Source organism: Novosphingobium beihaiense, from assembly GCF_022832375.1.
In the GTDB taxonomy this organism is placed as follows: domain Bacteria; phylum Pseudomonadota; class Alphaproteobacteria; order Sphingomonadales; family Sphingomonadaceae; genus Novosphingobium; species Novosphingobium beihaiensis.
The window spans coordinates 1-47,368 of sequence record NZ_JALHLG010000032.1; the positions used below are offsets into that span (position 1 = coordinate 1).

The following is a 47,368-nucleotide window of genomic DNA, read 5'->3' on the forward strand; positions in this document are numbered from 1 at the left end:
ATAACCCCTCCGTCACGCACTGCGTGCGCGACACCTCCCCATTGGCTCCGCCAACAGGGAGGAGTTACGCCAAAGCCTCAGAAACGCGCCCTGACACCGGCAGCCAGGTAGTGATCGCCGATATTGCCTTTCAGGTCGATATTCGGGAACACCGGCATGGCCACAGTGCCATAGGCCCGCAGATCGCCGCCGATGAAACGGGCGCCCACGCCCAGCGCCAGCGAAGCGGGCAAGCGATAGGCCGCTTCGACCTTGCCGAAAATCTTGGTGCCCGAATTGTCGCACTTGCCGTCCGAGACCCGGTCGCCGCTATTCTCGTTGAAGCACTGCGAGTCGATATTCTCGTAACCGGAGTGATCGCGGTGGTGGAAGAATACGCCCGCACCGGGCGTGATCGAAAAGCCGCCATCCTCGATCACCGGCACACCGGCGGCGATCTCGGCGCCCCAGTCACCTTCGGAGCGGGCAACGTTGGCCTCGCCAACGATCTGGGCGGCGGCAGGAGAAGCCGCCAGAGCGACGGGCAGAGCGACACCTGCGATGAGACGAAATTTCACGTTGAATCCTTAGCTTAGGTAAGGCGCCTTGCTGTACCGCCGAGCCCTGCCGGGCGGCAAGACAGGCGGACTCGCCTTGCCGCGATGGCGGCTCCATCCACCCCGGGCCGGTGCCGCAAGGCTCGCGCCAGCTTCGCGCGATACATCTTCCGGTCAGAAAACCGGGCCTACATGCCCTCTCCAGACCTCTATTGCCGGAGCCCCCCTATGGCATTTTCCCGTACTCTTGCACTGTGCCTTACCCTGACCGCGCTTATCCCCGCCATCGCGCAGGCCGCCACGGCCGAAGCCGCCAGCAAGGCGATAGAAAGCCTGCGCGCCGCCGATACCGATCATGACGGCGCCGTGACCCGCGCCGAACTGACGGCCTATCGCGATGGCCAATGGCCCCGTTTCGACCGCAATTCCGATGGCTATTTCAGCCAGGACGATCTGCCCGGCCTGCTGCGCGGCCGCTGGAACGGCGACAAGCTGACCAAGCTGCGCGACACCTACGACAGCGACCGGGACGGCCGCATCAGCCGCCGCGAATTCACCACCGGCCCGGCCCCCGCGTTCGACAAGGCCGATGCCGATCACGACGGCCGCGTGACCGAAGCCGAACTCAAGACAGCACTGGCGGCTGCGCGCAACTGAAGACGCGCCGCGCTTCCCCAAAAAGTGAAGGAAAACGCCCGGCGCAGGCTGGAGTGAGGGAGAGAGCTCCCGCGCCGGGCGCAGATCAGCCTTAGAAGAAGCCGAGCTTCTTGGGGCTGTAGCTGACCAGCAGGTTCTTGGTCTGCTGATAGTGATCGAGCATCATCTTGTGCGTCTCGCGCCCGATGCCCGATCCCTTGTAGCCGCCAAAGGCCGCATGGGCGGGATAGGCGTGGTAGCAGTTGGTCCACACACGCCCGGCCTCGATCGCGCGGCCGACGCGGTAACAGGTGTTGGCATCGCGGCTCCACACACCCGCGCCGAGGCCGAACATCGTATCGTTGGCGATCTCCAGCGCGTCCTCGACCGTCTTGAAAGTGGTCGTCGAAACCACCGGGCCGAAGATCTCCTCCTGAAAGATGCGCATCTTGTTGTGGCCCTTGAACACGGTCGGCTGCACATAGAAACCGCCCGCAAGATCGCCTTCCAGCTTCGCCGCGCCGCCGCCGATCAGCACTTCGGCGCCTTCGCTGCGGCCGATATCGAGATAGCTCAGGATCTTCTTCTGCTGTTCCTCGCTGGCCTGCGCGCCGATCATGGTTTCCATGTCGAGCGGGCTGCCCTGCCGGATCGCGGCGACGCGCTTCAGCGCCTTTTCCATGAACTTGTCGTAGACCGATTCCTGGATCAGCGCGCGGCTGGGGCAGGTGCAGACCTCGCCCTGATTGAGCGCGAACATCACGAAGCCCTCGATCGCCTTGTCGAGGAAATCGTCATCCTCATTGCACACGTCGGCGAAGAAGATGTTGGGGCTCTTGCCGCCCAGTTCCAGCGTTACGGGAATCAGGTTCTCGCTGGCATACTGCATGATCAGCTTGCCGGTGCTGGTCTCGCCGGTGAACGCGATCTTGGCGATGCGCTTGGACGAAGCAAGCGGCTTGCCCGCCTCCACGCCGAAGCCATTGACCACATTGAGCACGCCGTCCGGCAGCAGATCGGCGATCAGCTCCATCAGCACCATGATCGAGGCCGGAGTCTGCTCGGCAGGCTTGAGCACCACGCAATTGCCCGCCGCGAGCGCCGGTGCAATCTTCCAGGCCGCCATCAGCAGCGGGAAGTTCCACGGAATGATCTGCCCGACCACGCCGAGCGGCTCATGGAAGTGATAGCCCACGGTATCGTTGTCGATCTGCGAGATCGAGCCTTCCTGCGAGCGGATGCAGCCCGCGAAATAGCGGAAGTGATCGATCGCCAGCGGAATGTCGGCCGCAGTGGTCTCGCGGATCGGCTTGCCGTTGTCCCAGGTCTCGGCGAGCGCCAGCTTGCCAAGGTTCTCCTCCATGCGGTCGGCGATTCGGGTAAGCACCAGCGACCGCTCGGCCGGAGAGGCGCGGCCCCAGGCGCCCTTGGCGGCATGCGCGGCATCCAGCGCCAGTTCGATATCGGCCGCATCCGAGCGCGCAACCTGACAGACCGCCTTCCCGGTAATCGGCGAGACATTATCGAAATAACGGCCCGCACTGGGTGCCACCCAGCGGCCGCCGATGAAATTGTCATAGGACTTGGCGAAGGGCGCCTGCAGAGTGCTGGCGCGTTCGGCTACCATCTGATCCATGGGGTGATCCTCTCACGTTTGGAGCGGGCCTCCTGCCCGCCTTTCCGTGAGACGGACATGCGCGATTCGTTACAATGAAGGGAGAGGGGCTGGCGCCGTGACAGGGCGGATTGTCTCAGGGGTGAGACAGAGCGGCGGGAGCGTTGACCTTTCATCTGCGTCCGGTTCCGCCCGGCAAGCTGGCTGGAGTGCCGTGGACACATCCGGTGCGGCTCTCAACGGCAGCTTGTCACCGATTCAATCCGAAAGCCGACGTTCTGGAACCGTCGGCATAGCGGACATACCTGCAGTGCGAATCAACACCACTCGCTCCCTTATGGCCGCTCATTCTGGCGCAATCGGCCGGCCTTCGAGGCGGGCGACAGCATGGCGCACCACTTTGTCCAGCGCCTCTTCCGAGAAGAAACCGCCCGGAATCAGGCAGCGCTCGATCAACACGCGGCGAAATGCCGCGAAGGTTGCCTCGTCCGGGGCGATGGGATCGCCCCAGAAAGCGTCCAGTCCGTTCTGGCAGGTCAGGTCCGCAACGTCGTAGACCGCATGGCCCAGCACTACGACGGGCACTCTGGCAGCCAGCGCGAAAGTGCCGCTGGTGCTGTTGACCGTAACCATCCCGCGCGCAGCACGCGTTACCGGCACGATATCGCCCCAGGCCAGGTAATCGACGCGGTCCGCGACGCCGAAGCGCGCGGCCAGATCGGCGGTTTCCTGCTCCCAGTTGCGCACGCCGTTATCGAGCGGGTGCTCCTTGACCACCAGGCGCGTACCTGCGGGCGCATGGGCAGCGAACGAAGCGATGACCATTTGGATCGCCGGCAGCATCCCGGCAAAAGGTGAATGCAGGCGGATCTGCGCATCGGAATCGAGCTGGAGCGGAAACAGGTAATAGGGCCCGCCGTCCCGGGCGAGCCGTTTGAGCAGCCCCGCCGAGGAGGCCTCGCGCGCCTTGCGGCGGCGCAGCTTGCGCCACCAGCCCATGCCTTCAACAACCGGGTGCCAGGGGCGGTGATTGCTCCAGCCCGGATAGTGCCAGCGGGTCAACACGTCGGCCGCGTTGTAGATCAGCCCCTCCAGCGCGCGGCGGCGGAACGAGGCGGGCACCTGCGCGTGCGGCGGGACCGGGGGCAGAGCGGCGGCGATCTCACGATACCAAGCCGGATCGCGCGGCAGCGAGGAGTGCCCATTAACTCCGCCCAGTTCCAGCGTCACCCAGTCGGGACGGATATAGCCTTCGTCGAAGACGTGAACCGGCACGCTGGCCTCGCGGCAGATACGGATCGCGGGCATGTGGTGGTCGCGGCAATCGCCGAACAGGACGACATCTGTGATCCCCTTGTCCGCCAGAAGCCGGGTAAAGAAGGCAGGCCATTCGGCCAGCGTGCCGCGGTACTCGATTCCGTTCGGCAGGCGCCAGAACACCCGGTCTCCGCCGTTGAAATTGACCTTGTGGACAGTATGCCCCTCACGGATCAGCTCTTGCCCCAGACGCCGGAACAACGGCCCCATCAACCCCTGCAGCAGGAGAACGGTGCGAGGCTTGTTCAAAGAGCGATGCAGTGAGCCGTCCTGAAGTTGATCTGCCGCCACGGTTCGAAAATCATGCATCCGCAAAAACGTCTAGCTCCGTAAGAACATCGTAGCCCCCTCCGGCAACCGGGCTGCAAGCGATACGCCCGCCGGGCGTATGCCAAGGATGTCTTGCAGGTCGTTAGTCCTGCAAGCGGCCTGCTGCAAGTCCGCGGCACCATACGCTGGATGACAGTACCGGCCATCGCCGCTATGAGGCCTCCCCGCTGCCCGTCGCACGGGCCCGACACAGGCGATGATACGACCCGACAGTGACTTTCAATGGACCGATATTCGCTGCGGCAATGGCTGGTGTTTTTGCCGGTTCGGGCATGTTGGACGCTCTGGTGCGCCCTCGTTCTCCTGCCGGGCTGCGATCCTGGCAAGGCCTGTGGCTGCTCGCCTCTATGGCGGCGGCGCTCTATGGCCTGTTTCTGGGACTGACCGGCAACGGCGTAGTGGCGATGGTGCTCGCGCTGGCTGGGCAGGCGCTGCTGACGGTGGCCTCCAATGCCAAGCATGCCATGCTGGGCGAGCCCTTGCTGTTCTCCGATCTGGCCCTGATCGGCGCGGTCTTTCGTCACCCCCAGTTCTATCTTTCCGCGGTGCGGCTGTGGCAGCGCATGCTCGCCTCGCTCGCCGCCGCGGTGCTGGTGGGGACGGTTGTCTGGCTATCGCACTCGGCCCCGGGCGCGCGCCTGGCGGGTCTCGCGGTCATGGCGGGAGGGCTCGGTGTGCTCGCACTGTCGTTGCTCCTGCCACCTTGGAAGGCCCTGGCGCGCACTCCCGATGCCGCGGCGGACACCCGCCGGCATGGCTTGCTCCCCACGATCCTCCTCTACTGGCGGCGCTGGCGGGCGGAGAGGGATCCTGTGCTCTGCGCCGAGCCGGCACGCCACACGCCCACCGATCCTCCCGAACTCGTCGTCATGATCCAGTGCGAGAGTTTCGCCGATCCGGCCGAACTGTTCGCCGACCCTGCACGGACACTGCCCGGCCTGGAAGAAGCGCGTTCACGCGCGATGCAATGGGGCAACCTCGAAGTCAGCGGTTTCGGAGCCTACACCATGCGCACCGAGTATGGAGTTTTGTTCGGCCGCGACGAAGCGGCACTCGGCTTTCGGCGCTACGACCCCTTCCTGACGGCCCTGGGCGAGGGGAGTTACGCACTGCCCGCCCGCCTGGAGGGATGGCGCTCGCTGTTTGCCCACCCGCACGACATGCGGTTCTACGGGCGGCATGAAATCATGCCCGCGGGCGGGTTCGCCGAACTGGTGGGCGAAGAGCGCTTTGCTCCTCCGGCGCCGGGCGAAGGCCGCTACGTTACCGACGCCGCAATGGCCGACGTGATCCTCGATCTTGCCGTGGCTGCAAGACAACCAAGCCTGATCTACGCAGTGACCATCGAAAACCACGGCCCCTGGGCGCCCGATGCGCGCGGCGGCGGCGATCCAGATCTTGTCGAGGGCTATATGCGCCTCGTGCGCCATGGTGACGCGATGCTCTCCGCCTTGGCGCAGCGCTTGGCCGCGCTGGGACGCCCCGCCCTGCTGGTGTTCTTCGGCGATCATCGCCCGAGCATTCCCGGGGCCTCGGTCCCGGGCGGTGCACGGCATACGCCCTACGTGATGATACGCATGGATGAGCAAGGGCGCGTGGTTCCCGGCGGCAATCGCCGTATCGACCTCACGCCTGCACAATTACATCATGCCGTGCTCGACACTGTTCTGGGCGCACAGGTCTTCCCTGGCACCCCATAGAGCAGACTTTTCATGCCGGAAAACATCATTAACATTACGTATAGTGTGAAGGGCATTTTTTATCTTGGGTGTTGAAAAGACACATCTTATCGCATCTTGTCGCAAACCCTGAAGCTGACAGGTATTTCGGCTTGACAGGAATGCCTGCCTACTGTCCAGAATCCCGGGCAATGCGAGATCCGGTTCCCAGTTCCCAACACATCAGGTTGTTTCAGAATAAGCGCCTGGAGAAGCTTACGCTGATCTCACCGCGTACTTTCGCGCTGAGCTGGGCTGTCATACTCCCGTCGATCGCATGGGCTGGCTGGATGGGGATTAAAGACCATCCTCTCCATCCGCTGTTCGTAGCCGAACTGGTCGCGGCCGGTCTGTTCGCTTGGACTCTTTTTGAATACGCTATGCACCGTTATCTGTTTCACTGGGATTGCGAACGGCCCGCGGTGAAATGGTTCGTCTACCTGATCCACGGCAACCACCATACCAACCCCAACGATCCCATGCGCGGACTGATGCCGCTGGCGGTCAGCGTGCCGGTAGGCGGATTGATCTGGCTTGCCTTCCTCGCCCTCATGGGCGCGGACGGAACCTGGCTGTTCCTGGGTTTCATGACCGGCTACGTGTGTTACGATACCGTGCACTTCGCCTGCCACCAGTGGACGATGCATTCACGGGTCGGCAAGATGTTCAAGCGCCACCACATGCGGCACCACTGCGTCAACGAGAACGCCAACTTCGCGATCTCGGCGCTGTTCTGGGACCGTGTGTTCGGCTCGCGCATCCGCTCGCTCAAGCGGAACGGCATCCAAGAGTAACGCTTGTGAACTGGCAGAAGACCGTTAATGCGCGGGGCTGGAAAGTGCCCTTCGTGGGCAAGTCGCTGTTCCAGATCGGTAAAGATCTACGCCCGAAAATCGACGCGATAATCATGCGCAATTCGCGGGTTCCGGACGCGGCCGTGCAGGACAAGGCCTTCTTCCCCTGGATCGCCGAGTTGGAACGCCACTGGGAAGCGATTCGCGACGAAGCCGTGCGCATCCGCGCCGAGGACATTCCCTCGCTGGGCGATATCTCCTTCGATCACGGGCGCATCGCCGCCGACCGGCGCTGGCGTGCCTTCTTCCTCAAGGGTTACGGCTACCGCATGCCCGGCAATGCCGCGCGCGCGCCGGTCACCGCCGCGCTGATTGAGAATGTGCCCGGGCTCGTCACCGCGAACTTCTCGGTGATGGAGGCGGGCGGCCACATTCCGCGCCACTGGGGCATGACCAAGGGCATGCTCACCTACCACCTGACGCTCAAGGCCCCGCGCGAGCGCGAGAAGTGCCGCATGCATATCGAGGAGGGCGAGACCCTTCACGTTATGCATTGGGAAGACGGGCAGTCCTTCCTGTTCGATGACATGTTCAATCACGAAGTCTGGAACGAGAGCGGGGACGACCGCTATGTCCTGCTCATCCAGATCAAGCGGCCCTGCCGGTTCTGGGGCGACCTGATCCAGAATGTCTTCCTAGGCGCCGTGCGCCATTCGCGCTTCGTGCAGGACATCCGCAAGGCCATCGAGCGGGAGGCCCGCACGCGCGGCAAGTCCCCGGCCTGAGGCGGCATGGCCAATACCCCGATCCTGTGCTAGTAGTAACAGGTAATACCTTTTGCTACGAGGTCAGGCCCATGGCGACGGCAACATCGATCAAGCTCGACGACGCTCTGAAAGGGCGGATCCGCACTCTTGCGCAAAGCCGCCAGCGCACGGCGCACTGGATCATGCGCGAGGCGATCGCCCAGTATGTCGAGCGTGAGGAGAAGCGGGAGGCGCTGCGCCGCGAGACGCAGGCGGCCTGGGAGGAATTCCGGGAAACGGGCCAGCACGCCACCGCTGACGAGGTCGGCGCATGGCTGGCAAGCTGGGGAAGCGGCGAGGAAACCGATCCGCCGCAATGCCACAAGTAATCTTCGCCCCGGCCGCGCTGCGCGATCTGGAGCGCTTGCGCGCCTTCCTGCGCCCCAAGGCCCCCGAAGCCGCCCACAAGGCCGGTGCGGCCATCCTGCGGGGCGTGGAAGGCCTTGGCGCCTTCCCGCGCATGGGCCGCCTGATCGACGGCATGTCCGAGCACTTTCGGGAATGGCCAATCGGTTTCGGAAACAGCGGCTATATCGCCCGCTACCGCATCGATGGCGACCGCATCGTGATCCTGGCCGTGCGGCACCAGAAAGAGGCCGGGTTCTGACACCTGTCGCCCACAAGCCGGATTTCCCCATGCTCGGCCATGTGGGCACGATTGCCGGAACGCCCCCCTTGTAGACAGCAAAATATTTCAATCGCAACATATTGAAATACAATGAAAATATATATCCCAACGGACAGCCGAAACATTTTTTGGGTACCGAAATGATATATCTGTTTGAAATATAAGCAGAAAGAACAACGGCTCTGCCGTGTAGGGTGTGCATGGGGAAAGGGACTTGAAACCTTCACGGCTACGCGAAGAAATACGGGATTTCGAAAATTTTCCCGATCTTCCAGGGGCGCGTGCGGCCGTAAGGCCGAACAGTGCCTTCAGCCCTGCAACTCCTCGATCGCCTTCACGACGATGGCAATATGTTCGGCCCAGTTCGGGTTGTGCCAGCCCGGCAGGCGCGCAAGCTGGGCGCGGTGGAGGGGGCCGCGGGTGGCGTGATCGAGGATCGTGGCCTGCCAGCCCGGGCCGTCGAGCGGGTCGAGGTAGTCGGGCGCCGTGCCGCCCACTTCGCGCAAGGCGGGCAGGTCGCTGCAGATCGCCGGCACGCCGAGCGAGAGCGCTTCGGCCACCGGCATCCCGTAGCCTTCCGCGAATGAGGGCATGACCAGCGCACGCGCGCCGCGCAGCAGGGCCGAGAGCCGCGCGTCGGGGCAGCCGCCCAGTTCCTCGACATGGCCAGTAAGGGCAGGGCAGCGTTCGAGCATGTCGACGACCTGCTCGTTCTCCCAGCCCCTGCGGCCGATGATGACAAGGCGCGGCATGTCCTGCGGCGGCAGGCTCTGGACCATGTGCCGCCAGAGGTTGAGCAGGAGAAGGTGGTTCTTGCGCGGCTCGATCGTGCCCAGACATACGAAATAGGGGCGCCCGTCGCTGGCCGCCTCCGGTGGGGCGGGCGGCAGGGTCTCGGTGCCCAGAAGGGCGACGTGGATCTTCGTTTCCGGGGCCAGCCACGGCGCCAGCGCGCGGCCCGTCGCGGCGGAATTGACGATCGCCGCGCCGCCGCTGGCGGCGCAGGCGGCTGCCACCGTCTCCATGCGCCTGCGGTGCAGCGCGGCTCCCGATGGGCGGGCATATTCGGGAAACTCGATCGGAATCAGGTCGTGGACGAGGCACAGGAACCGGGCCTGCTCGCGCGCGAGGATACGCTGCACTTTGGCCGCATTCGTCAGATGATGCGGCGAGGCCTGGACATAGATGGCCTTTCCATCACGTGCGGAAGTCACACCCCGGCCCGTGGGCATAAGCGCCGTGAGCTGCGGCAGGACCGAGGCCAGCGAGCGCTGGCGCGGAGCGTCGGTTTCACTGGCCCAGCGCTCCTCCAGTTCGTCGAGATAGGCCAGCGCCGCCTTGCGCGGCAGGCGGCCATAGCGCCCCATGGGATGGACGGCGGCAAGGACCAGATCCTCGCCATAATGCGCCAGAAGCCCCCGGGCATAAGCCATCTCCACCCGGTCCACTCCCGAAGGCGTCGAATAGCGCAGGCGCGAGATCAGGCGCGAAATATCGAGGATCACGGTCATCGGCGCAGCACGTTCATCAGCTTGCCCTGCCAGCGGCGCAGCGGGGCGGCCCACTTGAGGCGGTTGGTGGCGGTGGCACTCGCCATGCGCGAGACCAGCACCTCGGGCGGACAGGGCAGGGCGGTTACCGGGTCGAGATAGCGCGGGTAGAGGATCAGGACGCCCGCGACCAGCGCATCGCGCGAGAGCCGCCGTGTGCGCCGCGCCGGCACTGCGCCCAGATCGCGGGTCAGGCCCCATCCTGCATAGAACGGCGTGCCATGGCAGATCACCTCGCGCCCGCGCATCAGGGCCTCGAAGCCCGTCAGCGAAGTGAGCACATGGACCGCATCCACCACGTCGAGCAACGGGGCCATGCCGCCGCCGCGCACGATACGGTCCGCATGGGCGAGGATCTCGCCGTCCGGCACTTTGCCCTTGCGATGGCCGGCATCGACATCGGGGTGCGGGCGAAACCAGATCTCGGCCTCGGGTTCGAGCGCGCGAACCCGGCGCACCAGTTCGAGGTTGGAGGCGAGCCCCCCGCCGCCGGCGCGCACCGACATGTCGTCCTCCACTTGCCCGGGGACGAGGACGAGGCGTTTGCCGGACCGGCGCTCAGGCACCGGCGCCGCGGTATCGGCGGCGTATTTGCTGATGCCTGCGCGCACGATCGTCTCGCGAAGGGCTGCGGCGCGCTCAAGCAGCTTCGGCGGCATCTGCGCGGTGTTCAGGATCGTTTCCAGATCGCTGGGCTCGCGCGGGTCAAAGTGTATGCCTGAGGCGTCTACTACGACCGAAGAAGGCGGCACAAGGTCGACCCCCAGCCCCACCGAACGCACGAAACCATCTTCCACCCGTACCAGCGGCACGCCTTGCGCGCGCGCTTGCGTGAGCAGGGCCGGGGAAACCCGCGACGGCCAGACGGCGACGCTGCCCCCCGCCTTGCGGGCTATCCGCAAGGCGCGAGAAGAGGAAGAGACAAGCGCGAAAGACCGTGCCGGATGCCAGAGAAAGTGCCGGATTTCCTTGCGTTTCCACCAGGCCATGCCGCAAGCGGCGGCAATCGGACGATTGGCATCCAGCGCGCCGCGCCACAGGCCCAGCAGCTCCACCACAGCTTCGAACGTAGAGGGGCCGCCGGTAAAGGGATCGCGCCAGACCACACCGCACAGCGCCTCGGCCGCGCGCCGGTCAAGCGCCGCGTCATCCTCTCCCGGCGCGCCGAAACGTCCGGGCGAAAGAACCTCGACGGGGACACCAGCGATGCGGGCCAGCGCCACCCATTCGTCGTCGCCATGCGCGACAAGCCGCTGCGCCCCGGGCAGCACGGACCAGGGATCGACATCGCCGAACCAGACCCGCCCGGCCAGCGCCTCTGCCCAGTCCCGCGCCGTGGACGGTGCGATCCAGACCGCGTTCCCATCGTGCGCCGCATGGATCTCCGAAAGACCCTGCGGCCGCAGCACGGTGCCCGCGGGCTGCTCCAGATGCGCCGGATCGGCCCAGAACCGCCCACCCACGCGGGCCGTGCGCACGGCAGCAAACAACGCGGCGCAATCTGTGGGAATATGGGTGGCCGCAGCTGGACTGGACACTGCCGCATCGGCCCAGGCAAACGGCGGCGCCCGGAGCAAGGGCAGGAGGGTCACGGCCTGACGCCCCATTCGGCCAGCGTCAGGCCACCGCGTTCGCCGCGATGGATCACACCGTAGCCTCCGGTCGGCAGCTTCAGGCCCGAAGGGCTCTCCTGTCCTTGGACGAGCCCTGCCGCCAGCAGCGCAAAGCGCGCCGCGCCATTGCTGGTGACCAGCAGCACCGGGCCCTTTTCCTCCTCGAACAGCGCCTGCCACGCGGCGATCCGGGCCTCAGCATCGACTTCCCAGCCCGGAGGGGCCACCCCCTGCGCATCCCAGGCCGCCAGCGCCTCGGCCCCGATCCGGGCCAGGATGGCGTCCTCGGCCGCGTTCTCGTCGGGCCCATGGTCGATCTCACGCAGCCATGCGCAGGGGAGCGGAGAGGGCGATCCGGGCAGATGCCTGAGGATCGCCTCCGCCGTCTGCCGGGTACGCGCCAGCGGCGAGACGAGAACTTTCGCGAACGCCATCCCCTGCGCGGCAAAATGCGCACCCAGCGCTTCGGCCTGCGCGTGCCCCGCCGCCGTCAGCGGCAGATCGGTGCGCACGCCGATCCTGCGGGGTGGTTCTCCACGCTCGAACGTGTTGCCGTGGCGGACGATAACAAACATGGCCTGCGCGCTATCAGGCCGGGAAAGGATCGCCTAGCCGCGCGATCGTTTCTTCCGCCAGCGCGAGGTCCTCGGGCGTGTCGATGCCTGACATGGCGTGGCTGGGCGGATCGATCTCGACCGTCGCGATCGTGCGTCCCGCTTCGAGGAAGCGCAGCTGTTCGAGCCCTTCCAGAACCTCGTAAGCCCCTTGCGGCGCCGCGCCGAACCATTCGAGCGCCGCCATGCGATAGCCATAGAGGCCCAGGTGCTGCCACACCGGGGAAAGCGGGCCTGCCTCGCGCAGCTTGGCTTCGCCCCGGATCGCGGGCAGGATCGTCTTGGAGAACCACAAGGCCCGCCCATCGGCGGCCCGTACGCAAGTGGTCCCGCTGAACGGCGCCTGCCGCTTGTGCGCACGCAAGGCATCGAGCCGCGCCCAGTCGAGCCGGTAGACAGGCGTGGCCACGTCCGCCGCTCCCTCGCGTAGCGTCCTCACCAGTCCGGCCACGACTTCCGGCGGCACGAACGGCGCATCGCCCTGCAGGTTGATCACCAGCCCCGGCTTTTCCGTCTGTTCCGCGCGCATCAGCGCCGCCGCACAGGCGCGCGCGGAGCCGGAATCGCACGTCTCGGGCGTCATTACCGCCTCAGCCCCGATCTCACCGGCATGGTCGCGGATGCGTTCGTCGTCAGTCGCCACCACCACCGCGCAGTCCCCGGCAAGGCCTGCGGCCACGCGGGCCACCGCCACGACGCGTTCGAGCAGCGTGCGCCCGGCGATCGGCAGCAGCGGCTTGCCGGGCAGCCGGGTCGAGCCATACCGCGCGGGCACGACGATAAGGGCGGAAGAAGAGGGCGTCATTCGCGGTTCCTGCCGTGGGCCCGCGCTCAGGCCACCCCGGCGCGCACGATATCGTGCATATGGATGATTCCCGCCAGCTTGCCGTCCTGCTCGACGAACAGCACCGATATGGCGTTCTCGTTGAGAATGTGCAGCGCCTCGGACGCCAGCGTTTCGGGCAGGACCGTCAGCGGGTTCGGCGACATGTGCAGGCCGATGTTGTCGTTCAAGTCATGGACGGCAATGCAGCGCCGCAGATCGCCATCGGTGAAGGCACCGACCAGCCTCTCGTCCTCGTCAACCACGGCGGTGCAGCCATAGCGCTTATGGCTCATTTCCAGTGTCGCGCTGGTCAGCGAGGCATCGCGCCCGACGCGCGGAATAGCCTCGCCAACTCCCATGATCTCGCCCACCGTCACTAGCTGCGAGCCGAGCTTGCCGCCGGGATGAAACACATAAAAATCGGAAGACGAGAAGCCCCGAGCCTCAATCAGCGCCACCGCCAGCGCATCGCCCAGCACCAGTTGCAGCGTGGTGGAGGAGGTCGGTGCCAGCGCATTCGGGCAGGCCTCACGCACAGGAGGCATGGCCAGGCAGATATCCGCCGCGCGGCCCGCCGTGCTGTCCGGATGCGAAGTCGCGACAATCAGCGTCACGCCATATCTGTTGCAATAATGCAGAATGTCGCCCAGCTCGGCCGTCTCACCCGACCATGTAATGGCCAGCACGACGTCCTGCTTGGTAATGACGCCAAGATCCCCATGGCTGGCTTCACCGGGATGAAGATAGAGCGCAGAAGTGCCCGTCGAACGCATGGTTGCGGCGATCTTGCGCGCAATATGCCCGCTCTTGCCCATGCCGGTCACGATCACTCGCCCTGGCGTCGCCGCGAGGGCTTGGATCGCACGGTCCACCTCTTCGCGAAGTCCGGTGGTTTCCAAGGCGGTGCGTAGCGCATTCAGCGCATCCAGTTCAATCTTCAATGTCTTGAGTGCGGAAGCGGAATGGCGTGCCTGGGAAAGTACACTGTTCATATCGTCATCAATCATAGGGCCTGGATACTTACAAGATCAATTTGCAGCCAAGTGAAACGGCACCTGCCCCAGTCCGTCATTCAGACTGGCCAAGGGGCTCAGCGGTCTCCGCCTTTGCGCGATAACGCCCTGCGCGTAAATCCAAAAATAGATAAAATAGATAGAACAACTTCAACACATTAACTAAGGGCGCAGGCTTCATCTCTCTGCCTTCCTGCTAATCGGGCCTTAAATCATGATCCTTTGCGGACATACGATCACCTCTGCCACATCCCTTTTTGCCATTGCCGGCCCCTGTGCCATCGAGAGCGAAGCGCTGACGCTGTCCATCGCCGAAACCCTCGCCGGGATCGCGGACCGTCTCCAGATATTTCTCATTTTCAAGAGCTCTTTCGACAAAGCGAACCGCAGTTCGGACAAGTCCTTCCGGGGGCTCGGCATGGAAGAAGGCCTGCGCATTCTTGAAAAGGTTCGCAGCGAAACCGGCCTGCCTGTCCTTACCGATGTCCACGAACCAGCCCAGGTTCCCGCTGTGGCGCAAGTGGCGGACATGTTGCAGACCCCGGCGTTTCTTGCCCGCCAGACCGACTTCATCGCCGCCGTGGCCGCCTCCGGCAAGCCGGTGAACATCAAGAAGGCCCAGTTCATGGCGCCCGCCGACATGAAGCAGGTGGTCGCCAAGGCCCGCAACGCCGCCAGCGCGGCCGGTCACGATCCCGACGCGTTCCTGCTGTGCGAGCGCGGCACCTCGTTCGGCTACAACACGCTGGTCTCCGACATGCGCGGCCTCTCGATCATGGCCGAAACAGGCTGCCCGGTGGTGTTCGATGCCACCCATTCCGTGCAGCAGCCCGGCGGGCTCGGCGAGCGCTCCGGCGGCCAGCGCGAATACGTTCCGCTGCTGGCGCGCGCGGCCGTTGCCGCAGGCGTGGCGGGCGTCTTCATGGAAACCCACCCCGATCCGGACAAGGCCCTCTCGGACGGTCCGAACGCCCTGCCGCTCGACCAGTTCGAGGCGCTCTGGACAAAGCTTCTGGCGATCGACGCGGCCGTGAAAGCCTAGCTGCCGCAAGCCCGGCACACGTCTGCGCTTTCGCGATTGCCCCAGGCAGTAGACTGACACACCATAATATTATGCATATGGCGCTGCGAACATGACGATAAAAAAGGTTCTGCTCAGCCCTCTCTGGGCCCTGCAACTGCTGACCGGGGCCAAGAGCTTTCTCGACAATCCGCTGATCGGATCGCGCCGCCTCAATGCGCGCGGGCTGCATGTGAAGCGGGTGAAGCTCGCCGCAAGCCTGTGCGCCTGGCGCCGCCGCCGCCTCGCTCACAAGGTCAGGCCCGAATGGCGCGCCGCGTTCGATCGCGACGGCTTCGTCATGATCCCGAACGTGGTTCCGCCCGAGCAGTTTCCCACCCTGCGCAGGGCGCTTCTCGCCTACGAAGGGCCCGCGCGCGAGATGCGCCAGGGTGACGCTATAACCCGGCGCATGGCGATCGATCCGGCCATGCTCGCCGCGATCCCGGCCTTGCGCACCCTGCTGGAACGCAAGGATATCGTGGCATTGTTCCACTATGCCGCCAGCTTCCGCACCACGCCGCTGCACTATATCCAGACCATCGTCAGTCATGACGGCAGCAACGAGGCGGACCCGCAAGAGACGATCCATGCCGACAGCTTCCATTCCTCGCTGAAGGCCTGGCTGTTCCTCAACCCGGTGGCCGGGGACGAGGGACCCTTCACTTACGTGCGCGGTTCGCACCGCTTCACGCCCGAACGCCTCGCCTGGGAACACCGCCGTGCGCAGGCCGACCCCCACACCATAGACCGGCTCTCCGCCCGCGGTTCGCCCCGCGTCACCGAAGCCGAGCGGACATCCATGAACCTGCCCGCACCCGAAGCGCTGGCCGTGCCAGGCAATACCCTGGTCGTGGCCGATACGGTAGGCTTCCACGCACGCGGCGCATCGGCCCGCCCAAGCGAACGCGTGGAGATCTGGTCCTACGCCCGCCGCAACCCCTTCCTGCCCTGGCTCGGCGGAGACCTGCTCAGCCTGCCAGGCCTTGCCGAGCGCCGGGTGAACTGGCTCTGGGCCCTGCGCGACAAACTGGAAAAGCGCATCGGCCAGCCCTGGAAACCGGTTGGCGTTCGCAGGTCGATAGAGGACGTGCAAAAGTAAAAGGCGGTGTTCTTGAGATGGCCATATCCGCTATCTCCGCAGACCCGCTCCACTCAAACTCTATGACCGGCGGCCGGATGAAATCACTTTGGCGGAAGTGGACCGAGTGCGGTTGTAACTATCTCCATTACAGGCCCATGCTCGGATCGTCGCACTACACAAAAGCAAGGCCGCAATCACAATATCGCCTACTTGCCAAAGCTTCATCCGATACCTACCCCCACAAAGGCAGGAGATATTAAGAGAAAGCCTGGCCCCCCTTGTGATAAATACCGCCATCCAGCAGACAACCCATTCCCTGCCTACTGTCCTGCATCAGATTTCCAGGCTTCCACGCCAGATCAAAGATGGAGCAATCCGATACGACGGCTTGTTCGACATCTTCCCTGAAAGCTACTGGTCGCGCTTCACCCTGTTGCACAGCGTCACGCTTCGCTGCCACTTGAGCGGCCCAGCACGGTTGCGTCTGATCCGTCGCCAGGTCGATGGTTCAGACGCCGAGACGCTCTTATGCGACGTTGTCTGCAACGATGTTGAGGCAGTGCTATCCACCCCCCTTGCTGCTGTCGGCGCGGATGAAAGCTACCTGCTTCTGGAGGTCGTTCCCGAAGACGCATATCCAGAACCTCTTCTGTCTGCCATATGGGAAACCTCGCAACCGGCAGTGCGTACACCATGCGTCGGATTGACCATCACCACCTTCAATCGCGAACCGTTTCTTGTCGCCAACCTTACCCGGCTGCATGGACGCATGGCGGGCGGCCGCGCTATCGTCGTCAACCATGGCCCCCCTGGATTGGAAGCACGGCTGAAAGATCAATTGCCGGAAAACCCTGCGATACGCTGGATCGACCAAGAAAACAGTGGGGGTGCTGGCGGCTTCACGCGCGGCATGATGGAACATCGAACTGCTGGCGACATCACACATGTGCTGCTGATGGACGACGACATCGATCTACCCGAAGATATCATCGAGAGGACAACGGCAATCCTGTCCTACTCTCACCCCGAAGTGTGTCTTGGCGGCGCCATGTTCGACTATCACCATCGCAACCGCCTATTCAGTGCGGGCGACATGCTACTACCTGGCGGTTTCGCAATCGGCCACGTTGCCCCACCCGAGGGTTGCGACATCTCGACGCCCGAAGGAGTGGACTTCCTCGCACGCGTACATCGTCCCGACTTCAACGGGTGGTGGTGCTTTGCGTTTCCCCTCCAGGCGCTCGACTGGGTCGGACTGCCGATGCCTTGTTTTATCCGCGGCGATGACGTCGAATTCGGCTACCGCTTGAAGCGAGCCGGTATGCCCACGTTGGGCTGGCCGGGGCTGGCAGTATGGCACATGCCCTTCGCGGACAAATCGGCCCCCTGGCATATGTTCTATGATCGCCGGAACAGCCTTTTCGCTAACGCGCGCCATCGCCGTGTCGGCAGACTGGCCGCGATCAGCAAACTGGTCGGAGGCTTTGCCCACCATCTGCTCCGCTACGATTACGATCGTGTCCAGGCGATGACACTGGGCATTGCCGCCTTTAACATGGGAGCGTCCAAAATGGCCAATTGGAGCCACCGCGACCACGCGATGATGATTGCCACAACTTCGACAATGCAAATCCAGGATATAGACACAGCCGAAACCCTTCTCTCCACGGCGCAATTACTCAAACCGCAGCATACTTCAGGATTGCTGCGTTCTCTGCGCATGGTTGGTCGCATGATACTCGACCTCACCGGCCTCCCGACCGGCAAACCGACGGCATACCGCCTGGCTCCAGGCACAATCTGGCGTCCTGATTTCACGCGCCGTCCTGCACTGGTGATCGAAAGCGATACTCAAGGCCGCACCGCACGCATCTACCGGCGCAATCCTGCGGAAAGCCGCCGGGCAACACTGCGCTGCATCAAAGCCCTCTTTGGCATGGTGCTACACTTTCACCAACACGTTCCCCAAGGCTTTCCATCTCCGCGCCAATCCACTTCAAGCATGAATTCTGGGGATTAACCGAATGCCACCCGGACAATGCACATGCGAAATATGTCATTGTTTCGTATCAAGTCTTTGATATTACCTTATGCCGTTTATCCGCATAGCCACCATTCTAGATGGCTTTTCCCTCGGCCTCGCGCCACTTTCAAGTTTCAGACAGGGCTTCTGACACATGCGTGTTTGTATTGTAGGTGCCGGTTTCTCCGGCGCAGTGATTGCGCGAATGCTCGCCGAAAAAGACATCTCCAGTTTGGTTGTGGATGAACGCAATCACCTCGCCGGCAACTGCCACACTGAACGCGACTCTGAGACCGGTGTGATGGTCCACAAGTACGGCCCGCATATCTTCCATACCGGGATCGAACGCGTCTGGAAGTTCATCAACCAGCACGGCGTAATGATGCCCTACGTCAACCGGGTGAAAGCAAACGTAGCGAACAAGATCTATTCGCTGCCCGTTAACCTGCACACCATAAACCAGTTCTTCGGTGAGGCATTCTCCCCCGCCGAAGCGCGCGCATTCGTCGAATCCAAAGCTCGCATGGACATCGATGAACCGCAGACCTTCGAGGAACAGGCGCTGCGCTTCGTCGGCAATGACCTCTACGAAGCCTTCTTCAAGGGATATACGCGCAAGCAGTGGGGATGCGAACCCAGTGAACTGCCCGCCTCAATCCTCAAGCGCCTGCCCCTGCGCTTCAACTACGACGACAATTATTTCAACCATCCCTATCAAGGCATGCCACGCGACGGCTACACCGCGATTGTCGCCAGCATTCTCGACCACCCGAAGATCGAAATCCGCCTGGGGGGACGCCACGAGGATCTGACCGAGGACTTCGCACACACGTTCTACTCGGGGCCGCTCGACCGCTATTTCAATTATGACCTTGGCCGCTTGGGCTATCGCACGCTGGATTTCGTCCCCGAGCGCGCCGAAGGCGACTATCAGGGCACTGCCGTCATCAACTATCCCGACGAAAGCGTGCCCTTTACCCGGATTTCGGAACATAAACACTTTGCGCCATGGGAAGCCGATAGCTTCGACAAGACCATCGTGTTTCGCGAATACAGCCGTCTGTGTGGACCGGATGACGTTCCGTACTACCCGATCCGCATGGTCGCCGAGACCCAGCTCCTGGAACAATACGAAGCACGTGCAGCACAGGAAAAGAACGTCACATTCGTCGGCCGCCTTGGCACGTATCAGTACCTCGACATGGACGTGACCATCGACCGAGCGATGGACGTCGCCGAAGCCTACCTCGCTGCATATTCCCCGGTGGAGGCCTGACACCTATGCCGCATTCTTTGGGTGCCCCAGCAGTCTACGCTCCCTTCTTCCCAATCAACCTTCAGCCGCTCGAAGTACGCCTCCCCCTATACTTCGAGGGTAAGCCGCCCTCAATCGCTAACGGTTGCCCGCTAGTGCTGGGTGGTCATCCCCTGACCGTCGATGGAGCGATGAGTTCGCTTTACGATCGCGAGGTCTTCGGCGCGACAAGAGAAGAGCATTTTCGTCTGCGCCTGCAAATAAAAGGTTCGGCCGAAATCGCCCTGCTGCATACCGACCACACCGGACATCGCCGCGTAGTTGCAACTGCGCACAGTGGCGGTGGTAAAGATGTCTACCGCTACCCAGGCAACTATCTGATCTCCGACGCCACAGTCGATCCCTATCGGGACGAGCACGAGGTCACGATACCCTTCAACCTCGTCACGGCCGATAGCGGCGCAGGCCGTTGGAGCTTCATGGTGACGCCGCTGTTCGGCGCAGTCGAAGTACTTGCGGCAGAATGGGAAATCGGTGCAGCGCCGCTGCGTGAGATCTGCCCGGCCTTCGTCATCTGCACCTTCAACCGCGTTGCCCAGTTGCAGGCTAATCTTGCCACTCTGAGCGGCATCCTTGATGCCGAAACCTCAGACTGGCGTGTAATCGTCGTTGACAATGCGCGTACATTCACAGTGCAGGCTAGCCTCGCGACTGACCGCATCCAAGTGATTGCGCAGAAGAACGTTGGTGGCGCCGGCGGTTTCGGACGCGGCATCCACATTGCGTTGGACACTGATGCGACGAGCCACATCGTCTTGCTCGACGACGACGCAGATATCGACGCAGTGTCGATCGCACGCATGCTCAATATCTTCCGCTTCCAGGCGCAAGAAGAAGACTTCATCGGCGGTGTGCAGATGGACGTCTACGATCCGCTCAAACTGGCCGATGCCAGTGCCTACTGGCGGGCTGATCGCTTTGAGACGGTGGAGGCGCGCATGCCCCCCTCGCGCCTTGATTCCCCCGAAGGCAAGAACGCGCTGGCTCGCAACATGTACACCAACTTCAACGGGTGGTGGCTGTTCGGTGGCAGCAAGACTGCATTCCTGCGCAACGGCATGCCTCTCCCGATCTTCGTCCACCTCGACGACGTCGACTACGGCGTGCGCGCAGATATCGCCGGTCGGCGGACTTGGACAGTACCAGGCATCGCAGTTTGGCACGAACCCTACTATGCTAAGGTCGAAGGCTGGTTCGCCTTCTATAATATCCGCAACGAGTTGATCCGTCTCAGTGGGCATCTGCCACGAATGATCGGCTCGATGATCGACGAAGGTTATATCAAGAAGGCAAAACCACAACGCGCACTAAGCAAGCGACTTAAGCGGGTCGAAAAACAGTTGCAGGCTCGCTTCCGCAACTTCATCAGCACCAACCAATATGGTTCTGCCTATCTCTTGAGCATGGCGGTAGAACGCTTCTTGGACGGCCCAGCGCCCTTCCGTACGGAAGATTTTGACGCTGTTCACCAACAGGTTATGGCCCAGTACAAGCGGTTCAACCAGAATTACCGCAAGCTGGACCGCCTTCCGGTAGGCCGCATGGCGGCCACACCAAGCACCGCCGCAAGCAAGATTTACCGCTTCGTTCAGCGCCGGACCTTCAACGGTCACAAACTGCCTCAGCTCAAGTCCAGCCCATTTCGCCGCCTTGTGGTGTTTCCGGAACGCATGGACATCAGCTGGACCGGCATACCGCTACAGTCTGATTTCGCGTATACTGATCCTGATAATGGTTCGCTGCATTACTTCGGCTTTAATCCGGATGTTTACGGCGAAATCAGCGAACACTTCAACAAAGTGATCAAGCGCTACATTCGCGAGTGCGGACGAGTAGGCCCTCAATGGGCTGACGCCTACGACGACATCATCTCGCGCGAGTACTGGAACAAGCTGATCGCCAGTTTCGATTAATATATAAGAGGTCTGGTCGGCGTTAATTCGCCCGCCAGACCTTTCCATCACAAGCTATGAAGCTGCGTTCCCGACCGCCGCCGCGGTTAATCTCCTGGCGCCAGTGCATAATTGGCTCAGCCAAGTCGGTAACAAACGCCATGGAACCAGCGCTCGCCTCATTGCAGGCCGGCAGGGTAGCAACAGTGCTGCCTTCAATCTTAACTCTACGTGCCGTTACCTCGCCCTGAGCATCGATGCTTGCAAGGTCTGCAGTATCTGCGGCATTGCGCAAGCGTAGCAAAGTGCCGGAAGGCGCATTGTCACTGGCACGGCGGATCGTAATCGTATCATTGCCATTGGCCAATTGTCCTCCGGCAAAGATCGTCCCTGCAAAGGATGGCGAATTGGAGAACACGATACCAGCAGCTACTGGACACCCCTTTGGATGCGCATCACGCGGGCACGCTGGATCTCCCGGCGCGCCATAGTAGGTCGTCTGAATGTCCACCGGAATGTGCGCAGCATTAACAACCAAACCCTCAGCCGCGTTCTGTATGACCACCCCCTTGCCCCATGCCCCGGTGGTGCGCTGGAGTAGAATGCCCTGCATTCCAGAACCTTGGTATGGCCCGCCTGCGCCTCCGCCAGTCAATAACATACCGATGAGACCTGCTCCACCACCTGCAACCTTGGCATCAGCAGAAGACACATCCACATTGAGGTCTATCTCGAAGGGCTTGTAAATACCCGCTCCGATCCGGTCCGCAGCATGGACGTTCTGGACCAGATTGAGCACTTCTTGGATGTTGCCCCCATCGGTATTTCCATTGCTGTCGGCCCCCATGTATCCGAGAACTTGTGACGCTGCTCCATGTGCGGGGCCTATCAGTTCCTGCGCCCAGCCTTGGGTGGTGTTCGCCCTGCCTTGGGGGTGCGGCAGATCACGCCAAATCTGCCAAGGGCCTGCACTGGTGTTGTATCCGTTGGTCAGGGTATGATTGAAACCATCCAACCCCTCCGCACCTGGCCCAGCAAAGGTAGCATACGATGAACTGCGAATACTGATCGATCTCGGTACGTTCTGCAGAGGATTACGCGAAAGTTTATACTGGCCAGCGGGAATCACAATTTCACCGCCTGCTCCGGCTGCTTCAATGGCGCGTGCCAGAGCAGGTGCGCTATCCTTAAGCCCCTTGTTATCCGCCCCGTAATCGGAAATGTCGACTATCGCCGCAGAGGCGGTAGCTACAGACGACGGACGAGTGGCTACCTCCCCACTACGATCCTCTGCAACGGCAGAAACAGCAGGCACTATCATCAAACAGGCAATCAGAAGGTGAGCAGTCCTTAGCATAGCGGCTCCACATTTGCAGAAAGGCCTTGGTCGAGAAGATCCTGATCCTTCTGACAGTTACCCCCCTAGAAGAAGCTACTTTCCTGTCCGATAGTTTCGGACGGATCGCCATTCAGAAGATAGCGATCCGTCTTAGACATCTCAGCCGAAGGCACTCTCATGGAAGCAAATGCCTTCCTCTATATCCTCGAAACGATGGAGTTCGCCTCCACGTACGACATAGACCAGATTGCAGTTTTCTCGGATGAAATGCATCTCGTGCGTGATGATCACCATCGTCTTGTGCTTGCGCCGCTCCAGAAGTTCGGTGCGACTTTTTTCCTGAAAGTGCTTGTCTCCGACGGCGATGACCTCGTCAATAATCAAGCAGTCAAAGTCGATCGCCATGGAAATTGCGAAAGCGAGCCTTGCCCGCATGCCTGAGGAATAACTCCGAACTGGCTCTCGAAGAAAATGGCCCAATTCAGAAAAATCTTGAACGAAAGGATAAAGCTCTTTGGCGTTTTCCCCATAAACACGACAGATGAACTTGAAGTTATCATATCCAGTCAAGCTTGATTGGAAACCGCCCACGAAGCCCATCGGCCACGATATGCTCATTCCCCGCGTAATCTTGCCACGCGTCGGCTCTTCAGCTCCACTGACGATTCGCACCAGTGTCGATTTGCCAGCGCCGTTAGGGCCGAGCACGCCGATCTTGTCGCCTGGCTGGATCGTCAATGAGACATTATCCAACACACGGTGTGGCCCTACACGCGTGCGATAAATTTTCGTGATATTCTCAAGAATGATCGGACCTGGCGTCATTCCGGGGTGATCTCCCTCGCGATCTTACGCAATTGCGCCAGCCCTAACACTGTCAACACCGTATTTACGGTAACTAAATAGCCGACATCATAATGGGCGTGAAACTTCGAACCGAAGAACCCCTCACGTACAATCTCCACTCCATTGACCATCGGCAGGTAGAGCGCCAGCTTCTGTAACGCTGTTGGTAGAGCATCTACTTGGAATGCCGCCCCGGATAGCGGTACCAGCAGATACTGCGCTGGATGCCACAGCTTCTCAACGAATTCGTGCTCTTCAGAAAGGGCCCCTGCAAGGGTTGCAAGACCTACCCCGAACCATGCAAGCAGCCCCCAACCGGCAATGACTTCCGCAAGGTTCTCGGGCCAAGTTATATCGTCCGATACCATGCCGAAAATAAATGATACAACTACGAAAGATGCTGTTGCGCCAATAATCTCGAGAAGCAAGCGCGACATATAGATATCAATCGGCTTAATATTGCGGTGGTACAATAAAGAAAGGTTAGGCTCGATCGCACCGATTGTACGAAACCCCATATTGCGCCACAGCAGAATACTAGAATAACCCGTGACGGCAAAAGCAACAATTGGAAGTGAAGAGCCATGGACAGCATGGAATGCCGACCACAGCGCAGCCACGCCAACCGTGAACATCATCGGCTCCACGAATAACCACAGAAAGCCAATGTTGTGGCGTCCGTAACGGGTCAACACCTCTCGCATGAGCAGGGCGTGAATCACCCTGCCCTGAACGCGTGTGGAGCTGATTAAGCTCATTCCATATGGTCCCTCACGCTGGCAAGCAGCATGGAGAGAATGCCCCACGCCATCAACCCCATGATCAGCGTCGCGAAAATACCCCGTAGCCGATGCGGCTCCAGCGCGTCATCAGGAAGACCTGGCTGCACGATACGCTCAACGTAAGCCTGCTGGCGCCGTGCATCGAGACGCGCTTCCTCAAGTGCACTCAATGTAGCGGCCAACTGCTTGTCAGCGAACTTCTGGTCTAACTGCAAACGTTGGTATTCTACCGCCGCATGCGAAAGCGAGCTGCCATTCCCATCGCCGCCAGCTGCTTTGGCCGTTTCGACGGCGATCGACTTTTTAAGCCCAGCAATACGTGCATCGAGCGCCCCAAGTTCAGAACTATCACTTGCTAAAGCACGAATTTGGTCTCGCTGGATGCGGGCAGCAATCAATTCGTCCTGTAACTTGGAAACCATTTGTAATTGGAGGCCTGCCTGTTTTTCAGGATCTACAAGCTTTGCATTGTCCCGGTAGCGCGCCAGCGCGCGCGATGTCTGGGCCACCAGATTGCGCGCACGTTTAACTTCTTTGGATGCCGAGGCGACAAGATCCGTCTGCGCGCGCGTATTGAGGTGGTTAACCAGCTCTTCGGCTCTACTTAGCAACGCCTCGTTAAATACTTTGGCATCGCGGGCCGTGTAGGCTCTCACCTGCAATGTGGTGATCGATGTAGATGTCTCATTGCGAACAGACACCTTATTGGAGAAATACTGATATAGCGCCTCGAAAGAACCATCAAAACCCAGCGGATTGAAGCGATTGAACAATGATATTCGGGGTGAGCTATAAGCCTTCTCAACAACCCCATTACGGTCTATATCTCGCAATGCATCTCGAGACTGAAGGTAATCGTTTGCCGCGTATATTTCTTCGCCAGAACTAGAATAGCCAACAGACTTAAGCAAAACACCAAAATTGCTCGCCTCAGATTTGTTAGGACTGCGGACAACAAATCGCGATTCCGAGATGTAAACGTCACTTGCAAAAAAACCAAAGTAGACGATTGCCAGAATCGTGGGCAGTGAGACACAGAAGTGAAAAAGAACTCCTACTCCGGAAAATTTCTTCAAAAAAACCTTATACATACTCTGCATCGCAATTCTTTTCACGCAGTCAGAGTATCATCACCCTGAGCTAAGCCAGATAGGGGGGAGTCAGAGGACAATTATCAGAGTCCCGCTGCTTGTACGGTCACCAGCGGGTAGATTGCTGCTCCAATAATGTTCACAAACTTTTGCAAATCGGCCACAGGTGCATTGGTCACATAAACAATATCCTGATCCTGAACCATAAAATGCTGCGCAGCGAAAAAGGTCGCTGGATCACGCAAGTCTGCACGGTAGATCACTGGAACCTTGCCGCTGGCATCAGTCAAACCGGAAAGATCTGCACCAGGCAAAACCGCAGCCATAGTCTGAGCGTCCTCTAGACGGAACACGAACAAACCGCCCGGATTGGCGCGGTCGTCACGCAGGCCACCGATGCGGCCTAATGCCTGAGCAAGGGTAATTCCTCGGGCCTCAAACTTGATCTCGTCATTGCGCCCAGTTGCACCAAGTACAGTAAAGCTTCGAGGCTGATAGCTGACCGTCAGAACATCACCTGGACGCAAATAGATGTTGTCCTTAGGAGAGCTAATCACTTGGTTCATGGGCATTTGTATAGTACGCCCTTCCCGTGTGACTTCTAGACTAACCTTATCTACTGGTTCGCTGGGCCCGCCAGCTGCAGCGATAGCATCCAGCACGCGTTCTCCGCGTGAGGTCAAAGGCATTCGCATGCTGGCACGCACCTGCCCAACCACGGTCACCGCCGAAGCCTCGCCGCGGCGGCTAACAAGCACCTGTGGATTGTGCGCCTTTCCTTTAAGCCGGGCTACGATCTGCGCTGCTGCTTGCTGCGGGGTGAGTCCTAAAACCTGAATGTTGCCTGCAAACGGCACAGCAATGCGCCCTTGCTGGTCCACTTCAATTTCCGGCAACGCCACACCATGCTGCCCTCCGGTCGTGGCTGCCGCCGACGTTAAGGAGGCGGAAAAGGCGAACAGCACTGCGGGAGGGGCCTCAAAAATTGACACCTGCAGCACGTCGCCTGGCCCGATTACCGAACCGTAGGGGTGCCCCTCCCCAAAGGTAGTGCCGAAACTCTCCGGAACTGTTGCAGCCGCTAATTTTTTAGCGATCTGGGAATTGATCCCAAGCAACAGGGCTGTGCGACCATTGATATGATCACCGCGCGCGACTTTTTTGATCCGGCCAAGCGATGGTCCATCCCCACCCATGGCAATATTGCCTGCGCAGCCTGCGAGAGCTGTCGACATGCCCATGAGAAGAATCGCACTGATACCAGTCCTTGTCAGCAAAAGACTACCTAGCCGCCTTCCCTTCCCTTGCGAAGGAGCTGCCAGCTGACTGACAAGCTGCGATCTCGCCGACCGCGCTGATTTCACCGCTGCCACGTCAGCACCGAGATGAGCTTTCATGCCGTCGACCTAGCGGAGAGCTTAAATTCAAGCAAGACCTCCATATTCGGCCTGAAATAGCCCTCTACACACCTATCTATGCCAAATGTTTCGACGACGGACAAAGGATGAGCTCGTCCGCACCTCTCCTGTCCAAACAGGAGCGCATGCATGAGGCCTTCCGAAGGAAGGTCCGCTTTCCTCGACTTTTCGGCCATTCCATCAACAAAAATAGCGGCCTGATAGCGGGCGTTCGTTCACGCCAGATCTTATCCACGGGACCAGCCGAAGCTCACCCGGCGCCAAGGAAATCATTCAAGTTTTGCACAATCTGCCCTGATCCCGGTCCTCAATGCACCCGGCCAGCCATGCCCGCACGCTCCATGCGACGGTACATCGTCGCGCGGCCGATGCCGAGCAGGCGCGCCGCCGCCGCGACATTGCCGTTCGAGCGGGCCAACGCCTGGCGCAGCACCGCCCGCTCGCCGTCTTCGAAACCGGCGGCATCGCCCTGCCCCATGACATCGGCCAGCGGGCGCGGGGCCAGCCGGGGGCCGGTGCCCAGGCCGAAATGCTTGCGGGCCACGCGCGTGGCCCCAATGACGAGGTCGTCCCGGTCCACCGCCAGCAAAGAGGGGCCGCTGCCGTGCTCTTCACCCGCCAGCACGATCCGCGCACTGGAGAAACGGCGGCAGAAATAGTCCCGCTCGATCGCGCGCGCGGCGTCCTTCACCAGCGCGGCGATCATCCCGGCCATGGCATCGCCATGCTCGGGCCGCGCGCTCGATACGTCGAGCGCGGCGACAAGACGGCCTTCGGGATCAAAAACCGGGGCATCCATGCACGAAACGCCGATGTTACGGCTGGCGAAATGTTCCTCGCGCAGGATCGCGACCGGGCGCCGTTCGACAAGGCAGGTGCCGATGCCGTTGGTTCCCTCCACCGCCTCGCTCCAGACGGCGCCGTTCACCAGGCCGATGGCATCGTAGAGCCCCGTTTCCGCCGCGCCCGAACGCGCTTCGAGCACCACTCCATCGACATCGGAAAGGATCACGCAGGCACCGGAACGCCCCACCGTGCCGAACAGACTGTCCAGCGCAGGCGCCGCCGCAGCGAGCAGTTCGCCCTTTCCGGCCCGCAGCGCCGCAAGTTCGCTGTCGTAGAGCCGTTCCTTGCGCCGGGCCCCCGAAGGATCGAGGCCATGGCGCAGGGCCGAGCGGCACCACGACGCCGCCACCGCCGATACCGCCGCCGCCTGCCCCGACTGCACCGTGTCGAGAACCTTGTCACTGTGGCTGGACCATTTGCCCATTGTCTGTCCGCTCCTCACCGCCATGCCGGTCTGATCTGCGTCGGTCTGATTGCCGAGAGTCGCCGGTCTTGTAGGTCTCTGTCGATGCCCGCGCCTTGATACGGCGCAAGGGACGAAAAATCATGCCCTGCCTGCAAGTGTCCCGGAAACGGGACATGAGCTTGCCCGGTTTGTACCACACAGCGCATCGCGACGCGATCCTCCAGCGCAGCCGCCCCAAAGGATCGCCCATCGGCCATTGTCTCGGCGCGCGCCATGCCATACCGGCTGCGGCGATGAACCGGCTCGATTCCCACCTTGCCGCCGCCCTTGCCCGGATCGACGCGGCCGGACAGCGGCGGACCCTGCGCCCGGCCGCGCTGGCACCGCACGGGCGGGTTCTGCGCGAAGGGCGCGAGCTCACCGACTTTTCCAGCAACGATTACCTCGGCCTTGCCCGCCATCCGCTGCTGATCGAGCGGGCCCGCGAATGGACAGCAGCCCACGGCACCGGCTCGGGCGCCTCGCGGCTGGTGACGGGCACCAGTGAAGCGCATCTGGCGCTCGAAGCGCGCATCGCCGCGTTCAAGGGTACCGAGGCCGCGCTGATCTTCGCCAGCGGCTGGCAGGCCAATGCCGCGGTGATACCCGCGCTGCTCGCCGCCATGCCGGGCGCGGCCGTGTTCACCGACCGGCTGATCCACGCCTCCATGCACGCCGGGATCGCCATGGCCGGTGTGCGCCAGCACCGCTTCCGCCACAACGACCTCGATCACCTCGAAACGCTGCTGGCCGAAAAGGGCAAGGATGCTCCGGCGCGCCTGATCCTCACCGAAAGCGTCTTTTCGATGGACGGGGACCGGGCGGACATGCGCCGCCTTGCCGCGCTCGCCGAAGCCCACCACGCCGCGCTGTTCGTGGACGAGGCCCACGCGACCGGCGTGCTCGGCCCCGAAGGCCGGGGGCTCAGCGCGGAAGTGCCGGGCGCCATAGACCTGATCATGGGCACCTTCAGCAAGGCGCTGGGCGGCTTCGGCGCCTATATCGCCGGTTCGCGGGTGCTGATCGACTATCTGGTCAATGCCGCGAGCGGCTTCATCTTCACCACCGCGCCGCCGCCGGGCGTGCTGGGCGCCATCGACGCGGCGCTGGATCTCGTCCCCGGCATGGAGGCCGAGCGCGCGCATCTTGCCGCGCTGGGCACGCGCCTGCGCACCGGACTGGCCGCGCTGGGTCTGGACCATGGCGCGTCCTCCACCCAGATCGTGCCAGCCGTGATCGGCGCGGAAGCCGATGCCATGGCGCTCTCCGCCCGGCTGGAAGACGCCGGGTTCCTCGCTTCCGCCATCCGCCCGCCGACGGTCCCGCCTGGCACCAGCCGCCTGCGCATCGCCCTGCGCGCGGGCCATGCCGAGGCCGATATCGACGCGCTGCTGGCCGCCATCGGAGCGGCGCTGTGAAACTGCTCTTCGCCCACGGCTGGGGCTTCGACCGGCACTTCTGGGAACCGCTCGCCGCACTGCTGCCCGAATGGGAGCATGTGATCGACGACCGGGGCTACTTCGGCGCGCCGCTGACGCCTGCCATCGAGGGACCGTGCCTCGCCGTCACGCACAGCTTCGGCACCATGCGCGTGCTGGCCGATCCGCCGCCGGGGCTGATGGGGCTGGTGGCGATCAACGGCTTCGAGCGCTTCACCGCCCAGCCCCCGCAACCCACGCGCACCGGCAAGCCCGGCGTGCCGGTGCGCGTGGTGGACCGGATGCTGCGCCGCTTCGAAGCGGACCCGCGCGGCGTACTCGCCGAATTCCGCAAGACCTGCGGCTGCGAAGATCCGTTCGGCGAAATCGATCCCGAACCGCTCCACGCCGACCTGCTGCGCCTGCGCGATGCCCGCCCGCCCCTGCCGCGCGTGCCGGTGGTGGCGCTGAACGGCGGGCGCGATCCGCTGCTTCCCGCCGAAATGCGCGCAGACGCCTTCAGCGGCTGCGAGGTTCACCGGCTGGAGCACGAAACCGCCGGGCATCTCCTTCCGCGCGAAAACCCCGAACTCTGCGCACAGGCCGTGCAGGGTGCGGTGGCGGCCCTGGCATGAACCGGCAGCGCGAACGGATCGCCCGGGCCTTTACCGGGGCGCGGGACTATGACCGGCACGCCCGCATCCAACGCGACGTAGCGCAGGCGCTGGCCGACCGCATTGCCGCCCAGCCCCTGCCAGATAACCCGCGCATTCTGGAGATCGGCTGCGGCACCGGCTTCCTCACCGAGGCCCTACAAGAGCGCGGGATCGGCGGCGAATGGCTCGTCACCGACATCTCCCCCGCCATGGTCGCGCGGTGCCGCGCGCGTCTCGGCGAAAGCGCCCGGCGCCGCTTTGCCGTGCTGGACGGCGAGCATGGAACGATCGCGGGCGGCCCCTTCGATCTCATCTGCTCCAGCCTCGCCCTGCAGTGGTTCGATGATGCCCCCGCCGCGCTGCGGCGCCTCTGCGGGCATCTGGCACCCGGCGGGCATTGCCTTGTCACCACACTGGGCCCCGGCAGCTTCCGCGAATGGCGCACAGCGCACGAAACGCAAGGGCTGACGGCAGGAACGCCCGCCTTCGCCCCGGTGGAAGCCTTCGCCGCGCTCGAACCCGAAGCGCTGACCGTCGAGCATCTGATCGAACATCATAGCGATGCCCGCGCCTTCCTCCATGCGGTGAAAGCCATCGGCGCGGGCACCTCGCAGCCGGGACACCGCCCGCTGTCCCCCCGCGAGTTGCGCGGCGTGATGGCCGCCTTCGAACGCGGCGGGTGCGATGTTACATACGAGGCCGTGACCTGCCACCTGCAACGCGCTAGGTGACGCGGCCATGACTTCCCCTACGATTATCGTCACCGGCACGGACACCGGCATCGGCAAGACCGTGTTCGCCGCCGCGCTCGCGGGCGCGCTGGGCGCCTGTTACTGGAAACCCATACAAGCCGGGATCGAGGATGACGGCACCGACGCGCAGCGCATTGCCCGGCTGGCCGATCTGCCTTGCGAGCAAGTCCTGCCCGAGACCTATTGCCTCGCCACCCCCTGCTCCCCCCACCTCGCCGCCGAAATCGACGGTGTCGCCATCGATCCCAGGCGCCTCGCGCTGCCGCAAGTCGATGGCCCGCTGGTGGTGGAAGGCGCAGGCGGCGTGCTGGTGCCGATCAGCCGCACGGAGACTTATGCCGACCAGTTCGCCCGCTGGGGCAAGCCGGTGGTGCTGGCCGCGCGCACCACGCTCGGCACCATCAACCACACGCTGCTCTCGATCGAGGCACTGCGTGCGCGCGGCGTGCCGCTGCTCGGCGTGGCCTTCATCGGCGATCCGGTCGAGGACAGCGAGGCGACCATCTGCGCCATGGGGCAGGTCAAGCGCCTCGGCCGCCTGCCGCTGATCGATCCACTAACGCCCCGCGCCCTGCGCAACGCGTTTGCCGCGCATTTCCGGCTGGAGGACTTCACCGCATGACATCGTCCGTATGGCACCCCTTCACCCAGCATGGGCTGGGCGAACCGATCCCGCTGGTCGAGCGCGCCGAGGGCGCCCTGCTCCACACGGCGGACGGGCAGACGGTGATCGATGCGATCTCCTCGTGGTGGGTGACGACGCACGGGCACTGCCACCCGAAGATCATGGCCGCCATCGCGCAGCAGGCACAGAAACTCGATCAGGTGATCTTCGCAGGCTGGACTCACCAGCCCGCCGAAGAGGTAGCGGCGGGCCTGCGCGCGATCATGCCGGAAAGCCTGACGCGGGTGTTCTTCTCCGATTCCGGCTCCACCTGCGTCGAAGTCGCGCTGAAGATGGCTCTGGGTTACTGGCACGCGCGCGGCGAAGGGCGCCACCGCATCGTGGTGATGGAGCACAGCTACCACGGCGACACCATCGGCACGATGTCGGTAGGCGAACGCGGCGTGTTCAATCAGGCTTACGAACCGCTGCTGTTCGACGTGGGCCGCATCCCCTATCCCGCACCGGGCGCGGAGCAGGACACGCTCGATGCGCTGGAGGCATACTGCAAAGCGCCGGATACCGCCGCGCTGATCGTCGAGCCGCTGGTGCTGGGCGCGGGCGGGATGCTGTTCTATTCCGCCGAAACGCTCGCCGCGATGCACGCAATCTGCGCCCGCTACGGCGTGCTGTTCATTGCCGACGAAGTGATGACCGGCTGGGGCCGCACCGGCACGCTGCTCGCTTGCGAGCAGGCAGGCGTGGTCCCCGATATCCTGTGCCTGTCCAAGGGCCTGACCGGCGGCTCGATGCCGCTCGCCGTCACCATGGCGAGCGAGCCCATTTTCGAGGCGCACTGGTCCACCGACCGCGCGCGGATGTTCTTCCACTCCTCCAGCTACACCGCCAACCCGCTCGCCTGCGCCGCGGCCAGCGCCAACCTTACGATCTGGCGCGAGGAACCGGTGCGCGAACGCATCACCACGCTCGCCGCGAAACAGGCCGCATGGCTGGAGAAGCTCGGCCAGTTCTGCCACTTCGACAACCCGCGCCAGCGCGGCACGATCGCCGCACTGGACCTGCGCACCAGCGGCGCCGGCGGTTATCTCGACACCCTCGCCCCCCGCTTGATGGCCTTCTTCCGCGAACGCGGCGTGCTGCTGCGTCCGCTGGGGAACACGGTTTATGTGATGCCGCCGTATTGCATTACGGATGAGCAGCTTGGGGACGTGTGGAACGCGATTGGCGAGGCGGTGATTTCGGGGTGAGGGGACACAAGGGCTGGTTTTGCGCCATTGTCGGTCATTCCGCCAACCGGAAGAATATCCCGGAAGCGGACATTGCTAAGCCTCTGCACGGAGGAGCTTTAAACGTTAGCTATAGGGCGCGTTTGGGGCTCAATTACATGGCTGCGCGGCCAAATATGTCAGCATTCCTGCGAACTCACCGGCTGACAACGAGGGCAAGTGCTTCATGCCGGGGGAAAGGATTGGCTGCTCCACGGCAATCGCTCGCCTAGCCCCCGTTACATCCTCCACGGCCCGTAAGCTCTATCGGCCGCAGCACTTTTTGTACTTCAGGCCAGAGCCACAGACGCATAGTTCGTTTCTTCCTACTTTGGCGCGTGCTTTGGGTTTCGCAGTCGCCCTCGGAAACTCCGAGATCGTCTGTTTGCTCGCCTGCATTTGCGGTGTCCGGAAAAATCTCAGCTCCTTATTAGCCTCCTCGTAGTAGGCCTGTCGCTCTGCATTCCATTCCTCAAATTCCATCAAAAGCAAATCTTCGGAATTTGTTTTGCCCGCGAACTTCGGCGCGTCAGTCGCAATGCCGATCACTCTCTTAATAGTCGGCATTCTGAGCTTCGCAGCGCCACACGCTATCTCAAGCATGCCGGAACGTACCTCCCGATAGGTCTCTGAGTTTCGGAGATCATTTGAAGCTTTGAGCTGGAGGAACACGTACACCATACCTTCGTAGAATGAGGGCATCAGCGAGACGTTACGAACCACTGGCTCATCAGATTCCGGGAAGTTTCTTATCGACTTCAGCATGAAGTCCGAAAGGCCCCGCCGGGAAAAACGCGGCTCCATGGCCATGAAATGCAAGGCGCTCTTGCCGTGGAAAGGCTTGCTGTTTCCGCCGAGCACACCCTTGAGCGCGTTGTTGGACGTGATCTGTAGCAAGCGATCCCAGAAATACGAAGTTTGGTTCGCCGCTTTCCGCCGCGCATATGGCTCGCTGCGCTCAAAATCGAACCACTCGCCTTCGCCGATATGAACCGTATCGAACGCGTCGAGCGTACCGATCATATGGCGGTTTTTCTTCTCATCAAAATTGAGAAAGTAGTGCGCGATGACATCTTCCTCCCCGCAATACGATAGGGCGTGACGCTGAATCGCTTCGAGTTTTGCATCCAGATAAGCCGTGAAATCGAAGATCGTATCGAGTTCGGTCAGGGCGATTTCCAGATTCTCGGTATCGAGAATGTGGACGGGATGTTTCCGATCAATCTGCACGAAAAACGGGTGATCGAGCCGCTCGTCTTTCTCCTCGTAGGAGATCGCCAAGCTACCCGAAACGTTTGCCGAAGAAGCTCGCTTGCAAGCGTCTTTCACGCCATGCGCAATAACGATCTTATGACACCGCACCTGGCCTGGATCGATAGGAATAGGAAATGGCTGTTTCTTCTGAGGATCCAGATAGATCGATCGCCCGGAGCGAATGTACCTCTCCGCGCCGTGGGCGGTGGCAACCTGCTTGTCGATGACTTCCTTGCGCCAGCGCTTCCAAGCCAGATCAACGTCTTCTGGATTTTTGTCAAATCTCCGATTTTCTCGGTCGAAGAAAATCAGGACGTCATTCTGAAAGACGACGAGCAGGTCGCACAGTTCTTTTCCATCGTCGCGGCACGGATTAGGATAACTCCAAAGGCGCAAAAAGGTGCGGTCGCACAATTCCGCCAATAGCCGCTCAGTGGGCGATACACCTTCAGATTTTAAGATGGCCATGGCGGATCATATCACGGCTGGAACGGCACGTTCCAAAAATTACGGCATACATATCGGAAACGAAAGCAACTTTATCGCTGATTGGTGTCCTGCGCGATGGAGCTGCATTCTAGACTGCCCCTGCGAGCAGCGTAGGCAAGGTTGCGTAGGCTGAACGTCTGTTCGCTACTCACGGAGCTCGAAAGCCGCCAGTCTGCAACCGGCCCATTCAAGCCATCGTGCATCCCAGCACGCCGAACTTGCTTCGCCAGCGTCATAGCGCTCCAAACTTTCCTACATCGCCATCGCCTGACACACTGCGCGCGGCATCCGTTTGCCCCGCTCCTTGAACCGTTCATCCTTCTCGTGAAATCCACGTCCTTGCGGCGTGAAGTTCCGAGCCATGCAAGTGTATGGAAAATAGCGGTTTCCTGAAAATAACCTCATGGCCCATGTGGATGAAGTTCGAAAACTTCGCACGGCTCCGCACAGTGCGCGCGCCAGCGCTCATCCGCGAACATGCCTCCATGCCGCACGGGAGACACATCTTATCGGCGAATTCGCACAATCCATCGTCGACTGATCGCCTAATTCGATCAAGCCAATCGATTCATCGCGCTACAAATCGTCACGCAGCGCGCCTATCTCCCTCTTCGTCAGTTCAACACCCAATCGAGGGAGCATACGACCATGGGTATCATCGGCAGCAGCATCAAGCCGTTCAAGAACACCGCATTCCAGGCGGGCAAGGACTTCTTCGACGTCACCGAAAAGGACATCGAAGGCAAGTGGGCCGTGTTCTTCTTCTATCCGGCCGACTTCACGTTCGTCTGCCCGACCGAGCTGGAAGACCTCGCCGACCAGTACGCAACGCTGCAGGGCCTGGGCGTGGAAGTCTTCGGCGTGTCGACCGACACCCATTTCTGCCACAAGGCCTGGCACGACACCTCGGACAAGATCGCCAAGTGCACTTATCCGTTCCTCGGCGACCAGAACCACGAGCTGTCGAACAACTTCGGCGTGCTGCGTGATGCCGGCCTTGCCGACCGCGCCACGTTCGTGATCGATCCGGACGGCGTGATCCAGCTCATGGAAATCACCCCCGAGGGCGTGGGCCGCAATGCCGCCGAACTCGTCCGCAAGATCAAGGCTGCCAAGTACTGGCGCGAACACCCCGGCCAGGTTTGCCCGGCGAAGTGGGAAGAAGGCGAAGAGACCCTCGCTCCCTCCCTCGACCTCGTCGGCAAACTCTGAGCCTCCTCTCGGGTCGCTCCGAGAGCAGTGGTCCCTGGGACCACTGACGGCGCGGCCCGGGGCTAGCCCCCCACTCCCCCTCAGCCCCGGGCCGCCACTCGTTCCAACCCGATTTACGACACAGGATTTTGAAATGCTCGACGCCAACCTGAAGCAACAGCTCTCGCAATATCTCGCCATGCTGCGCGAGCCGATCGAGCTCGCCGCCTCGCTTGGCGGCGATCCGAAGTCGGCCGAAACCCGCGAACTGCTCGAAACGATCGCCGGTCTGTCCGACAAGGTGGGCGTGCGGTTCGACGGCGACAGCGCCCGCAAGCCCTCCTTCACCATTGCCGCCAAGGCCCGCCCCGAAGCCGAAGTGCGCTTCGCCGGGGTGCCGATGGGGCATGAATTCACCTCGCTGGTGCTCGCCCTGCTCTGGGCAGGCGGCCATCCGCCGAAGGTTTCCGATGAAGTACTCGAACAGATCGCCGCGCTGGACGGCGAGATGAATTTCGAGATGTTCTTCTCGCTCTCCTGCCACAACTGCCCCGACGTGGTGCAGGCGCTGACGCTGATCGCACTGAAGAACCCGAAGGCCAAGGTCACGCTGATCGAAGGCGGCGCCTATCAGGCCGAAGTGGACGAACGCGGCGTGATGGCCGTGCCTGCCACGTTCCTCAACGGCGAGATGTGGGCCTCGGGCAAGATCAGCCTCGAAGAGATCCTCGCCAAGCTGGATACCGGTGCGGCGGCCAAGGCGGCCGCCAAGCTGGCCGAAAAGAAGCCGTTCGAAGTGCTGGTAATCGGCGGCGGCCCCGCCGGAGCCTCGGCCGCGATCTACACCGCGCGCAAGGGCTTCAGCACAGGCATTGCGGCTGAACGCTTCGGCGGGCAGGTACAGGACACGATGGGCATCGAGAACTTCATCTCGGTCCCCTACACCGAAGGCCCCAAGCTGGCGGGCGCGCTGGAAACCCACGTCAAGGAATACGACATCGACGTGATGAACCTGCTGCGCGCCGAAAAGCTGATCCCGGCCAAGGCGGTGGGCGGCTATCACGAAGTGGTGTTCGAGAACGGCGCCTCGCTGAAGGCCCGCAGCCTCGTCCTCTCCACCGGCGCGCGCTGGCGCAACCTCGGCGTGCCGGGCGAGGCCGAGTACCAGACCAAGGGCGTGGCCTATTGCCCGCACTGCGACGGCCCGCTGTTCAAGGGCAAGCGCGTGGCGGTGATCGGCGGCGGCAACTCGGGCGTCGAGGCGGCGATCGACCTTGCCAATATCGTCGGCCATGTGACGCTGATCGAGTTCGACTCGCAGCTGCGCGCCGATCAGGTGCTGCAGGACAAGCTGCGCTCGTTCGCCAATGTCGATATCATCGTCTCGGCCCAGACCACCGAAGTCACCGGCGACGGCGAGAAGGTGAACGGCCTCAGTTACAAGGACCGTGAAAGCGGCGCGGAACACCATGTCGAGCTGGAAGGTGTGTTCGTCCAGATCGGCCTGGTGCCCAACACCGAATGGCTGAAGGACAGCGGCGTCGAACTCACCGGGCGCGGCGAGATCGTGATCGACGAGAAGGCCGCGACCAACCTGCCCGGCGTCTTCGCGGCGGGCGATGCGACCACGGTGCCTTACAAGCAGATCATTATCTCGATGGGGGAAGGCGCCAAGGCCGCGCTGTCGGCCTTCGATTACCTGATCCGCAACGAGGCTCCGGCGGAAATCGCCCAGGCGGCGTAAACGCGGCCGGGCCTACGGCCGAAAACCGAGACGGGCGGAATCCGGGCCGGATTCCGCCCGTTTTCGTGGGCACTGCTACGAATTCGCGGCGCTACCGGGCACAATCCGCTGCCGGAAAAAAGTTACTTCAGGCATGCGGGTTGAAAATTTGAGAAATTTGATATATATAAGCCCTCATGAATAGTAATATATCGGAATTTCATCGCTTCGCTTATAAAGAAGACAATTTCTACGAACTTCGCGACTATTGCAAAGAAAAAGACATCTGGATTTGCCAGTCGCTGCGTAGATCTGGTCCCATGACTTTCGCACTGACCCGAAACGGGGATGTCGCTTCGGACCTGAGAAGCCGCTTCGGATAAGCAGGCGCCACCGGCGCCCCTTCTTTCTTCCATCGTGCCTCGCACTCTTGCCACCGCCTCATGCGCCCATTGGCATAGACTGATGAGCATGATGCGCCATGGCTGTTCGATCAAGCAGCTTAAAGCTTGACTGCGGCCGATCGGCGACGTTGTCGCGCATGAACCGCCATACGTTCTCGACCAAGTTCAGTGTGGGGCAGGTGGGCGACAGTAGCAACAGGGTGGTGTTGATCGGTGGAGTTGGCACCGATAGATGCCACACGGCCTAACCGAGCATGAGCGCCGGGCCTGGTCTGTTGCCCCATCCTGTTCCGCGCGTTGCCCATCGCGATTCGGCAGTTCCATTTTCAGATCCGTCGAGGCTGCTCACTGGCGTGCTGGACATGTTGCAGAGCGTGGGCAAGGCCCACGCTTATGAGGAAGCCGTGCAGTGCTTCGGCTATCTGGCGCGTAGCGCTTTGGGGCGTGAGAGCGACGAGATGCCCTTAGACATTACCAGCTTCTTCCATCACGCTGATGAAGCTTACACAATTCTGGGGTCAAACCGTGGCGCCGAATCGCTCAGCGGCGCCGCGTAGGCCGTCAAATGCCTAAAATCAGGACGTCCGAGCGGCCGAGCGGTTCTTTTTGCACCGGCCTGACCGAGCAAATCCGCCCCTCCCAAAATGTTCTCCGAGGGGTAGATAGGAGGCCAAATTATTCGCTAAGTTGTTGAAGTGATGGTGCTGCTGGGGAGGATTGAACTCCCGACCTCACCCTTACCAAGGGTGCGCTCTACCACTGAGCTACAGCAGCGCCGTCATCCCGGTCTCGCCGGGGCAGGGGCGCGCTATTGTCTGCAGCGGCGCCAATTGTCAAGCACCGCTTGCGCTTTCCTGACGCACGCGGCATGGCCCGCCCATGGAAGAGACCCCGGACAAGCTTTCGCGCGAGGAGCGCCTGGCGGCCAAACTGCGCGAAAATCTGCACCGGCGCAAGGCACAGGCCCGCGCGGTATCCTCGCAGCAACGCAGCGGAGATACCGAATCGGGCAGGCTTTCCAAATCGCCCCCGGAAAGCTAGGGGCTGCGGCCTGACCATCGCGAAGCGCGGTATGGAACGCGCCGCCGCAAGACAATAGGGAGCCTGCCTTGCCTCGCCTGATCCTTCTCCGCCACGGCCAGAGCCAGTGGAACCTCGAAAACCGCTTCACCGGCTGGTGGGACGTCGATGTGACCGAGAAGGGCGAAGCCGAGGCCCGCGCCGCCGGCGCTCTGCTCAAGGACAAGGGCATGCTGCCCACGGTCGCTTTCACCTCGGTGCAGACCCGCGCGATCAAGACGCTGCACTTCGCACTGGAAGCGGCAGGCATCCTCTGGATTCCCGAAACCAAGGACTGGCGCCTCAACGAACGCCACTATGGCGGCCTCACCGGCCTCAACAAGGCCGAGACGGCGGCCAAGCATGGCGACGAGCAGGTCAAGATCTGGCGCCGCAGCTTCGACACCCCGCCGCCGGTGCTGGAACGCGGCAGCGAATTCGATCTCTCGGACGACCCGCGCTATGCCGGGATCGACGTGCCGCAGACCGAAAGCCTGAAGGACACTATCGCGCGTGTCCTGCCTTACTATGAAAGCTCGATCGTGCCGCATCTCAAGGCAGGCGCCACTGTGCTGGTCGCCGCGCACGGCAACAGCCTGCGCGCGCTGGTGAAGCACCTCTCGGGCATTTCGGACGACGAGATCACCGGGCTCGAAATCCCGACCGGCCAGCCGATCATCTACGATCTCGATGCCGATCTGGCGGTGCTCGACCGCTACTATCTCTCGGAGCGTTGAGGTGACGGTTCCTGTCGCCATCATAATGGGCAGCCAGTCCGACTGGCCGACCATGCAGCGCGCCGCCGATATGCTCGACAAGCTGGGCGTGGCCTACGACGCGCGAATCGTCTCTGCCCACCGCACGCCGGACCGGCTGGTGGACTTCGCCAAGGGCGCGGCGGCGGAAGGGTTCAAGGTCGTGATTGCCGGTGCGGGCGGCGCGGCGCACCTGCCGGGCATGGTCGCCTCGATGACGCACTTGCCGGTGCTGGGCGTTCCGGTGCAGTCGAAGGCGCTTTCGGGGCAGGACAGCCTGCTCTCGATAGTGCAGATGCCCGCGGGCATCCCCGTCGGCACGCTGGCGATCGGTGAAGCAGGCGCGGCCAATGCGGGCCTGCTCGCCGCCTCGATTCTCGCAACGTCCGACGACGCGTTGGCGGAACGGCTCCAGGCCTTCCGCGCGGCGCAGACCGCCAGCGTAGCCGAGCGGCCATCCTGATGCTTCGACAAGCTCAGCATGAGCGGGGAAAAAACCGCACACTCAACGCAAACTCCGCTCGTCCTGAGCCTGTCGAAGGACGGTAGGTAGCACGCCCATGATCGCACCCGGCGAAACCATCGGTATCCTTGGCGGCGGTCAGCTTGGCCGGATGATCGCCATGGCCGCCGCGCAGCTCGGCTATCGCTGCCATATCTATGCGCCCGAAGGCGATTCGATTGCCGCCGAAGTCTCCGCCGCGTTCACCTGCGCGAGCTGGGACGACGGCAAGGCCATGGCCGCTTTCGCCGCCGATTGCGCGGTGGTGACTTACGAGTTCGAGAACGTGCCTGTCGCGCCGCTCGCCGCGCTGGGCGAAGTGCCGCTGCTGCCGCATCCGCGCGCGCTCGAAACCGCGCAGGACCGGCTGACCGAAAAACGCTTCGTCACCGGCCTAGGCGGCACACCCGCGCCGTTCGCCCCGGTCGATTCGGCGGAGGATCTGACCGCCGCCATTGCCGAGATCGGCGCGCCCGGCATCCTCAAGACCCGACGCGACGGCTATGACGGCAAGGGCCAGTGGCGGATCATGGCGTCGGACGATGCGGCAGGACTCGATCTGCCCGGCCAGCCGCTGATCTATGAAGGTTTCGTCACCTTTTTCGCCGAATTCTCGGTGATTCTGTGCCGGGGCGCGGATGGCGACATCCGCTTCTTCGATTCGGCGCACAACGTGCACGAAAGCGGGATTCTCGCCGTCAGCACTGTGCCCGCGCCTGCGGCACTGATCGAGCAGGTGCCCGCCGCTCGCGAACTCGCCGCGAAAGTGGCCGGAGCGCTGGACTATGTGGGCGTGCTGACGCTGGAATTCTTCGCTACCGAAGCGGGCCCCGTCTTCAACGAGATGGCCCCGCGCGTCCACAATTCGGGCCACTGGACGATCGAAGGCGCCGTCACCAGCCAGTTCGAGAACCATGTGCGCGCGATCTGCGGCCTGCCGCTGGGCGGCACCGGGCTGGCGGCGAGAGGCGTGGAGATGCGCAACCTGATCGGCGACGAAGCGCACGACTGGCCCGCGATCCTGGCCGATCCGGCGAACCACCTGCACCTTTACGGCAAGGCCGCCGCACGCCCCGGGCGCAAGATGGGCCATGTCACCCGGCTCACGCTGGACTGAGGCGGCAGGCGGCATGGCGCAGGAGCTGTTCCTTATCTACGCGCGCGCCGCCAATGGCGTGATCGGCCGCGACGGTGCTTTACCCTGGCGCCTCTCCGCCGATCTCAAGCGGTTCAAGGCCATGACCATGGGCAAGCCGATGATCATGGGCCGCAAGACGTTCGAGAGCTTTTCTTCCCCCCTGCCCGGCCGCCGCCATATCGTGCTGACGCGCGATCCCGCCTGGCAGGCCGAAGGCGCCGAAGTCGTGCATTCGGTGGAGGAAGCCCTGGCGCTGGCGGGAGACGGCGAAGTGGCCGTGGTGGGCGGCGCGGAAATCTATGCCCTGATGATGCCCCATGCCCGCCGCATCGAGCTTACCGAAGTCCATGGCGATTACGAAGGCGATACCGCGATGCCCCCGCCCGGCCCCGAATGGCGCGAAACCGCGCGGGAAGAGCATGCCGCTCAGGGTGAGGCACCGGCTTACGCTTTCGTGACGCTGATCCGCGACTTATAGGCCCTGCCGACATGATTCGCCTCGACAACCGTCATCCCATTCCCGAATCGCTGCGCGGTGCCATTGTGGCGCTGGGCAATTTCGACGGGTTCCATCAGGGCCATCAGGCCGTTGTCGGCGAAGCGATCCGCTGGGCGCGGGCCGAAGGCCGCCCGGCCATTGTCGCCACGTTCGATCCGCACCCCGTGCGCCTGTTCCAGCCCGATGCCGAGCCTTTCCGCCTGACCACGCTGGAACAGCGCGAGGAACTTTTCGCCGGGGCCGGGGCGGATGCCATGCTGGTGCTCCATTTCGACCGGGCGATGGCGGCGATGAGCGCGCCCGGCTGGGTGGAGAAGGAACTGGCCGGGCACCTTGGCGCGGCAGGCGTCGTTACCGGCGAGGATTTCACGTTCGGCAAGGGCCGCTCGGGCAATCCGCAAGTGCTGCGCGAGGCGGGCGCGCGCTTCGGGCTTTCGGGCCGCACCGTCGGCCCGGTCTGCGATGGGGAGGGCGTGATTTCCTCCAGCCGCATCCGCGATGCCCTGAAGGCGGGTGACTGCGCCACGGCGATGCGCCTGCTGACCCGGCCTTTCGCGATTCGCGGCACGGTGCAGCACGGCGACAAGCTGGGCCGCGAAATGGGCTTTCCCACCGCCAATATCGCGCTCGAATCCTATCTGCGCCCGCATTACGGCGTCTATGCCGTGACCGGTCGTCTGCCGGACGGGCGCGTGCTGCCGGGGGCGGCGAATCTGGGCATCCGCCCGCAGTTCGAAGTGCCCAAGGAGCTGCTGGAACCCCATTTCTTCGACTTTTCGGAAGATCTCTACGATCAGGAAATCGAAGTGTCGTTCCACCACTTCCTGCGCCCGGAAGCCAAGTTCGATTCTTTCGACGCGCTGATCGCGCAGATCGGCGCCGATTGCGTCAAGGCGCGCGAACTGCTGGCGGGCATCGGCGAAACCGGAGTCTGAACGCAGTTTTGCGCTGTCCCCATGTGATTTGTACGCACTGCGGACTCTTCCAACGTTAAGCCATTTACGTTAACGCCCGCCGATCATGACCGAGCAGCGCGATTATCGTAACACCGTCTTCCTTCCGAAGACCAGTTTCCCCATGAAGGCCGGGCTTCCGCAGAAGGAGCCGGGTATTCTTGCGCGCTGGCAGGAACAGAACATTTACGAGACGATCCGCGAGCACCGCCGCGGCCGTGAAAAGTTCATCCTGCATGACGGCCCGCCCTATGCGAACGGCGATATGCATATCGGCCACGCGCTTAACCATATTCTCAAGGACATGGTGGTGCGCACCCAGACCCTGCTGGGCAAGGATGCGCCCTACGTGCCCGGCTGGGACTGCCACGGCCTGCCTATCGAATGGAAGGTCGAGGAAGAATACCGCAAGAAAAAGAAGAACAAGGACGAAGTTCCCCCCGAGGAATTCCGCGCCGAGTGCCGCGCCTATGCCCAGAACTGGGTCAATGTGCAGCGCGAGCAACTGAAACGCCTGGGCATCGGCGGGGACTGGGACCACCCCTATCTGACGATGGATTTCGACGCCGAGGCGACGATCGTTTCGGAGCTGATGAAGTTTGCCGAAAGCGGCATGCTCTATCGCGGCGCCAAGCCGGTGATGTGGTCCCCGGTTGAAAAGACCGCGCTGGCCGATGCCGAAGTGGAATACGCGGACATCGTCTCCACCCAGATCGACGTCGGCTTCGAGATCGTCGAGGCACCCGAATGCCCCGAACTGGTGGGCACCACGGCGGTGATCTGGACCACCACGCCCTGGACGATCCCGATCAACCAGGCGCTCGCCTACGGCAAGCCGATCGATTACCTGCAGATCACCGTTGCGGGCAAGAAGTACCTCGTTGCCGAACCGCTGGTCGATGCCTTCTGCAAGCGCCTCAACGAGGACGGTTACGACTTCGAGATGTACGTGAAGGGCCCGCTGCTGGAAGGCGCCAAGGCCCTGCACCCGATGCATCACCTGGGCGGCTTCTTCGCCGAGCCGCGCCCGTTCCTGCCCGGCGATTTCGTCACTACCGACAGCGGCACCGGCCTCGTGCACATGTCGCCCGACCATGGCGAGGACGACTTCGATCTGTGCAAGGCGCACGGCATCGGCCCGAAATTCGTGGTCGAAGGCGACGGCAAGTACCGTGCCGACTGGCTGTGGCTGGGCGGCCAGGGCTCGGTCATCAATCCCAAGTTCAATGCGCCCGACGGCCCCATCTGCACCGCGCTGCGCGAAGCGGGCGGGCTGCTGGCGGCGAGCGCGGACTACACGCATTCCTATCCGCACTCGTGGCGGTCCAAGGCCAAGGTAATCTACCGCTGCACCCCGCAATGGTTCGTGCCGATGGACAAGCCGCTGCCCCATCAGGGCCTGACTCTGCGCGAAACCGCATGGGACGCGCTGGCCGACACCCGCTTCGTGCCTGCCAAGGGCCGCAACCGCATCAGCGCGATGGTCAACACCCGGCCGGACTGGGTGCTGTCGCGCCAGCGTGCCTGGGGCGTGCCGATCACGCTGTTCGTCCACCGCAAGAGCGGCGAATATCTCGCCGATCCGGAAGTGAACGCGCGCATCGTCTCCGCCATCCGCGAAAACGGCGTCGATGCATGGACCGACGAGCGCGCGCAGGAATACCTCGGCAATGCCTACAGCGCCGAGGATTACGAGCGCATCACCGACATTCTCGACGTGTGGTTCGATTCGGGCTCGACGCATGCTTTCGTGCTCGAATCGGGCAAATGGCCCGATCTCATGCGCCCGGCCGACTATAGCGGTCCGCCAGCCGACCTCTATCTGGAAGGCAGCGACCAGCATCGCGGCTGGTTCCAGTCCTCGCTGCTGGAAAGCTGCGCCACGCGCGGCCATGCGCCCTACAAGGCGGTCCTGACCCATGGCTTCACCATGGACGCCAAGGGCTTCAAGATGTCGAAGTCGCTGGGCAACACCGTCAATCCGCTCAAGATCATGGAGCAGTACGGCGCCGACATCATCCGCCTCTGGGCGCTCTCGGTCGATTTCACCGAAGATCACCGCATCGGCGACGAGATCCTGAAAGGCACCGCCGACCAGTACCGCAAGCTGCGCAACACCATGCGCTATCTGCTGGGCGCGCTGGCCGACTACGACGAGGCCGAAGCCCTGCCCGTGGCCGAAATGCCCGAGCTGGAGCGCTATGTCCTCACCCTACTGGGCAAGCTCGACAAGACGCTGCGCCAGGCCGTCGCGGACTTCGATTTCAACACTTACGTCCGTGAACTGCTGGATTTCTGCAACGAGGACCTTTCGGCCTTCTTCTTCGATATCCGCAAGGACTGCCTCTATTGCGACAGCCCGGCCGATCCCAAGCGCCGCGCCTACCGCACCGTGCTCGACACACTGTTCCACGCGCTGGTGCGCTGGGCCGCGCCGGTCACGGTGTTCACGGCGGAGGAAGTGTGGACCACACGCTATCCCGAAGGCAGCAGCGTGCATCTGCTCGAATGGCCCAGAGTGCCCAGCGTCATCGAACCGGGTGAAAATCCGGACATCGATGGCAATTCTGGCCTTGAGCGGAAATGGGAGCGGCTGCGCGCCGTCCGGTCCACCGTCATGGAACAGATCGAGCCGATGCGCCGCGAAAAGACGATCGGTTCCGGCCTGCAGGCCACTGTCCGGATCGGCAGCGATCTTCTGCCCGATGGGGACTTCTCCGATGCCGACCTGGCCGAGCTGTTCATCACCGCGACAGTCTCGCGCGGCCAAGGCAGTGAGGTGACTGTCACTCCCTCTACCGACCACAAGTGCGGCCGCTGCTGGCGCCACCTTCCGGAAGTTTCCGAAGACGGTGCGCTGTGTGGCCGCTGCGACGATGCCGTGGGCGCCATGGAGGAAGCATGAACGCGGCGATGCGCAACCGCATTGCCGGGCTGCTGATGGCAGCGCTGATCTTCCTTGCCGATCAGGCGCTCAAGGGCTGGCTCACCGGGCCACTGCAGCTTGAGCGCGTGCGCGTGATCGACCTGCTGCCGGTGTTCGATCTGCGTTACACGCAAAACTTCGGCGTTTCGCTCGGCCTGTTCACCGCCGGTTCGCCCGAGGGGCGCTGGGCGCTGGTGGCGATGACCGGCGCCATCGCGCTGTTCGTGTTCGTGTGGATGATGCGCGAGCGCAAGCTGGGCGATATCGCCGCGCTGGCGCTGGTGCTGGGCGGCGCGGCCGGGAATATCCGCGACCGATTCCAGTTCGGATTCGTCATCGACTATGCAGATCTGCACTTCGGCGAATGGCGCCCGTTCCTGATTTTCAACCTTGCCGACGCCGCGATTACCATCGGCGTCCTGATTATCCTTGCCCGATCCCTGCTTTCGCGCGAAAAGCCGGACGCTACGGCTGAACCCGCTCCGGAGAGTTGATTTGATACCCATGAAGAAAACCGGTGCCCTGGTCCTCGTCACGACCGGCGCGCTCCTGCTGTCGGCTTGCGGCAGCACCGGGCTGTTCAACCGCAACCGTCCTGACGAGTTCGCGGTGCAGCGCCAGTCTCCGCTGGTGGTCCCGCCCGATTTCTCGCTGACCCCGCCCAAGCAGGGCCAGCCGCGCCCCACGGACGACAATATCCAGCAGAAGACGCTCGACGCGCTGTTCGGCGGCCCGCAGGCCCGCAGCGACATCGAGAAGCGGACGCTGGCCCTTGCAGGCCCCGCGGTTGCAGGCATCCGCTCCAACGTGGGCGATCCTTCGACATACACCGTCGCCAAAGGCCAGGTGACCCGCGCCATCCTCTCCGCCCCCGAAGGCGATGGCCGCGATGCACAGACCTCCGTCGGCGGCTAAGGCCTGCTGACAGCATGAATTGCAAAGGGCCGGGCGAAAGTCCGGCCCTTTTCGTATGCCTTCTTGTTACGGACGCATTGCATGGTCCCTGCGGGTCCGGAGCATCGGGCCTGAAATCTGAATCGAAGAGATTCCCTCTTCAAAAGCTGGGGGTAGAGCGAAGAGCCTGCTTTTGGGGTTCCGGCAGCCCAAATTTGGGGGACTCGTCGTAAGATTGTCGATTGTTCGCGCCGGTTTGAGGGCCGGGTGCTTTGAGAGGCCGGGGTCAGGCGAATTTGATGCACTCGAGGGAGAGGAACCGCCGGATATTGTAGACGAGGTCGGCGAGGCCAATCTTCATTTCGGCTCTTTGGGTGCCAACGGTGCACACGAACAAACTCATATGCGCTTCAGCTACGTCGGCCCTTGGCTCTGGTCTTCGAAGACATACTCGCCCCGGGGGGGGGGGATGACGGGCTTTCCGGCTTCGGTTCATCTCATCCTGATCGGCATGTAGCTGTGCTGAACTACGCGTCGCGATGGAGCATCTTCTCTTGGTGGACCTTCGAGACAAAGCCATTTCGTTTCATGAAGCGCTGGTTCGCTGCTGAACGATAGGGCTGTACCGGCCTCTAAGGGCGGAGCCAATGTTGCTAGGTCGCTTGCCAAAATGTTTTAGCCATAGCCTTGCTGCGTCGAGGTTGAGTAAGATAGCGCGGTTTTCTCGA

Annotated in this window: 43 protein-coding genes and 1 tRNA gene; 28 read left to right on the top strand and 16 right to left on the bottom strand. The window is 62.5% G+C overall.

Annotation, left to right across the window (positions count from 1 at the left end):
* Window positions 1–77 precede the first annotated feature (77 nt).
* Window positions 78–557 carry a hypothetical protein gene (locus tag MTR66_RS16110; RefSeq protein ID WP_243922920.1) on the bottom strand — a complete coding sequence of 160 codons (480 nt, stop codon included), beginning with the start codon at window positions 555–557 and terminating at the stop codon, window positions 78–80.
* 207 nt (window positions 558–764) lie between these two features.
* Between MTR66_RS16110 and MTR66_RS16115 the strand changes: the two genes are divergently transcribed.
* Window positions 765–1,193 carry an EF-hand domain-containing protein gene (locus MTR66_RS16115; RefSeq protein ID WP_243922922.1) on the top strand — a complete coding sequence of 143 codons (429 nt, stop codon included), beginning with the start codon at window positions 765–767 and terminating at the stop codon, window positions 1,191–1,193.
* A gap of 91 nt (window positions 1,194–1,284) precedes the next feature.
* Here MTR66_RS16115 and adh read toward each other — a convergent pair whose 3' ends face one another.
* Together adh and MTR66_RS16125 are read right to left on the bottom strand one after the other, a co-directional pair.
* On the bottom strand, window positions 1,285–2,808 hold the full coding sequence (adh, locus tag MTR66_RS16120; protein ID WP_243922924.1) for an aldehyde dehydrogenase: 1,524 nt from the start codon (window positions 2,806–2,808) through the stop codon (window positions 1,285–1,287).
* Between the two features lie 324 nt (window positions 2,809–3,132).
* Complete coding sequence (locus MTR66_RS16125) at window positions 3,133–4,353, bottom strand: capsule biosynthesis protein (RefSeq protein ID WP_456094039.1); 1,221 nt, start codon at window positions 4,351–4,353, stop codon at window positions 3,133–3,135.
* Window positions 4,354–4,721: 368 nt separating this feature from the next.
* On the opposite strand from MTR66_RS16125, the gene MTR66_RS16130 reads away from it, so the two are divergent.
* The 5 genes from MTR66_RS16130 to MTR66_RS16150 all read left to right on the top strand — a co-directional run bounded on the left by MTR66_RS16130 (window position 4,722) and on the right by MTR66_RS16150 (window position 8,359).
* Window positions 4,722–6,134 carry an LTA synthase family protein gene (locus MTR66_RS16130; RefSeq protein ID WP_327194518.1) on the top strand — a complete coding sequence of 471 codons (1,413 nt, stop codon included), beginning with the start codon at window positions 4,722–4,724 and terminating at the stop codon, window positions 6,132–6,134.
* Between the two features lie 308 nt (window positions 6,135–6,442).
* Window positions 6,443–6,946 (top strand): sterol desaturase family protein, encoded by a 504-nt coding sequence (locus MTR66_RS16135; RefSeq protein WP_268740548.1) that lies wholly within the window; start codon window positions 6,443–6,445, stop codon window positions 6,944–6,946.
* Between the two features lie 5 nt (window positions 6,947–6,951).
* Window positions 6,952–7,731, top strand: a complete 780-nt coding sequence (locus tag MTR66_RS16140; protein WP_243922929.1) for an aspartyl/asparaginyl beta-hydroxylase domain-containing protein — start codon at window positions 6,952–6,954, stop codon at window positions 7,729–7,731.
* 71 nt (window positions 7,732–7,802) lie between these two features.
* Window positions 7,803–8,081 carry a CopG family ribbon-helix-helix protein gene (locus tag MTR66_RS16145; protein WP_243922931.1) on the top strand — a complete coding sequence of 93 codons (279 nt, stop codon included), beginning with the start codon at window positions 7,803–7,805 and terminating at the stop codon, window positions 8,079–8,081.
* Window positions 8,069–8,359, top strand: a complete 291-nt coding sequence (locus tag MTR66_RS16150; RefSeq protein ID WP_243922933.1) for a type II toxin-antitoxin system RelE/ParE family toxin — start codon at window positions 8,069–8,071, stop codon at window positions 8,357–8,359. The genes MTR66_RS16145 and MTR66_RS16150 overlap by 13 nt, the downstream gene beginning before the upstream one ends.
* 329 nt (window positions 8,360–8,688) lie before the next feature.
* On the opposite strand, the gene MTR66_RS16155 is transcribed toward MTR66_RS16150, so the two are convergent.
* The 5 genes from MTR66_RS16155 to MTR66_RS16175 all read right to left on the bottom strand — a co-directional run bounded on the left by MTR66_RS16155 (window position 8,689) and on the right by MTR66_RS16175 (window position 13,990).
* Entirely contained in the window at window positions 8,689–9,891 is a 1,203-nt protein-coding gene (locus MTR66_RS16155) for a glycosyltransferase family 4 protein (RefSeq protein ID WP_243922935.1), read from the bottom strand.
* Window positions 9,888–11,408 carry a capsular polysaccharide export protein, LipB/KpsS family gene (locus MTR66_RS16160; protein WP_327194519.1) on the bottom strand — a complete coding sequence of 507 codons (1,521 nt, stop codon included), beginning with the start codon at window positions 11,406–11,408 and terminating at the stop codon, window positions 9,888–9,890. The genes MTR66_RS16155 and MTR66_RS16160 overlap by 4 nt, the downstream gene beginning before the upstream one ends.
* A gap of 110 nt (window positions 11,409–11,518) precedes the next feature.
* On the bottom strand, window positions 11,519–12,118 hold the full coding sequence (locus MTR66_RS16165) for a histidine phosphatase family protein (protein ID WP_243922939.1): 600 nt from the start codon (window positions 12,116–12,118) through the stop codon (window positions 11,519–11,521).
* Window positions 12,119–12,131: 13 nt separating this feature from the next.
* A complete protein-coding gene (locus tag MTR66_RS16170; protein WP_243922941.1) occupies window positions 12,132–12,962 on the bottom strand; it encodes a 3-deoxy-manno-octulosonate cytidylyltransferase family protein in 831 nt (276 codons plus the stop codon).
* Between the two features lie 26 nt (window positions 12,963–12,988).
* Complete coding sequence (locus MTR66_RS16175; RefSeq protein ID WP_243922943.1) at window positions 12,989–13,990, bottom strand: KpsF/GutQ family sugar-phosphate isomerase; 1,002 nt, start codon at window positions 13,988–13,990, stop codon at window positions 12,989–12,991.
* Between the two features lie 220 nt (window positions 13,991–14,210).
* Between MTR66_RS16175 and kdsA the strand changes: the two genes are divergently transcribed.
* From kdsA to MTR66_RS16200, 5 genes are all read left to right on the top strand, one after another.
* Entirely contained in the window at window positions 14,211–15,038 is an 828-nt protein-coding gene (kdsA, locus tag MTR66_RS16180; RefSeq protein WP_243922945.1) for a 3-deoxy-8-phosphooctulonate synthase, read from the top strand.
* Window positions 15,039–15,129: 91 nt separating this feature from the next.
* A complete protein-coding gene (locus tag MTR66_RS16185) occupies window positions 15,130–16,158 on the top strand; it encodes a phytanoyl-CoA dioxygenase family protein (protein ID WP_243922947.1) in 1,029 nt (342 codons plus the stop codon).
* Between the two features lie 262 nt (window positions 16,159–16,420).
* Window positions 16,421–18,160, top strand: a complete 1,740-nt coding sequence (locus MTR66_RS16190) for a glycosyltransferase (RefSeq protein WP_243922949.1) — start codon at window positions 16,421–16,423, stop codon at window positions 18,158–18,160.
* A 157-nt stretch (window positions 18,161–18,317) separates the two neighbouring features.
* Window positions 18,318–19,439, top strand: a complete 1,122-nt coding sequence (gene glf / locus MTR66_RS16195) for a UDP-galactopyranose mutase (protein WP_243922951.1) — start codon at window positions 18,318–18,320, stop codon at window positions 19,437–19,439.
* 170 nt (window positions 19,440–19,609) lie between these two features.
* Window positions 19,610–21,391: a glycosyltransferase family 2 protein gene (locus MTR66_RS16200; protein WP_243922953.1), complete on the top strand. Its 1,782-nt coding sequence runs from the start codon at window positions 19,610–19,612 to the stop codon at window positions 21,389–21,391.
* Window positions 21,392–21,413: 22 nt separating this feature from the next.
* Here the strand turns inward: MTR66_RS16200 and MTR66_RS16205 are convergent, their stop codons facing one another.
* From MTR66_RS16205 to MTR66_RS16230, 6 genes are all read right to left on the bottom strand, one after another.
* On the bottom strand, window positions 21,414–22,691 hold the full coding sequence (locus MTR66_RS16205; RefSeq protein ID WP_243922955.1) for a glycoside hydrolase family 55 protein: 1,278 nt from the start codon (window positions 22,689–22,691) through the stop codon (window positions 21,414–21,416).
* 177 nt (window positions 22,692–22,868) lie between these two features.
* Window positions 22,869–23,534 carry an ABC transporter ATP-binding protein gene (locus MTR66_RS16210; protein ID WP_243922958.1) on the bottom strand — a complete coding sequence of 222 codons (666 nt, stop codon included), beginning with the start codon at window positions 23,532–23,534 and terminating at the stop codon, window positions 22,869–22,871.
* On the bottom strand, window positions 23,531–24,313 hold the full coding sequence (locus tag MTR66_RS16215) for an ABC transporter permease (protein ID WP_243922960.1): 783 nt from the start codon (window positions 24,311–24,313) through the stop codon (window positions 23,531–23,533). Before MTR66_RS16215 ends, MTR66_RS16210 begins: the two co-directional genes overlap by 4 nt.
* Window positions 24,310–25,452, bottom strand: coding sequence for a hypothetical protein (locus tag MTR66_RS16220; protein WP_243922962.1), 1,143 nt, complete (start codon window positions 25,450–25,452; stop codon window positions 24,310–24,312). The genes MTR66_RS16215 and MTR66_RS16220 overlap by 4 nt, the downstream gene beginning before the upstream one ends.
* Window positions 25,453–25,511: 59 nt before the next feature.
* Window positions 25,512–26,669 (bottom strand): polysaccharide biosynthesis/export family protein, encoded by a 1,158-nt coding sequence (locus tag MTR66_RS16225; RefSeq protein ID WP_243922964.1) that lies wholly within the window; start codon window positions 26,667–26,669, stop codon window positions 25,512–25,514.
* A gap of 484 nt (window positions 26,670–27,153) precedes the next feature.
* The gene (locus tag MTR66_RS16230) at window positions 27,154–28,116 is read right to left on the bottom strand and encodes a helix-turn-helix domain-containing protein (RefSeq protein ID WP_243922966.1); all 963 of its coding nucleotides are present in this window, start codon (window positions 28,114–28,116) and stop codon (window positions 27,154–27,156) included.
* Between the two features lie 275 nt (window positions 28,117–28,391).
* Here MTR66_RS16230 and bioF point away from each other — a divergent pair, with 275 nt between their 5' ends.
* From bioF to MTR66_RS16255, 5 genes are read left to right on the top strand one after another with little or no spacing between them, the layout of a single operon-like run.
* Window positions 28,392–29,555 carry an 8-amino-7-oxononanoate synthase gene (bioF, locus tag MTR66_RS16235; RefSeq protein WP_327194520.1) on the top strand — a complete coding sequence of 388 codons (1,164 nt, stop codon included), beginning with the start codon at window positions 28,392–28,394 and terminating at the stop codon, window positions 29,553–29,555.
* Window positions 29,552–30,190: an alpha/beta fold hydrolase gene (locus MTR66_RS16240; protein WP_243922970.1), complete on the top strand. Its 639-nt coding sequence runs from the start codon at window positions 29,552–29,554 to the stop codon at window positions 30,188–30,190. The genes bioF and MTR66_RS16240 overlap by 4 nt, the downstream gene beginning before the upstream one ends.
* Complete coding sequence (locus MTR66_RS16245) at window positions 30,187–30,942, top strand: methyltransferase (protein WP_243922972.1); 756 nt, start codon at window positions 30,187–30,189, stop codon at window positions 30,940–30,942. The genes MTR66_RS16240 and MTR66_RS16245 overlap by 4 nt, the downstream gene beginning before the upstream one ends.
* 7 nt (window positions 30,943–30,949) lie before the next feature.
* The gene (bioD, locus tag MTR66_RS16250; RefSeq protein WP_243922974.1) at window positions 30,950–31,585 is read left to right on the top strand and encodes a dethiobiotin synthase; all 636 of its coding nucleotides are present in this window, start codon (window positions 30,950–30,952) and stop codon (window positions 31,583–31,585) included.
* A complete protein-coding gene (locus MTR66_RS16255; RefSeq protein WP_243922976.1) occupies window positions 31,582–32,835 on the top strand; it encodes an adenosylmethionine--8-amino-7-oxononanoate transaminase in 1,254 nt (417 codons plus the stop codon). The genes bioD and MTR66_RS16255 overlap by 4 nt, the downstream gene beginning before the upstream one ends.
* A 282-nt stretch (window positions 32,836–33,117) precedes the next feature.
* On the opposite strand, the gene MTR66_RS16260 is transcribed toward MTR66_RS16255, so the two are convergent.
* Window positions 33,118–34,575, bottom strand: a complete 1,458-nt coding sequence (locus MTR66_RS16260) for an SEC-C metal-binding domain-containing protein (protein WP_243922978.1) — start codon at window positions 34,573–34,575, stop codon at window positions 33,118–33,120.
* A 669-nt stretch (window positions 34,576–35,244) separates the two neighbouring features.
* Here MTR66_RS16260 and ahpC point away from each other — a divergent pair.
* The 3 genes from ahpC to MTR66_RS16275 all read left to right on the top strand — a co-directional run bounded on the left by ahpC (window position 35,245) and on the right by MTR66_RS16275 (window position 38,471).
* Entirely contained in the window at window positions 35,245–35,808 is a 564-nt protein-coding gene (gene ahpC / locus MTR66_RS16265) for an alkyl hydroperoxide reductase subunit C (RefSeq protein WP_243922980.1), read from the top strand.
* Window positions 35,809–35,941: 133 nt separating this feature from the next.
* Entirely contained in the window at window positions 35,942–37,531 is a 1,590-nt protein-coding gene (gene ahpF, locus MTR66_RS16270) for an alkyl hydroperoxide reductase subunit F (protein ID WP_243922983.1), read from the top strand.
* A gap of 637 nt (window positions 37,532–38,168) precedes the next feature.
* Entirely contained in the window at window positions 38,169–38,471 is a 303-nt protein-coding gene (locus MTR66_RS16275; protein WP_243922985.1) for a hypothetical protein, read from the top strand.
* Between the two features lie 142 nt (window positions 38,472–38,613).
* Here the strand turns inward: MTR66_RS16275 and MTR66_RS16280 are convergent.
* A tRNA-Thr gene (locus MTR66_RS16280) sits at window positions 38,614–38,688 on the bottom strand.
* A gap of 105 nt (window positions 38,689–38,793) precedes the next feature.
* Here MTR66_RS16280 and MTR66_RS16285 point away from each other — a divergent pair.
* The 9 genes from MTR66_RS16285 to MTR66_RS16325 all read left to right on the top strand — a co-directional run bounded on the left by MTR66_RS16285 (window position 38,794) and on the right by MTR66_RS16325 (window position 46,661).
* Window positions 38,794–38,955, top strand: coding sequence for a hypothetical protein (locus MTR66_RS16285; RefSeq protein WP_243922987.1), 162 nt, complete (start codon window positions 38,794–38,796; stop codon window positions 38,953–38,955).
* Between the two features lie 68 nt (window positions 38,956–39,023).
* Entirely contained in the window at window positions 39,024–39,710 is a 687-nt protein-coding gene (gene gpmA, locus MTR66_RS16290; protein ID WP_243922989.1) for a 2,3-diphosphoglycerate-dependent phosphoglycerate mutase, read from the top strand.
* Window positions 39,711–39,735: 25 nt separating this feature from the next.
* Entirely contained in the window at window positions 39,736–40,191 is a 456-nt protein-coding gene (purE, locus tag MTR66_RS16295; protein ID WP_243923006.1) for a 5-(carboxyamino)imidazole ribonucleotide mutase, read from the top strand.
* 97 nt (window positions 40,192–40,288) lie between these two features.
* On the top strand, window positions 40,289–41,347 hold the full coding sequence (locus MTR66_RS16300) for a 5-(carboxyamino)imidazole ribonucleotide synthase (RefSeq protein ID WP_243922991.1): 1,059 nt from the start codon (window positions 40,289–40,291) through the stop codon (window positions 41,345–41,347).
* Window positions 41,348–41,360: 13 nt separating this feature from the next.
* Complete coding sequence (locus tag MTR66_RS16305; protein WP_243923008.1) at window positions 41,361–41,846, top strand: dihydrofolate reductase; 486 nt, start codon at window positions 41,361–41,363, stop codon at window positions 41,844–41,846.
* Window positions 41,847–41,857: 11 nt separating this feature from the next.
* The gene (locus MTR66_RS16310) at window positions 41,858–42,802 is read left to right on the top strand and encodes a bifunctional riboflavin kinase/FAD synthetase (RefSeq protein WP_243922993.1); all 945 of its coding nucleotides are present in this window, start codon (window positions 41,858–41,860) and stop codon (window positions 42,800–42,802) included.
* A gap of 85 nt (window positions 42,803–42,887) precedes the next feature.
* Window positions 42,888–45,725, top strand: coding sequence for an isoleucine--tRNA ligase (gene ileS, locus MTR66_RS16315; RefSeq protein WP_243922996.1), 2,838 nt, complete (start codon window positions 42,888–42,890; stop codon window positions 45,723–45,725).
* A complete protein-coding gene (gene lspA / locus MTR66_RS16320; protein ID WP_243922998.1) occupies window positions 45,722–46,240 on the top strand; it encodes a signal peptidase II in 519 nt (172 codons plus the stop codon). The genes ileS and lspA overlap by 4 nt, the downstream gene beginning before the upstream one ends.
* Before the next feature lie 10 nt (window positions 46,241–46,250).
* Window positions 46,251–46,661 (top strand): DUF3035 domain-containing protein, encoded by a 411-nt coding sequence (locus tag MTR66_RS16325; protein ID WP_243923000.1) that lies wholly within the window; start codon window positions 46,251–46,253, stop codon window positions 46,659–46,661.
* Window positions 46,662–47,368 lie beyond the last annotated feature (707 nt).

What these genes read in the sequence shown, in the direction of transcription:
- MTR66_RS16310 (WP_243922993.1), top strand. Translation starts at nt 41,858, where the DNA reads ATGATTCGCCTCGACAACCGTCATCCCATTCCCGAATCGCTGCGCGGT.
- MTR66_RS16260 (WP_243922978.1), bottom strand. Translation starts at nt 34,575, where the DNA reads ATGGCCATCTTAAAATCTGAAGGTGTATCGCCCACTGAGCGGCTATTG.
- MTR66_RS16145 (WP_243922931.1), top strand. Translation starts at nt 7,803, where the DNA reads ATGGCGACGGCAACATCGATCAAGCTCGACGACGCTCTGAAAGGGCGG.
- MTR66_RS16210 (WP_243922958.1), bottom strand. Translation starts at nt 23,534, where the DNA reads ATGACGCCAGGTCCGATCATTCTTGAGAATATCACGAAAATTTATCGC.
- bioD (WP_243922974.1), top strand. Translation starts at nt 30,950, where the DNA reads ATGACTTCCCCTACGATTATCGTCACCGGCACGGACACCGGCATCGGC.
- MTR66_RS16305 (WP_243923008.1), top strand. Translation starts at nt 41,361, where the DNA reads ATGGCGCAGGAGCTGTTCCTTATCTACGCGCGCGCCGCCAATGGCGTG.
- lspA (WP_243922998.1), top strand. Translation starts at nt 45,722, where the DNA reads ATGAACGCGGCGATGCGCAACCGCATTGCCGGGCTGCTGATGGCAGCG.
- MTR66_RS16170 (WP_243922941.1), bottom strand. Translation starts at nt 12,962, where the DNA reads ATGACGCCCTCTTCTTCCGCCCTTATCGTCGTGCCCGCGCGGTATGGC.
- ileS (WP_243922996.1), top strand. Translation starts at nt 42,888, where the DNA reads ATGACCGAGCAGCGCGATTATCGTAACACCGTCTTCCTTCCGAAGACC.
- MTR66_RS16155 (WP_243922935.1), bottom strand. Translation starts at nt 9,891, where the DNA reads ATGACCGTGATCCTCGATATTTCGCGCCTGATCTCGCGCCTGCGCTAT.
- MTR66_RS16300 (WP_243922991.1), top strand. Translation starts at nt 40,289, where the DNA reads ATGATCGCACCCGGCGAAACCATCGGTATCCTTGGCGGCGGTCAGCTT.
- purE (WP_243923006.1), top strand. Translation starts at nt 39,736, where the DNA reads ATGGGCAGCCAGTCCGACTGGCCGACCATGCAGCGCGCCGCCGATATG.
- MTR66_RS16225 (WP_243922964.1), bottom strand. Translation starts at nt 26,669, where the DNA reads ATGGGCATGTCGACAGCTCTCGCAGGCTGCGCAGGCAATATTGCCATG.
- bioF (WP_327194520.1), top strand. Translation starts at nt 28,392, where the DNA reads ATGAACCGGCTCGATTCCCACCTTGCCGCCGCCCTTGCCCGGATCGAC.
- adh (WP_243922924.1), bottom strand. Translation starts at nt 2,808, where the DNA reads ATGGATCAGATGGTAGCCGAACGCGCCAGCACTCTGCAGGCGCCCTTC.
- MTR66_RS16205 (WP_243922955.1), bottom strand. Translation starts at nt 22,691, where the DNA reads ATGATAGTGCCTGCTGTTTCTGCCGTTGCAGAGGATCGTAGTGGGGAG.
- glf (WP_243922951.1), top strand. Translation starts at nt 18,318, where the DNA reads ATGCGTGTTTGTATTGTAGGTGCCGGTTTCTCCGGCGCAGTGATTGCG.
- kdsA (WP_243922945.1), top strand. Translation starts at nt 14,211, where the DNA reads ATGATCCTTTGCGGACATACGATCACCTCTGCCACATCCCTTTTTGCC.
- MTR66_RS16325 (WP_243923000.1), top strand. Translation starts at nt 46,251, where the DNA reads ATGAAGAAAACCGGTGCCCTGGTCCTCGTCACGACCGGCGCGCTCCTG.
- MTR66_RS16150 (WP_243922933.1), top strand. Translation starts at nt 8,069, where the DNA reads ATGCCACAAGTAATCTTCGCCCCGGCCGCGCTGCGCGATCTGGAGCGC.
- MTR66_RS16165 (WP_243922939.1), bottom strand. Translation starts at nt 12,118, where the DNA reads ATGTTTGTTATCGTCCGCCACGGCAACACGTTCGAGCGTGGAGAACCA.
- MTR66_RS16135 (WP_268740548.1), top strand. Translation starts at nt 6,443, where the DNA reads ATGGGGATTAAAGACCATCCTCTCCATCCGCTGTTCGTAGCCGAACTG.
- MTR66_RS16215 (WP_243922960.1), bottom strand. Translation starts at nt 24,313, where the DNA reads ATGAGCTTAATCAGCTCCACACGCGTTCAGGGCAGGGTGATTCACGCC.
- MTR66_RS16275 (WP_243922985.1), top strand. Translation starts at nt 38,169, where the DNA reads ATGAGCGCCGGGCCTGGTCTGTTGCCCCATCCTGTTCCGCGCGTTGCC.
- MTR66_RS16285 (WP_243922987.1), top strand. Translation starts at nt 38,794, where the DNA reads ATGGAAGAGACCCCGGACAAGCTTTCGCGCGAGGAGCGCCTGGCGGCC.
- MTR66_RS16200 (WP_243922953.1), top strand. Translation starts at nt 19,610, where the DNA reads ATGAGTTCGCTTTACGATCGCGAGGTCTTCGGCGCGACAAGAGAAGAG.
- MTR66_RS16245 (WP_243922972.1), top strand. Translation starts at nt 30,187, where the DNA reads ATGAACCGGCAGCGCGAACGGATCGCCCGGGCCTTTACCGGGGCGCGG.
- ahpF (WP_243922983.1), top strand. Translation starts at nt 35,942, where the DNA reads ATGCTCGACGCCAACCTGAAGCAACAGCTCTCGCAATATCTCGCCATG.
- MTR66_RS16115 (WP_243922922.1), top strand. Translation starts at nt 765, where the DNA reads ATGGCATTTTCCCGTACTCTTGCACTGTGCCTTACCCTGACCGCGCTT.
- MTR66_RS16185 (WP_243922947.1), top strand. Translation starts at nt 15,130, where the DNA reads ATGACGATAAAAAAGGTTCTGCTCAGCCCTCTCTGGGCCCTGCAACTG.
- MTR66_RS16255 (WP_243922976.1), top strand. Translation starts at nt 31,582, where the DNA reads ATGACATCGTCCGTATGGCACCCCTTCACCCAGCATGGGCTGGGCGAA.
- MTR66_RS16175 (WP_243922943.1), bottom strand. Translation starts at nt 13,990, where the DNA reads ATGATTGATGACGATATGAACAGTGTACTTTCCCAGGCACGCCATTCC.
- MTR66_RS16230 (WP_243922966.1), bottom strand. Translation starts at nt 28,116, where the DNA reads ATGGGCAAATGGTCCAGCCACAGTGACAAGGTTCTCGACACGGTGCAG.
- ahpC (WP_243922980.1), top strand. Translation starts at nt 35,245, where the DNA reads ATGGGTATCATCGGCAGCAGCATCAAGCCGTTCAAGAACACCGCATTC.